This window comes from Anabaena sp. FACHB-1391 (genome assembly GCF_014696755.1).
GTDB lineage: Bacteria > Cyanobacteriota > Cyanobacteriia > Cyanobacteriales > Nostocaceae > Dolichospermum > Dolichospermum planctonicum.
The window spans coordinates 1-42,968 of the sequence record NZ_JACJQS010000040.1 but is presented as its reverse complement, the minus strand read 5'-3'; the positions used below and the strand labels follow the sequence as shown (position 1 = coordinate 42,968).

The following is a 42,968-nucleotide window of genomic DNA, read 5'->3' as shown; positions in this document are numbered from 1 at the left end:
TGTTATCTAATGTGGGGTCTATGGTTAAAGTGGCTGTACTTGCATTTGCAGCAAAGGTGATAGTTCCGCCGGTGGCTGTAAATGTTGCTGCACCTGTTTGAGTGTAATCATTATTGAGTGTGGCTGTACCTGCTACTCCAAAGTTAACAGTTATGGCTGTGTTTGTAACACCAGTCCGGGTGAAGGTGTATACTAGGTTGGTTGTACCATCTTCTAATACGCTACTGGGTGATACTGCTAGGGTAATGGTGGGAAAATCATTATACAAAACTGAGACATTATTACTGTTCACGTTTGTCACAGCTAAGTCTGGACTACCATTACCATCCAAATCCCCCACAGTCAAGGCATAAGGACTAGTCCCCACTGCAAAATTAGTAGCAGTGCCAAAAGTCCCATTGCCATTACCTAATAAGACTGAGACGTTATTACTGCTAAAGTTGGCGGTGGCTAAATCAGATTTACCATCTCCGTTGAAATCAGCTATGATTATGTCCCTGGGATTAGTCCCCACTGCAAAGTTAGTAGCAGTGCCAAAAGTGCCGTTACCATTACCTAATAAGACTGAGATGTTATTAGTGCTAAAGTTGGCGGTGGCTAAATCAGATTTACCATCTCCGTTAAAGTCTCCTACGACCACAGATAAGGGATTAAGTCCCACATTAAAGTTAGTAGTAGCACCGAAACCACCTGTACCATTACCCAATAAAATTGAGACATTGTTACTGGCATCATTCGCCACGACTAAGTCAGACTTGCCGTCTCCATTGAAGTCTCCTACCTTCACAGATGCAGGACCGCTTCCCACATTAAAGTTAGTAGTAGCACTGAAACCACCTGTACCATCACCGAATGCAACTGAGACAATACCTTGATTGTAGGTTGTCAAAGCTAAGTCGGATTTGCCGTCTCTGTTGAAGTCCCCTATAGCTACGGATGTGGGATAGATAGTAGAGAGATCCGGCGAGTCAAAAGTACCTCCCCCCAAAAACAGGTCGATGGCGCTAAAAAGACTATTAGATCCACTTCCTAATGCGACAAGAAAAGCCTGAGCAGTTGTTTGATTGGCATTACCGGCGGCAACTAAGTCGGTTTTACCATCACCGTTGAAGTCTCCTACAGCTAAGTAACCAACAACAGGCAATAGACTAGGATCAAAGATGAAATAGTTAGTTGCTGTACTGAGTCCACTTACACCAGTCCCTAGTAAGACAGAAAAGTTTCCAGTACCAGTATTACCAGTTCCTACGACTAAATCAGATTTGCCGTCTCCGTTGAAGTCACCTACTGTCAAGGAAATAGGAATACCTGCGACAGCATAATTAATAGTGGTTTTAAAGATAGCCATGGATTTAAACTTCTGTGGAATGTGACTTAAAATTATGATCTGAACAAAAGACTAAGAGAATCTTAGATTTTGTTTCTTTGCGCCTTTTCATCTCTGCGCGAAACAAAATTCCCCACTATGCAGAGGCATCGATAAAAACAATCGTTGTCGCGGTTTGACGGAGAAAAGAGTTGTTGAACATATTTTTTTCCTTTGCATCTGATAACAAGTAAGTTTTTTATTTTAATTTTATTGGTTAAAGAATGAGCAACTTTACGTAAAACCTGCGTCAGGTCAGGATATCAATTTCCTGTTATTTAACATTTTAATTGATTTAATCATAGACACAACCGTATTTTTTAAAATTTTACTGTGTTATTCGTGATCCGTATTATGTCACAAAAGTGACCTTAGTAACATTTATGCTTTTATATTGTCTGATAGCCAAGCATGGCGTTAGCCATATCAGGTGGTTATCGAGCGACTTGTACTGAGCTTGCCGAAGTAAGTCGAGATAATGTCCAGGATGAAAGTATGTACAGGATGAGGATGGGGATTTTATGATTATGTAAATTATTTAAAATGGTGCGTTACGCTGTCGCTAACACACCCTACTCAAAAAGCTGTTCCCTGTCACCTATCACCTGTCACCTATCACCTGTCACCTATCACCTGTTCCCTGTTCCTATAAAATTTTAATTTGGATTTGGTGAAGACGTGGACCGATAATTGAGATGACGGTAAATTCCAGATTGTGATAATTAAAGATCTCGCCTTTATTGGGAATTTTTTGGCATTGATAAAGTAAAAATCCCCCCAAAGTTTGATACTCTCTAGTTAAGGGTAAATTGAGATGTAAGACTTGATTAACTTCTTCTAGATTAATTTGTGCTTGGACTAAAAATGTCCGTTGGTCTAGCATTTGAATGAGTAAATCATTGCTACTATTAGATTCACCTGCATGACCAATAATCTCAGCAATGATATCTTGAATGGTCGCTAGTCCCACAATGCCGCCAAATTCATTAACTACCATGACTATGGTTGCTTTCTCTTGCTGCATCATTGGCAAAAGTTCACTTAAGAGAGTTTGTTCTGGTACAAATCGAGGATGACGCATCCAAGGTCTGATTTGTGTGTCTGGTGTAATTTTTCCTAAGGCTAAGGGTTGTGCTAAATCTTGAAAGTAGACTATGCCACAAATGTCGTCTAAAGACTCGCCAATGATAGGATAGCGAGAGTGACCAGTAGATGTTATTTCTTCAAGTAATATGTGAAAGGTGGCGGTTATGGGTAAAGCAATAATGCTAGTGCGGGGAATCATGATATCTTCGGCGGTAATATCCCCAAATTCAAAAATATTATTTAACAGTTCTCGTTCTGCATTTTCTAAACCTGTAGATTCTCGTTCCGTAGCTATAATTAATTGTAATTCTTCGGGTGTAACTGGAGGTCGCCAACTTTGACCTATGTATTTAATTCCAAACAATTGTAATAGCCATTGGGTTGATTGATTAAGAACCCAGATAAAGGGACTAAAAAAGCGGACTATTGCTTTAACTGATGGACCTAAAAATTTAGCTAGATGTTCTGAATATAACATAGCCACTGATTTGGGACACAATTCGCCTAAAACGATTTGTAGGTAAGCAATGGCAAAAAAGGCAATGGGGACTGATAAAGAATGCGCTAGTAAGTTATTAATTCTCAAAGGTAAAGGCCAGGAGTCAAGCCATTTTTCTACTAATACAGCAATTGTACTTTCTCCAATCCAACCCAGTGCCAGACTAGAAAGGGTAATACCTAGTTGGGCTGTGGATAGTAGTCTATCAATACTACGTTGTAATGTTTCCACAGCGATCGCTCGGATGTCACCAGCTTGCACTAACTGTTGAATGCGTGTCCGTCGCACTGTCACCATTGAAAACTCTGCCGTTACAAAAAAGGCATTGATAGCAATCAGCACTAGTACGCTACAAAATCGTAGTCCCGTATCCGTCCAAGTTAAGGTAGAAAAAGCGCTCACTGTCTAAGATAGTATATAAATTGCCCACAGGGGAAAGAAATTTTTTGATTTTTGGTTTTTGAGGCTGAAGTATAAAAAATACAATCCCAAATCCCAAATCCCAAATTGAATGTTAATTACCTTTCTCTACAGGAATATCAGACAATTGTAACTTAAGTCTTTGGGCTGGATAATCAGTTAAAGACAGAGATATCTGCTTGACATCATCAAGTAAAGCTGTGGGAATGCTAATTGTACCTTTAAATTCTGCTCCTTTGGCGGGCAATTCTGCGGGTAAACCTTCTGTAATTGCACTCAAGGTTCTTCCTTTATCGTCAGTAATATCTAAAAAGCTATAGAGAAACCGTACAGAATCAGTGCCTTTATTTTGCATATTGACTCTTAGCAATAAATCACCTCCAGAATAGCGCACAGACTGTACAGACATAGTTACGCCTTCACTTTCAGCAGAAACAGGAAATCCTGGTTGTAGGGTTTCTGGTGCTGGTTGTTTGGGTTTTTCCTGTCTCTGGGGTTTGCTGGTTTTAATCTCTTCTTCTTCTGCTGACTTTTCTGGTTTGTTACCTTGTTTTTTACTGTTAATTCTTGACTTGACAGCTTTGAGAATATCTTCCTCTTTTAGGAAACTTTCAGTTCCCTGTTGGGGGTTATTACTCTTGCTGCTGTTAAATTTATTAACGGGACGACCATCTGGTGTAGTGACACCTTTGAGTGCGTCACTTCCCAATTTGAATCCTAAAAAACCACTTGCAGAACTTGCTCCCAACATCAGGGTTAACAAAATTAAGGTCAGGAGTACAGTAGTATTGATTTGCATTGCTAATAAATTATGACATAAAGGGAACAGGTAGCAGGTAAGTCCTAGAATTTTCTCTTGGTGTAGTCATGGTATTACTCATGACTATCCTCAGTTTAAATAACTAGCAACTGGGGTAAATAGGATTGAATATTTGTTTAATCTATATGCTACTATATGCTATTAGGATTAGGAATTTTAAAGTTTGGGTTTGTCAATACTGAAAAAATTCACCCCATTACATAGTTGATCAGATGTTGAGCATTTAAACGTGATTAATAATTGTTCATGGGTTGCCAAATTATAGTCAGATAGTGTATTATGGTTAATGTAAGATCGAGAATCACTGGTTAAACCAAAAAGTGCGAGGTTGAAATCCATGTGAATAAGCGCTCTTGGCCGATTGGGGAGGCAACGAACTCATAATTCGTCTTCAGGCTGGTTCAATTCCAGCAGGGCGCATTTTAGGCGTTTATTTTACGCTTTTAAAGAAATTACAACTTAGGCAAGAACGGAATCAGAATTATACAGCAAGTTGAGATTGAGTGAGGTAGACTTTATGCGGGCAAGATGCCTGCACCACAAGAGTTTTATGATTAATGTCTGTACTTTATAAGATCGGAAAATGCTGTATTGAGTGAGGTAGAATTTATGCGGGCAAGATGCCCGCACCACAAGAGTTTTATGCTTAATGTCTGTACTTTATAAGATCGGAAAATGCTGTATTGAGTGAGGTAGAATTTATGCGGGCAAGATGCCCGCACCACAAGATTTTTATGCTTAATGTCTGTACTTTATAAGATCGGAAAATGCTGTATTGAGTGAGGTAGACTTTATGCGGGCAAGATGCCCGCACCACAAGATTTTTATGCTTAATGTCTGTACTTTATAAGATCGGAAAATGCTGTATTGAGTGAGGTAGACTTTATGCGGGCAAGATGCCCGCACCACAAGATTTTTATGCTTAATGTCTGTACTTTATAAGATCGGAAAATGCTGTATTGAGTGAGGTAGACTTTATGCGGGCAAGATGCCCGCACCACAAGATTTTTATGCTTAATGTCTGTACTTTATAAGATCGGAAAATGCTGTATTGAGTGAGGTAGACTTTATGCGGGCAAGATGCCCGCACCACAAGATTTTTATGCTTAATGTCTGTACTTTATAAGATCGGAAAATGCTGTATTGAGTGAGGTAGAATTTATGCGGGCAAGATGCCCGCACCACAAGATTTTTATGCTTAATGTCTGTACTTCATAATATCGGAAAATGCTGTATTGAGTGAGGTAGAATTTATGCGGGCAAGATGCCCGCACCACAAGATTTTTATGCTTAATGTCTGTACTTCATAATATCGGAAAATGCTGTATTATATTTACGATATATTTACGAGGTTTATAGTCAGTCCTTTAGCTCTGATGATGTTTCTGTAGGATCTACAAAAATTGGCGCAGTTGTGTTGGTGTTAATTTGATTGAATGCCAGGAACGAGACTTGAACTCGTGACACGAGGATTTTCAGTCCTCTGCTCTACCAACTGAGCTATCCCGGCGTGGGCTTTATTACTGACCACGTTTACTAACTTTAGCATAGGGAAAAAGATTAGTCAAGGGGTTTTACAAAAAAATTTTTAACTGCTTTTGATTGTCAATTTAACCCAGGTAAACACAACCACAAATAAGAGAAACTGCACAAAGACAATACTCGGTCCAGAAGCCAGATTAAACAAGCCAGAAACCATCATTCCCGCGATACTACTGCTAGAGCCGACAACCACCGATAGAATCAGAAAACGGCTGAAATGGTGACTCATGAGTTTGGCTGTAGCCGCGGGAATCACTAAAAACGCATTCACGAGCAGAACACCAACAGCTTTAATCGCTACGGCTACGGCAAGGGAAAGTAAAATAACGAATCCATAACGATAAATTTGCACAGGTACTCCTTGTACTTGGGCAACATCGGGATTGAGAGTTAATAATATTTGTTGTTGTAGCGTTGATAATAGAAAAACACTACTAGAGACGAGTACCAGCAGCGTTAAAATTAAATCTGTGTGATCTATGGCTAAAATATCGCCAAATAAGACACCCATTAAGTTACCGCGATATCCTCTAATAAAACTGGTGAGGATGACACCGATCGCTAATGCTCCAGATAGGACTATACTGAGAACACTATCACTGGCTAAATCTGTTTTGTCAATCAAATAAAGAACAAAAACCCCGAAAATTAAAGTAAAAGGTAGTAACATCCAAGTAGGATTAGTATTGAGTAACACGCCTAATGCTACACCTACTAAGGCTGCATGACCAACAGCATGACTAAAAAAAGACAGTTGACGTAAGGTCACAAAACTACCTAATAAACCGCCCAATATTCCCATTAATACAGCACCAATAATGGCACGCTGCATAAAAGGAAATTGCAATAAATTCACGAAATCATGATAATTACCCATTACCCATTACCCATTACCTATTACCTATTACCTATTACCCATTACCCATTACCCATTACCCATTACCTCACTTAATGATGATGTTCATAACGACTAAAACCTGGACCATAGGTAGCTAAGAGATTTTGCGGAGAAAGGGCTATTTCTGGTTTACCAGAACAAACAAGAGTTTGATTCAGACAGATGACGCGATCGCAATGACGGCTTACCATATCAATATCATGGGAAACTTGCAACACTGTCCAATTTTCTTCTCGTTTTAATTCATTTAATAACGCATAAAAATCTGTTGTCCCTTGAACATCTACCCCTGCAAAAGCTTCATCTAATACTAACAGTTTGCGCGGACTTACTAAACAATAGGCCAATAATACTCGTTTAAGTTGACCACCGCTAAGTGTTCCAATAGCTTGATTGCGTAAGCGATAGGCATCAGTACGATGTAAAGCTGCTGTAACTGCTGCTAATGTTTCTCGCTTTGTTTGCCAAAATGAGAAAGATGAAAAAAATGAGTTTTTTCTGTCACCTATTCCCAAAGCTACTAATTCACTAACGGAAATGGGAAAACTGCGATCAAAAATAAAGTTTTGTGGCATATAACCCAAAAAATTACGCAAATTTCCTAATCTAGAAATTGGCCGACCGAAAACTTCAATTGTCCCTGCACTTCTGGGAATTAAATCTAAAATAGCTTTGATTAAAGTGCTTTTTCCTGCACCATTTGGACCAACTATAGCTGTATCTGTTCCTGGTAATAATTCAAAAGAAACATCTCGCACAGCTAGATATTTACCTTGGTAGACTGTTAAACCGGAAACTTTTAATATTGGTAATGTAATTTCTGTTTGTTTGTTGATCATGTCAGTTAGGATTTGATTTATTCATGGGTTTAGCATTACTAAAACCCTCAGAGGATGTTTGAGAAGTATTTTCTAAAACCCCAAAAGCCTTAATACTTAACCCCCTAAGAGGAGAGGGTTTTATTTATAAATTTTATGGCTTTTCCAACAACCTCTAATGATTAGATAATCATTACTTGCACCCAGAAGCTAAACTTTGCAAATTAGTTTTCATAGCTTTAAAATAATAATCTGGATTGGTATCACCAGTTTCTAAAGAATCTAATGTCCTCACAGTTAACTGCAAATCTTGGGAAATACTTGTCAGTAATTTGTTATCTAAACCGGGTTCACTAAATAAGGCTTTAGTTTTGTATTTTTTAACTGTATTCACTACTTTTTGGACATCTGTGGGTGAAAGTTGCTTTTCGGGAATTTCTACTACTGCTACTTGTTTCAGGTTATAGCGTTTCGCAAGGTAGGGAAAAGCATCATGAAAAGTTATAAAAGTGCAGTTTGGTGTTTTTTTCAAAGTCTGTTGAAATTCATTATTTAAATTATCTAGTTTCTGGATATATGTCGCTGCATTAGTTTGGTAATTGGCTTTATTCCCTGGATCTGCGATAATTAAACCATCTCGAATATTGATGATTTGCTGTTTTGCTAAAACTGGATCTAACCAAATATGGGGATTTCCAAATCTGTGTTCATGATCATGATCATCTTCTCCTCCCACTGTCTTATCTATCGGGGAAATTTTATTAATAGGTTCAATACCTTTACTCACATCAATTTCTACTAATTGGGAATTTCCGGCATTTTTAATTGTATCAGACAGAAATTCTTCCAACCCTAAACCATTTTTTATCACTACATTGGCTGTAGCGATCGCTTTTACATTTGCTGGTGTTCCTTGATATTCGTGTACTTCCGTACCAGGTTGGACTAGAATATCTACTTCTGCTACATCTCCAGTTACCGCTTTAGTAAATAAATAAACAGGTAAGAATGTTGTAACTACTTTAGTCTTTGGTAGTTTTTGTGCTGGTGTTGCTTCTTCATTAACAATTTTACTACTATTAGTAGTATTGCATCCATAAATTGCTGATAATATTACCAACGCAATTATGGGTAAGAAATTTCTTTTTCTGATATTTGCTGCGACTTGTCTATGACTCTTCATAGTTTATCCTTGATCATAAAACTTCATTGGCATTGTATCTTATAATGAGATTCATTCTCACAAAATTGATAAGTAACTAGTAAAAAACATGATTATCGTATCAAGAATTACAAACTTTTTTGGCATTTGAGGTAATACTGCTGTGTAGTAGGATTTTAATTTTCCCATTTCATAAAGATTTCTTAACTTTCCTGGGTTAGAAAATCTACATGGAACTGTTAAATGTTAGTATATTGACAAGAATTATTGATAGCTATGCTACTTTTAGATCAGGTATAGCATCATCTACTGCAAAAACGGGTGTGAAGAAAAATGCAAAAGTTCTCAACATATTTACTAGCTAGTTCCGCTGTCATCAGTGCTATACTATGCTTAAGTTCTGGGGCTTGGGCTGAGGAAATACCAGCAAATAATCAACTCCAGGCTGATACTAATTCCCAACAATTGAATAAAAACAATCAACAAGAGGTGATGTCACAAGTTACCTCCGTATCTCAATTATCCGATGTGCAACCTAATGATTGGGCGTTTCAAGCGTTACAATCATTAGTAGAACGCTACGGATGTGCCGCAGGTTATCCTAATAATACCTACCGTGGTAATAGAGCGTTATCACGATATGAGTTTGCAGCAGGTTTAAATGCTTGTTTAGATCGGGTAAATGAACTAATTGCCACTGCTACCAGTGATTTAGTATCAAAGCAAGATTTAGCAACAATCCAAAAATTACAAAAGGACTTTTCCTCAGAACTAGCCACTTTAAAAGGGCGTGTAGACACTGTAGAAGCGAAAACCACTGAATTAGAAGCTAATCAATTTTCAACTACCACCAAGCTACAAGGACAGGTTGTAGCAGTTGTTAGTGATGTTGTCTCCGGTAAAAAAGTTAATGGTGCGGATATTCCTGATAAAAATACCACTTTAGGGGCAAGAACCAGACTGGATTTTGTCAGCAGCTTTACAGGACAAGATACACTGCTGACGAGGTTGGAAAGCAATAATATCAAGAGTCCCGATATTCAGACTCCAGAAGGAAACTTGTTTTTTGCTAGTGGTAGTCCCAGTAATAATTTTGGACTAGCAACTTTATCCTATACCTTTCCTCTTGGCAAAAATACACAAGCAAAACTCATTGCTACTGGAGGGGCAGCAGATGATCTTACCAATACAGTTAACCTTTTTGATGGTGATGCTGCCTTTGGGGCTTTGTCAACTTTTGGCACAAGAAACGCAATTTATGGTCAACTAAGTGGTACAGGACTAGGAATTAATCATCAGTTTGGTAAGAAATTAGCCCTCAGTTTAGGCTATTTGACTCCTAATGCTAATCAACCCACCCCTGAAAATGGTTTGTTTAATGGTCCCTACGGTGCTTTAGCCCAGTTAACTGTAAAGCCCAGTAGTCGTACTGCTCTTGGTTTGACTTATATCAATTCCTATAACCAACCACTCGTTACAGGTAGTAATAACGCGACCTCTGACTTTGGTGGCGAAAAATTTTCCAGTAATTCCTATGGTGTACAAACATCTTTAGGTATTGGCAATAAACTTGTTGTCGGTGGTTGGGCTGGATATACCAATAGTCAAGTCTTGACAGGTACTAAGGGAAAGGCGGAAATTTGGAACTATGCTGTTACTTTAGGCTTACCAGATTTGGGTAAAAAAGGTAACTTGGCTGGTGTTATAGTTGGTATGGAACCAAAGGTGACAAATTCTACTGCTACTGCTGCTGGAGTAACAAAAGACCCAAATACCTCTTATCATATTGAAGGATTTTATCAATATAAAGTTAGCGACAATATCACCATTACTCCTGCTGTAATTTGGTTAACAGCCCCAGATCACAATAAGGATAAGGATAATGATAGTGTGGTCATTGGTGCTTTAAGAACTACTTTCAGTTTCTAAGCTTCCACGTCAACAAAAAGACCAGCCCTCCCACAGGCTGGTCTGCAAAAAAAACGTTGTTCGTGTTGTCTTCTTAGTAGAGTCAAAACCAAATTGCGCGTTCCTAAAATTCAACGGGCAACTTTTCTTAACAAGATTGTAACAGCCAGTACAAATTTTTGATGAAAATATCTGAAAAAATATCTGTCTGTGGGTGAATAGACTTTCTATTTGCGGAAAGAAGAGGAGGTTAATAACCTGCTAATAACTAACCACTGACTAATACTTGCGGTTTTCCCCAAATAATTGTTTCGTGTTTATAAACTACCAGTCCTGGTTTAGTTCCTTTGGGTTTGTAGACGTGCTTGGGTTGGGTGTACACTACTGGTACTTGGTCACTTTGACGGGCTCGGCTGAAGTAAGCGGCTAAATTGGCGGTAAATTGTAAATCAGCTTCTTCGGCAATTGTACCCGGTTCTAGACGCAAAAGCACATGACTACCCGGAATTTCTTGGGCGTGAAACCATAAATCATAGTCTCCAGCGACACGGAATGTCAATTGGTCATTTTGAACGTTATTCCGACCAATGAGGATTTCAAAGCCACTGGGACTGCGGTAACGATGAAAATTAGTACCGGGGGTGTCGTTGCTGCTACGGCTGCGGTATTCTAGGTCTTCTAAGTATTTTTGGTCAATTAGTTCGTCGCGGATTTCTTCTAACGCCTGTAAATCTTCTGGGTTTTGGTAGTTATCTATCTGAGAAATTGCGGCTTCTACTTGTTCTAAATAATCAATTTCTGTCTGCACTGCAAATAACAGCGGTTCGACAGCCCCACGGGCGCGTTTTAACTTTTGATGCTGTTTGTAAAGCTTTTGGGCATTTTGAACAGCGTTTTTATCTGGTAAAAGAGCAATTAATATAGGCTTTTCTGTTTCAAAGTCTGGTAAGATTATATTCTGCATTCCTGGTTGCCATTGATGCAGGTTTGCCATTAATAAATCGGCTTTTTGCCGATATTCTTCCGCTTGGTCTGATTGTTGCAAGCGATCGCTAAAAGTCTGTGCTTTAATACGTAATTTGGCTAGAATATGCGCTAATTTCTGAACTAACTGATGTCGCAGTTGCACAAATAACTGTTGATTCAGATGATCAGAATAATAACGGTAAAGTAACTCTTGAATACTCTTTGTGGGTTTGACTGCACCCCAACCCATAACTGTATACCCGGTTTTTGTCCAAGCCGGTTTAAATTGCCCTGATTCTAAAGCTTGTAACCATTCTTGCCAACATTCAAATAAATTTTGCCAATCTTTAGGGGTTAATACGTCGGTATTTTTATCAGGTAAAATCTGAGCATTTAGTAACATTGTCTCTAATAAAGCCGAACTTAAACCACTATAACTTTTAAGTAATTGGCGCTTAATTTCCCCTGGTACTAAACTTACCCGTTCTTGCCAGCGTTCTAGAGATTCGGTTAAGTTGGGGGTTTTTCCCGCCAATTTTGGCGGTTTTTCGTAATTTTGTCCCGTTTGAATGGGACGCACACTAGATTGTTGTTGACTAACTTGATGGGCAGCAGTGATAATTTCGTTACTAGCATCAGTTAAAATTACATTGCTATACTTACCCATAATTTCAGCATAGAGGTGATAAAGCGCACTTTCTCCTGGACGAGGGGCAAATTGTAAATCAATTACCCTCTCCCACGGAGAAATAGCCTCAATTGCCACTAAGGCCAACCCACCTAATTGATGTCTTAGCTGCTGACTAAATGTAAAAGTATCTGGGTGTCGTGGCGGTGGTTCGCTGATACAAATATGAGCGGCTTGGGGATGCCAAGAAATATCTAACCAACCCCGATGTTTTAAGGTTCGTAAAGCGATCGCAATGGTAAAGCGATCGCGCTGATATACTTGTTCTGTGCGTGCAGGTAGCCAGTTAGTGCGAATTTCGCTACAAGCAGCGGTTAAAGCTGTAAAATCAAGGGGTTGCAAAACAATTAATCTCTTTTATAATTTAGGTTGGTTAGGTTGGTTAATTTTAAGAGCTAATTGTACTAATTATATAGATCATTCACCATTTTATCTAATTTTCTATAAATTGAACTAATATTTGTGATTGTATCACATATTTCCGTTTTTAACCGAGTGCATTCAGCAAATATTTTCTGAATATCTACATCTGTTTTAGGTATTTTACCTTCTTGGATTAAATTAGTCCAAGTTAAACCCCGTTTTTCATACTGTTGTAGATAAATTTGCAGGAATTGTAAAACAATTGTACTTTCTGAAAAGATTAACTCTTGACGACCATTAAAAATTTTATCATCTTTGATTTTAATTTTAGTGATTGGTTGATCACGTGATCCAATAATTTCAAATCTGTGTGGTTCAGCGTTTAAAAAATTCCAACAAGGTAAATTGAGATTTTCAAAAACTTGTAAAAAATTCACTTCAACTATGGGTTTATTATCACTATAATCAAACTTAATTTTATGTCCTAATTGTGTTAATTCATATAACTGCCAATTCCATGTTATTAAATTATTGACACCATTAATAAATGGTTGTTGTGCTGCTAAAGAAATATTTTTAATAGGAAATTCCTTTAAATCATCAGGATATATTCTACTCTTAGCTATTTGAGTTTCACTATTAACAGTCATAATATTTTCATCACGGTTATTCAATAGTAAAAAGCGTTTCCCAAAACTAGAAGCAAGAATAGCAGCAATATATCTTAAATCAAATTTTTTGGCCATTTCTAGTTTTTCTTCTGCATATTGATAAATTTGTAATTTCTTACCTTTTCCATCTCCCAGAAGTTTTTGACGTTTTTTAGAAAGTTCATACATTTGTCTTTTTTCTTTCTCTAAACGTTTAACTTTATAAACATCATCCCATCTGACACAAATTCTCACACTATCAGGAACATAAAACCCATCTCCTGCTATTATTCCTCGATCATAGGTAGGAAATGAAGTCATCCCAAACAGGATTTTAGGATAATTATATAATTCAGGAATTGTTGCTCTACTAATATTATTAGGTACACGAGACGTACCCCATTCTAAATATCTAATTTTGTCTATTGTAAACTCTCTAACTAAATTTTCACCATCTATATATTTATGAATATGAATATTAGTTTCTACTTGAGAAATCAAATCATCTTTTTTAAATTCTCCTGATTCTGAATGTAAAACCATTGCTTTACTACAATAACAAATATCTTCTAAATAAGTAACGTCTGCAAAATTATCATTAACTACAAACTGTCTAAAAACCTTACCTTTATATTCATATTGATTCAAAGGATCAATTTCTTGAATTTCTGTAAATAACCCATTGTGGAGAAATCTTTTTACTTGATAATTATTTTCTGGAACAATATTTTCTAAAATAAAAATAGTATTGTTAACAACAGCATCAGAGAAAATTTTCACATTATTAAAAAAATCTACTTGTTTAATAGTCAGATTTTCAGCAATATATTCTCGGAGTAATTCCGCATAATTATTAGTTTGAATACCCCTAGAAACAATTAAGCCAATTTTACCTAAATCCTTAGTAGCTTGACAAGCAAGTTCCACAAATGGAACAAACAGATCCCATTTTTCATGAAGTGTGGTAAATCTTCCAGAATTTTCAATTTCTCGACGATAAATATCTGCTCCAGGTTCATCAGCTTTTACATAAGGAGGGTTGCCCACGACAAAATCAAAACCATCAATAAATTTACCCGTTTTAGTTTTAATTTGGGCAACAGTAGAAAGTTCTAAATCTAAAATAGGATTAAGTAAAGGAGTTCTAATTTCTTGTGATTTTGGTAATAACAAAGAATCCGTATTATATACATTAAATCTATCTATGGTACATTCTTGTAACTTACCTGCTTCCTTCGCTTGTTGGAGTAAATCAACCACTTGAATTAATAAATTAGTTTCAGCTAAATAACAAGCAAAAGGATTAATATCTAAACAAAATAAACAATCTTTCACTTGTTGAATAATCGCAGGAACATATTCCACAGGAATAGTATTAGTTTTCCGAGAACGATAGGAATTAATTAAACGACGTGCAGCATGAACTAAAAAACTACCAGAACCTCCTGCGGGGTCTAATAATTTTTGATCACGAATATCAGGATTATCGGATTTATACCCAATAGCATCTAAAATATATTCTACAACTTCTTTAGGTGTAAAATATCTACCTTGTTCATGTTTTCCTTCTTCTACATATCTACCATAAACCATCCCAATAATATCGCTATCAATTTCTTGTAAATTAAAGCGATTAAGAATATGTAAAACCTTAATTAAAGTATTAGAATTAATGCGATACCAATTAAATAAATCCGCACTATTGAAGAAATGAGCATAGATATTTTGAGCAGAACGATAGGACATTTCTAAAAGATAATCCATAGACATTCCTTGCGCTAGATCTAAATATCTTGGTTCGACTTCTTCCTTCCAATATTTAAACCCTCCATTGGAAAATTTACGATTAATTAATTTTTTATCTTCACAAATTCTTACCATTAAAAGACGAATGACATAAACATAAGCAGTTTGTCTAGCAAATTCAGTTTTTAATTTATCTTCATTTGCACCTTGTAAAATGGTTTTACTAACTAAATTACGCCAAGATATAAAATATTGATGGGTTTTAATTGCGGTATCATAAGTTAAATTTTGCTTTGCTTGCCAGTCTTTCCAATCAAATACAATTCTTTCATATTCTCGTAATAATTCAATTAATTTTGGATCAAGTTTAGTAATTTTCTTTTCTTCTGTGACTTTAATTCCTAGTTCCTGTTTTTTGGTTTCTGAAATTGTAGGAATTAAATCTAATTGTACTCCTTTTATACCTTCTATATTTTTAGGAGAATTTTGATTTTTCTGTGCTATTTTTTTAGCTTGAGCATTGATTAATTTATTTAAAAATATTTGTTCTAATTCTTGAATTGAACCTTGAGATTTATCGGCAAATTCAAGCAATTTTTCTACAATTTCGGAAAATTCCTCAACTTCTAATACTCCATAAGCACGTAAATAATTTAAAATCTGATTTCTCAGACGATCTAAAATTTTAGTTGCTGTCTCTTGATAATTTTGTTCAGTTGCATGAATATTAGGCAAATATTTATTTTGACAATATTGATCATATTCTTCTAGTAATAATTGTAATTGATATAAAACATCTTCTTCTAACAGGAGAATTGCGGCTTTAATATCTAAAATTAGTAATTCATCAAAATTAGGAGTATTAACCTGAGATTTGGCATTATTTAACCATTCATTCTCTGGTTTACCAATATCTTGAATTAAACTTTCAATATTTTCAAAATTGAGTTTATTAAATCGTCTATATAAAGTTTTTAAATCTTGAATTTGGGCATTATTTAAGCCAGAAATACCACCATGATCATGATAAGTTTGGACAATTTGCTCAAGATCCAAATGTAAAACCGGACTGGGAGAATTAGGCTCAGAAATATCCCAACCTAATAATAATTTACCATTACAAAGTAATCCTAAATCATAACCGCGACTGGGTGCATAACTTATTAGTTGTTGTAAAGGTTCAGATTTTTGAATATTATAGGCAGTATGTTTATCTTCTACTAAAAAACAGCGAATATTACCACTTGCTAATTTAATTTGAAAATCTGGACGACTGCTATCTTTGCCATTGGTTGTGGTATTTTTAGCGATATCTCCTGAATCAAAACCTAAAGCAAGCAGCAATGGTAAAACTATTTTAGTATCAACAATATTATCTTCATCATTAGTTTGGGGTTCGGCAATATATTCTAAATAAGTTTTGCCTTCATAGAAGTTCTGATTATTGAAAATATTGAAAAATTCACTTTGAAATTGATTTAATGTAGACACATTTAATTTCCCTTTTGATTTATTTTTGGCTAAAATAACTGATTACATAGCAATCCTATATAATAAATATATATATTACACTATATATTACACCTTGTGCGGGCAAGATGCCCGCACCACAAGAGTTTTATCATTAATATCTGTACTTTGTGAATATCGGGAACTGCGCAATTCTATATAATATATATATTACACTATATATTACACCTTGTGCGGGCAAGATGCCTGCACCACAAGAGTTTTATCATTAATATCTGTACTTTGTGAATATCGGGAACTGCGCAATCCTATATAATATATATATTACACTATATATTACACCTTGTGCAGGCAAGATGCCTGCACCACAAGAGTTTTATCATTAATATCTGTACTTTGTGAATATCGGGAACTGCGCAATTCTATATAATATATATATTACACTATATATTACACCTTGTGCGGGCATCTTGCCTGCACCACAAGAGTTTTATCATTAATATCTGTACTTTGTGAATATCGAAAACTGCGCAATCCTATATAATATATATATTACACTATATATTACACCTTGTGCGGGCAAGATGCCCGCACCACAAGAGTTTTATCATTAATATCTGTACTTTGTGAATATCGAAAACTGCGCAATTCTATATAATATATATATTACACTATATATTACACCTTGTGCGGGCAAGATGCCTGCACCACAAGAGTTTTATCATTCATATCTGTACTTTGTGAATATCGGGAACTGCGCAATTCTATATAATATATATATTACACTATATATTACACCTTGTGCGGGCAAGATGCCCGCACCACAAGAGTTTTATCATTAATATCTGTACTTTGTGAATATCGAAAACTGCTGTATGTGCAAAAATTTCCTTTTCTTCTGCCTCTGCAACCTCCGCGCTTCTGCGTGAACTATAATAAAAGGGTTTTCAAAAGTAAATCTAAATAAATCGGTTTTAGAGGATGTTTGTCAAGATTAGCCATAAATGGCCATTTTCTTTTAAAACATCCTTTAACAAAAATCAGTTATCCGAGTATCAGCAGTTATGTATCTGTTGAAGCTGAATGCTGTTTATTGCCAGGGTGAGGGGATAGGTGTAGTAGAAATCACCTTTTCTGCCATTAACCTGACGGCGCTTCTGCCACAATTTGGACATTCTACCTCTAAATACTGCGAAGATGATACGTCTACCTCAGATAATATCCCTTGTTTGCAGTGCCAACACTCACAAATCACTCTACACACTGGTTGGTTACAGTCAAGAATCTTAACGTGCTGAAAATTTTGAGATTCGCTGTCTGGTTTCCTGGGTTTAGGGAATTTTTTGATTTCTTGAACTTCCATCATCTTACCATCTAACTGCAAGTATGTTTAGAGCTTTTGGAGCTTAGTTAATCCTTTCCTATCTTACAACTATGCACCAATGATCTGGTCATTGGTGATTGGTAATTGGTAATTGGTAATTGGTCATTTTTGCCTATTTACCAACTAATGCAGGTTCTCTCACGGATTGCTGCAACAGTTGGGTATATAGTTTATCTAGCTGACTAGCTACACCATGCCAGCTAAATTTATCACTAACACGCTTTTTAGCTGCTTTTCCTAATTCTTGCTGCCATTGAGGATCACTGAGAATTTGATCAATAGCATGATTAAAAGCAGGGACATTTTGTGGTGGTACTAATAAACCAGTTTCTTCATTAACTACGGTAAATTGCAGGCCACCGACATCACTAGCGACTACAGGTGTACCACAGGCCATGGCCTCGATAGCTACAAGTCCAAAGGGTTCGTAGTGACTAGGAACTACACAAACATCCGCTGCGGCGTAATAAGATGGTAATATCTCTCGGCTCAAACAGCCTGGTAAAGACGTACATTCGTCCATGCCCAACTCGTTAACAATTCCTGCTATGCGATCGCGTTCCTTAGCATCACTATTACCTGGTGTACAACCACCACCAATAATCAATTGCAATTGTTTCGACTCATAGAATTTAGATTCCCCTACTGCTCGCACTAAGGTTTCTATGCCTTTCCGGGGGTCAAATCTACCTACATATAACACCACTTTAGTTTCTGGAGCAATTTCTAATCTGGTTCTGGCTGCTTCTCTGGTCACTGAACCAAACTGCTGAATATCTGTACCACAGGGAATAATATCAATTTCCCCTTTTTGGGAAACAAGCGATCGCATATGTTCCTGTTCTTGGGGACTAGTGGCAACAATTCTTTCTACTGTTTCTAATATTTCTTTTTCCACTAATAAACGTTGACTTGCTACCAGCGGAATATTTTCTATGGTCTTGTATTTGATCACTCCTAAGGAATGGTAGGTATGAACCTGTTTAATTCCTTGCCTTTTTTTCAATTCCATTCCTACCCAACCAGATAACCAATAGTTAGTATGAACCAAATCATAATTAATCCCCGCTTCTTTCTGGAATTTTATTAACTGATCTACAAATTCTGGTAAATACTGAAAACCATGATCTCTTGGCACAAATTCCACAGGACCTGCTGTTAAGCGAATGGTCCGACAATTAGAGCTATGTTCTACTATCGTTTCTTGATCAGCACTGACTCTCCTGCTAAACATATCCACTTGCCATCCTAGCTGTGCCAGGGCTTCACCCACTTGACGGACATAAACATTTTGTCCTCCTGCCTCTTCTCTACCTATTTCAATTGCTGGATCACCGTGAACTGAAATTAAGGCAATGTGTTTTTTTGTGGTAGCTTTCATAGATTTGTGATTTTCCTAATTTTAACAAGATAGAAGTGAGTTTTAAACTTGTGCTTATTAAACTGAAATCTGTGTTTTTTGGGAACTTTGAATGATTAATATTCTATTTTGATTATTGCCAAAATATTGGTTAACCTCTCCCACATTCTATATTTAGATTTAATACCTTCTATAGATAGAAATATCTATCTTTTTACATTGAAAACCAAATATTATCTATCATGATATACTAGTTAGACCATGATAAAACCTATCTCAAGTCGCAACGCTGCATCCTCTTAGATATTTCTAATTCATGATTTGCGCGTTTCAAATAATTACAATAATTTCCATCAAACCAAATACAACAAAGTTAAATCCCTGAAAACATCACTCCAATTGCCATCATGTTCAAAAAGCACTAATTTAATTTAGCCAAGTGTGTTCACTTATACTATTATTATATTTCCATAAGTTTTGTTACGTTAGCTACAGTTTTCGCAAAAAATTCCAAATTTTGTGTAATTATGCTCTCAAGCCTGAAAAAACCCCAAAAACTAAGCAGTGCAAATAACCATGTCTGGCTACCTGCACTGCTTGTTAAGGGGATTTGGGCTTTACCTGGAGACAAAATAAATTCCTACAGGCTCAACTAGTCATACTAATCACAGCACTTATGTGTAATAACTTGTATAATAACTCAAGTTGCTAGTTATCTAGTTGAGACTGGTAATGGGTAATGGGTAATGGGTAATGGGTAATGGGTAATTGGTGATAAAACCCCTGTTTTCATCCTGTTTATCCTTTAATCTTGGACATTCTGATTCTGACAATGTGCCTAACTAGCAAGTTACGTTAATAACTAAATTTGGATCTATATAAATGCGCTTATTCTTAATAATATAGTATTTGTAATATCATATATATATTGTATAAGCAATTCATGAATTATAGATACGTTAATATAACCATAACTTCCTTTTCAGACTAGCTTTCCAGGAAGTCGGTATGCTAAACAGCTTTAAGAATAATTCTTAAAGCGTATTGATTAAACAAACAATCTAGTTGGTCGCTTGTGCAGCCAACATTTCCTTGAGCTTTTCTAACTCCGCCGCCCAACGGGGATCTGGACGAATTGCTTCAGTTTCAACATTTGCAGCAGTCTCACGCGCACTGCTGCCGCCGCCACCACCGCCGCGTCGAGATTTCTTGCTTTTCTCCCGACGGCCGCCTTCTTTATTGCTGCTAGGAACGGGGGCGCTAGTACCTTGAAGAACTGGTTTGGGGGTTTGTGGTTGTTCTTCACCACCTTCTTCACCTTTAGTTCTTGGTAAAGCCTTTTCTAACTTGATGGGTGTGTCTTTAAACAATTGACCATTATATTTTTCAATAATTTGATCTGCTTGTTCGTCATTATTCACTGTCAAAAAACCGAAGCCACGACATTTGCCTGTTTTCCGGTCTTTAATTAGTTTAGTGGTGACACCATCTCCTTCTTCTGCAAAAACAGCTTGCAACTCTTGACGATCTATTTCTTCTTTGGGCAGATTTCCTATATATAGGCGAATTGACATGGACTATACCTCCAGATTGGGAATAAACAGATAAACAGAGCAAGACAAAAAAAACAATCAATTGGCTTTGGCTTTTGAATAGATACTATGGACTAAAACCACCACAAACCAATTTTTCAATCCCAACTATCAACTTATAGAATACAGTTTTTTATTGGGATCAAGCTTATTTGGCACGAAAGCACAACTGCACTCGTGGGTTAATATCACCTTAATTTTTGGAATTGTAAATTTAATAGCCAATTATCCACCACAGTAAATTCATTCTTCTTAATTCTTGCCCGCAGAATAAAATACCATTAGTTAACATTATCATGGTATTTCCTATGTAGCTAGTTCCGCAGAAACTTTTCCGCCAACAGCTAAAGGCCGATATTATGATCTCATCGTAGCATGAAACACATTTTAAGGGAAGAGGCAAGGGGAAAAATTTTTTACTAATAATAACGGACAACGGACTAATGACCGACCAGCACAATATAAGCACCCCAACCTTGAACTAAAATGGCAATGGCCAGCATCCAAATAGAATGAGGGCTATTGATTTTTTTGCCATCTTGAGTTTCTAGGCTTTGGATATCTATCCAGGGAGTCCCTCCGCGTCTTAACCAACCTCTAACAACAATCTGTTTACCAATTAGGTCTTGAGGGTGGAATGACTTTCCTAACCCGGGAAGATGATGTAATTTCATTAAACCTTGGCTAGATTGAAGCATCAGGTCTGGTGCTAGACAATTACCAATTCCAGGACGGCCTAATAGTTTACCAGTCAAACGGACTTTAATGCTATCAATTGGTAAAATAGACGGATCTGCAAGTAGGCTGATGAGGTTTTCGTTTTTGTGGACGTTAACATCTCTAATCTTGGGAAATAAAGCATTTATCTGTATCATTGTGCCAATGCTAAAGCCAATTAACACAAAACCCAGGACAAAATACCAGTCGTCATAGATCCACTTGAAGTTTAACAACTGCATAGCATAAGCTGTTTGCCAAAGTAACCAAGTTAGACCAGCCAATATAACACCCAGCGGGATTCCCAACCAAGGGGCAATTTGTAATAAAAAAGATTGGGGACGGATTACAATCGGCTGTTGTGGGGTTATTTGGTACAATTCTGTGTTTAAATGCCAGTAGCGAGCTATTTGACAAAGACGTTCAATGCGATCGCCCATTAAGGGATGACTACTATTAATTGTCAACCATTGGCGATAGGGATGAAAGTTTTCCCACTGGAAAAATGATTCAAGGGGTAGATGACCAGCTATACTACCTAAAACTATGCTATGTTGATATGCAACGGGAGCGAGGAGATTCAGGCTTTCTAGTTGCCAACTGGTATGTTCTTTGAGGTTGATATCATGAGCCACACCAATGGAAATTTTTAGTAATGCCCGAATTAGTCCGTTGGGATTGCCAGTAATTTCTGCAGCTTGGCGATCGCTATGATAAAGCCTGAGTCGGGAATTTAGCAAGGCTGTACCAGTCAGAAGAAACCAAATTCCGTAAGTAATAGCCGCTAAAACTGTGGCTGGCCAACGCCAAATTTTACTTTGGCAAATTTTACTGTGATGTTGATTTGCCGAAAGTGATATTTGCTGATATAATCCATAAAATGGTAGGGTAACTAACAGGATTAGGGACATGACCACAAAATCCCAACGCCCAATTTGCCCTAAAGTTAAAGCATAGATGGCAGCTATTTCATCATTGGCCAATTGTTCTAATAAACCTTGACTAACAGTTATTCTCGCTGTGCGGGGTAGGTTGCCATAACTAATGATTATGGGGGCAGAAATTGGTAAGATTCTCAGTTGGGGACAAGGCCAGCGTCGCTGTTGACAGGTACGTTGTAATACCCTCAGTGTCTCCCGACTATAGGAATTTAATTTCTCCTTGGATAACCTTTTCTGAGCCAAAAATTTTCCCAGTAACCAATCGAGTAACCAAGGAGATAATACCATGAGGATGAGGAATAATCCTAGCATCAAGAAACTAGGATCATGATATAAAACCTGGGGAGGCTGTAAGTATGGCAATTTATATAGAATTTGGGCAATTAAACCCAATACTAGTTTAAACATTTCTTTGCACATCCAAAATAGTGCTATAAATGTCAAACAGGCAATTAGTTGTGAGTAAATGAAATTAGGTTTGGAAAGAGGTTGCCATACTTTAGCTCGTCTAGCTTGCCGCCAATAAATGCTAACTGGTTTGATATTGTTATGGTTATCAGCACCAACATAACCATTTTGCGGCTGTTGTCGGGAAGGGTTTACTCTGGAAACAGGTATATTATTCGTTGATGAAGATTTTTGCCTCCGTTTTTTGCTTTCATATAGGTGTTCAAGAGCGCGTATAGACCACTCTTGAACTTGGGGGTGGTTACTAGAAATCAAATTTTGGCACAGAGCGATCGCTTTAGAGACCTCACCTGTGCGAGCATAGGACATAACTAACCCAACTTGTGCCTGTAAATAAATCCTGTCTTGGTTTTGAACTTTGGCCAGTGGTTCAAGATTAGCTATTGCTGTGTGGTAATTTCCCTGCTTAAGGGCAGCTAAACCAGCCTGTAAACATGATTCAGCGTGAGAAGGCATAGAAAATTTGGTACTCCAATCTGTTTTAGGTGACAAAAGCACGCTTATTGAGATACCCTGGTAATTTAAAATGCAAAATTTTGAAGATGGTAATAGGTAATTGGTAATTGGTAATTGGTAATTGGTAATGGGTAATGGGTAATTGGTAATGGGTAGTTCTTGCCTATTTCCCCTGCTTTAGGTTTCAATTGTTTGTTGATGAGAAAAAACAGGAGCAATAGCAGTTAATCTCAACTCTGGATGATCACCCTCTAACTGTTGACAATTCCATTCGTTGCGGAATAATAATACTGGTCGTCCCATACTATCTTTAACGGTGGTAGTATTGAACAAACGTCCTACCTGCTTTAAAGCTTCCCAACCCCCTTCGACCCAACGCGCAACACTGTAGGGTAATAAATCCAAAATAGTTTCTACACCATACTCATTTTGTAAGCGGAACTGTACCACTTCAAATTGCAACTGACCAACAGCCGCTAAAATCGGTTCACGCTTGGCTTCATCAATTGAATACATAATTTGTACAGCACCTTCTTCTCGCAATTCGGAAACACCTTTTTGAAACTGCTTAAATTTAGAAGGGTTGGGGTTTCTCAATGTAGCAAACAATTCCGGCGAAAAATAAGGGATTCCCTCATATTCTAGCTTTTGACCTGTGTAAATTGTATCACCAATCGCAAAAACACCTGGATTGTTTAAACCAATTACATCCCCCGGATAAGCAACATCAATAGATTCCCTTTCTTGAGCAAACAATTTTTGGGGACGGGATAAACGGACAGCTTTACCAGTTCGGGCATGATTTACTGTCATATCTTTTTCAAACTTACCTGTACAGACCCGGACAAAAGCCACTCTATCTCGGTGTTTGGGGTCCATGTTGGCTTGCAGTTTGAAAATAAATCCTGTAAATTCTGGATAAGTAGGAGGAATATCCCCGACGCTGCTGCTGTGTGTTCCTGGTTTGAGAGCAAAGTTCAGAAAATTCTTGAGAAATAATTCTACCCCAAAATTGGTCATAGCACTACCAAAAAACACGGGGGTCATTTTGCCAGCGTGTACCAAGTTTAAATCTAGTTCTGGACAAACTCCTTCTAATAGTTCTAATTCATCTTTAAGTTGGTGGTAAAGTTCCTTTTCTAATAATGCCTCAATTTTACTATCGCCTATATCTATGATAGTTTGCTTTGCTTCCCGACTACCGTGGGCGCTACGTTCAAATAAATGAATTTGCTGTTGTTGACGGTCAAAAACTCCTTTAAAGCGATCGCCCATACCAATAGGCCAATTCACTGCATAGGTCTGTAATCCCAATTCTTTCTCAATCTCATCTAATAATTCTATCGGTTCTCTGCCCGGACGATCAAGTTTATTCACAAAGGTAAAAATCGGGATGCCGCGAAGTTTACACACTTCAAACAGTTTCCGCGTTTGTGGTTCTAAACCCTTTGCCGCATCTATCAGCATGACTGCATTATCAGCCGCTGCTAAAGTCCGATAAGTATCTTCACTGAAATCTTGGTGTCCAGGAGTATCAAGTAAATTAATTTGACAATTAGAATAGGCAAATTGTAATACCGTTGAAGTTACGGAAATACCCCGTTGTTGTTCCATTGCCATCCAGTCAGAAGTCACTTTCCGCTGGTCTCTTCGCGCTTTTACCGCCCCCGCTTCATGAATCGCACCTCCGTATAATAATAGTTTTTCAGTTAAAGTAGTTTTACCAGCATCAGGGTGAGAAATAATCGCAAAGTTGCGACGTTGTTCCACCGCTTGACCTAGTTCTGCTTGTAGTTCAATGGACATATATGTAATTTCTTTCTAACTTCACTAAATTTAGTCTTTTTCAGGACTAGGAATCAAAAAAATTGTCAATAGTTGGGTTGACACACTTATCCAGGACCCAGGTATGCTGTTGAGCATTTAATGATCATTTAAATTGTATAACCTAAAATCAGTCTAACTCTTGTGGGGTGAACATCCCTGTGCATCCTAATGTATAAATAATGTATAAATTAGGTGCATTTTAGCTTACTTGACAAATACCGGACTTTTCTCTATTATATATTTATGGTGGGAATATGTGCGCCCATATATATTAAACAATATATTAAACAATATATTAAACAATATATTAAACAATATATTAAACAATATATTAAACAATATATTAAACAATATATTAAACAATATATTAAACAATATATTAAACATATCCATAAATATATCATATATACAGCAAGTAGCTTTGAGTGAGGTACACTTTGTGCAGGCAAGATGCCCGCACCACAAGAGTTTTATTATTAATATCTGTACTTCATAAGATCGGGAACTGCTGTAAGTAATTTGCGTTTTGATCACTTCAGAAAAATACTGACCTCACAGGTGCGATAATGTCAAGTGGGTAAGTCAGAAACACTTTTAATTAAAGAGCCAAAAGAGATAGATATTATGACTCGTGAAGTAATTCGTACTGATAAAGCACCTGCACCTGTTGGACCATATAATCAAGCAATTCTCGCTTCTGGACAAATGTTGTTTGTGGCTGGACAAATTGCTATAGATCCTAGTTTGGGTGATGTTGTTTATACAGAAGATGTAGTTAAGCAAACGGAACAGGTAATGAGCAATATTGAGGCTATTTTGACACAAGCAGGAGCTACATTTGCAGATGTGGTCAAAACTGGTGTATTTTTAGCTGATATGAATGATTTTGCTGCTGTAAATGCGGTTTATGCAAAATATTTTTCTGAGGATACAGCCCCAGCGCGTGCTTGTGTAGAAGTGTCGCGTTTACCTAAAAATGTGCTGGTAGAAATTGATTGTATTGCAGTAATTGGTGGTTAATTATATGGTGGGTAATACCCACCCTACTTTTAATTTTCTGGTTCGATACCTAATGCTTTTAATTGGGCTGCTAGTTTGTCCGCACGTTGTTTTTCTTGTTCCGCACGTTGTTTTTCTTGTTCAATTTCTTGTTGTTTTTGTCCTACTAATTCTGAACTCCACAACAATAAATTTCCCTGTTCGTCCCACAACCTTAACCATTTACCAGTTAGGTTTTCTTTTGTCCCTTCCCATATACCAAGATAAAGATTCATTTCCTCTATCCAGTAACGTTGGTTTTCATGAGGAGTCTGCAAAGTGTACAAACCTGTATTAGAGTTTAACTTATAAAACTCTAAACTAGCGCTATCTGGTTCAAAAATAGCATAATTTGGGACTTTTAAGATTTTTTCATAAAAAAACCATTTTCCAGGTGGATAAGTTGGTTTACTGGAATATTCTGTTCCGTCTGTATCAGAAATAAATTCCATCACAATAACCGGAATATCTCCCTGGAGTTGGGGTGTATAACTACGAAAGACCTCTTTTTTAGTTACCCGAATTTCCGGTATATAAGCCCAATCAGGAGCTTTAACGACAATTTTGCCATTTACAGTGGCACAGATGGCGTAGTTGGTCGGTGTGAGACAATTAGGGGGAAGTTTACCGGCTAGTTGGAGGCTTTCTGTCAGGGCTGTGGCTTGGGCTGGTTGGTAGATATTGTCCACTGGATCATCTGGGAGAATATAATCATCGGGTAGTTTTTCCCAAGTGATTTGGTAGGCTTGGGTAGCAATGATCATGATGGGGTTTTTCTGTATTCAGGTTGTAAATTCTAGTTTAACCAATTTTATAAATCCCGTCTACACAGACAAAACCCACCTTACAGTTATAGGACTTATGCAAGTGTCACACCAAAAATCTGTTGTAGGGTGCTTTACTACTGCATAAATCCTGCAAATAAACAGATTGTTGATACAGCAAGTAGCTTTGAGTGAGGTACACCTTGTGCGGGCAAGATGCCCGCACCACAAGATTTTTATCATTAATATCTGTACTTGAGAATATCGGAAACTGCTGTATCTGACGCACCTTACCAATGTGCTAGTTGCATAAATCCTGAGTTAATTTCTTAATGATAAACTCTCAGGTATTCTTTAAATATGGGGAATATAGTAAATAATTTTTCATCATTTTCTAACTTGGTTAATAAAAATCTTCTTGTTAATGATTGTAACCCGTTTATTATATCTATTGATGACAATGATAAGCAGTTTTTGATCTCGTCTCTAGATATGGGTTGATGATTTTGACTGATTTTTAATAATATCTCTTTTTCAATATCTGATAATCTCAACCATATTGAATCAAACTCGGTTTTAAAGTCCGCTGTTAAAATTAAAATATTTTCTTTGAGAAATTCTGAGACTTCACCCTGAAATACATCTTTAATCAGGATACTAATATACTGTAAATATTTAGGATGACTTTCATATAGTTTAATCAATTCTAACCAATTTTCCTGATTTTTTAAGCCCGTATTTTGTAAAATATCTGCATGATTTAACCCTGATAATTCTAGGGAGTGGGTTGGGTAAATTTCCTGGTCTAAGGATATCATTTCTTGACATTTTTCCTGACTAATGAGAATTAAACAGCTTTGATGTTCAATTTCTGTAATCATTTGCAGAAAGATTTGGTAGTCTTGATATTCAGGTTGATATTTTCCAGCAAATTGACGATTAATAAAAATATTTTCTAAATCATCTAAAATAATTAAACATTTCTGATTTCTAAATATATCAAATAATTGTTTTAATTTATCATCTATAGGTTGTTTAGCTTCCTGTTGACAAACATTTAATAAATCATCAATAAGTAAATTTAGGGATTTAGGAAATTTTAAACTTCTCCAAATAATGACTGCAAATTTATCTAAGTTCAAATCAACAAATCTTTTCACAAGGGTAGTTTTACCAATTCCAGGTAATCCTAATATTGAGATTAAATGAGTGTTTTGATTGACGATAAACTTAAATATCAATTCTAATTCTTTTTCTCGTCCATAAAAACGAGTAATTTTAGGAGATACGGTTAAATCATGGTAATAAGATTTAGATTGTTTTGTATTATGATCTTCTGGATAATGATTTGATATTTGATTATTAGAACACCAATTAATACTACTGTTTTCAAAATTAATTATTTTAGAGTTTATAACTCTTTCTATAGTCCAACAAAAATTAGATTTATTAACCTCTTGACCTAAACCGTCCGATAACATTTTAAATAACTTCCTACTCTCGTCACCAATATAACCCTCATCATAGTCATAAATACTGGCAATTTGTCTATAGGTTTTACCATTAAATAGTTCCTCAATAATCTTTTTTTGTAAATCATCTAAATGTTTATCAGTCTGTGTAAATACTAGGTGATCAACAAATTGTAAAATTTCTGTAACATTCATAAAACCGAGCTTAGGTAATATTTTTAGCCATTATAACTCAATTTGTTGGCAATTTATCAGGTATTTTCAGGTATTTTCTTAATATTCTGTAACAAAACATCAGGTAATATCAAGCATTTTCTGAGATGACAAAAAAGTCATTTAGTATAAAACTGATTAATCAGGGGTAATTGAAGCAAAAACAACTGTGTAAAAACAATGGTTAACCAACTTTATTATGGGGACAATTTAGAAGTTTTAAGACGTTACATAAAAGATGAGTCTGTGGACTTATGTTATATTGATCCTCCCTTTAATTCTAAACGGAATTACAATCAAATTTATAATAATATCGGTGCAGAAGATAAAGCACAAGCGCAAGCATTTATTGACACTTGGGAATGGGATGATCACGCTATTCATGGAATAAATGAAATCCTCATTAATTATCATGGTTTATTTACTCAACAATGTATTGCTTTAATTACAGGTTTGAGTAATGTTTTAGGAAAAGGAAGTTTACTAGCTTATTTAGTGAGTATGACTTTAAGGATAACAGAAATTCATCGCGTTTTGAAACCTACGGGAAGTTTTTATTTACATTGTGATCCTACTGCGAGTCATTATTTAAAGTTGATTTTAGATGCTGTCTTTTGTTCTCAAAGAGGGGATTTTAGAAATGAAATTGTTTGGTGTTATACAGCACCAACAAATACAAGGGATAATTTCCCGAAAAAACACGATACAATTTTTAGATACACTAAATCAAACTCTTGGGTATTTAATTTTGAGGATATTTCTATACCTTATTCAGATGAGACAGTAGCAAGAACTAAACGTGGAGCGGGAAATCAAGGATTATATAAATCCAAAAATCCAGAAAATAAACATCTAAATCGCTTAAAACCGAATGGTAAAATACCAGAAGATTGGTGGACAATTCCACGACTACAAGGAAACTCTGTAGAACGTTTAGGATACCCAACACAGAAACCAGAAGCATTATTAGAAAGAATAATTAAAGCCAGTTCTAAGGAAAATGATATAGTATTAGATGCCTATTGTGGATGTGGTACAACCGTAGCAGTGTGCCAAAAATTAGATAGACAATGGATAGGAATTGATATTACCTATCAAAGTATTAGCTTAATCTTAAAAAGATTAGAAGATAGTTTTCCAGGAGTTTTAAAAACCATTAAACTTCATGGTATTCCTAAAGATATAGAAAGTGCAAGAGCATTAGCAAATAAAACAGATGATCGCACTCGTAAAGAATTTGAAAAATGGGCAATATTAACTTATACTAATAATAAAGCAGTCATTAACGCTAAAAAAGGTGCAGATAAAGGTATAGATGGAATTGTTTATTTTCAAGGTGATAAAAATGACCCAGAAAAGATAATTTTTCAAGTTAAATCTGGTAAAGTTAAATCGGGAGATATCCGAGATTTACTAGGAACAATGACCCTAGAAAGTGCTAGTCTAGCCATATTTATCACCCTGGAAGAACCTACTAAAGATATGCTAAAAACCGCAAAATCTGCTGGTTTTTATCAGAGTAAATACATGAGTCATAGTTGCGACAAAATCCAAATCGTCACCATTAAAGAGATAATTGAAGATCAACAAAGATTAAATATTCGTTTAAGTTATGAAGTTCTCAAAAGTGCGGAAAAACAAAAGGAAGTAAGAGTGAATCAAATAGAGTTAGATTTTTAACTCAAGTTGCTAGTTATCTAGTTGAGGTTGGTAATGGGTAATGGGTAATGGGTAATGGGTAATTGGTAATTGGTAATTGGTAATGGGTAATTGGTAATTGGTAATGGGTAATTGGTAATGGGTAATGGGTAATGGGTACTTTTTATTCATCTTTATAAAAATAAACTTTAAGTAGGTTGGGTTGAGGTAACGAAACCCAACATTTATGATTAAAATACCCAACATTTACAGCAAGTAGCTTTGAGTGAGGTATACCTTGTGCAGGCAAGATGCCTGCACCACAAGAGTTTTATTATTAATATCTGTACTTCATAAAGTCGGGAACTGCTGTATGATTTTTATCTTGCGTTTATGATCAAAATTGTTCCATAAAAAGTTTAAAACCCCCCTCCAGGACTGGAAAGGGGTTAATTGTTACTACTGAAAACTCAATTCCAGTAATGCTTAATAAGCGTCCTGTAATTCGTAAAAATCAGGTGAAATGTAATCTTTCCGCAAAGGCCAACCTACCCAATCTTCTGGCATCAAAATCCGCTTTAAGTTAGGATGACCTTCATAGAAGATACCATACATATCATAGCTTTCCCGTTCTTGCCAGTCCGCTGTTTTCCAAATCCAGTAAACTGAGGGGACAACGGGATTTTCCCTCGGTAAAAACACTTTTACTCTGATTTCTTCAGGACGGTCAGCATTATCGCTAACTTTGAGTAAATGATAAACACTTACTAGGTCTTCTCCCGCTCCCAAGTCAATACCCCCCTGAAACTGGAGGTAATTAAACCCATAAGCATACAAAGCTGTAGAAATGGGTAGTAGAAAACTTGCAGGGACTTTAATGATCTCTACTCCGTTAGCATCAAGTTCTAAAAACTCATGGGAAAAGCCATTTTCCGTCAACCATTGGGACACTTTACCGGCTTTGACTAGAGACGCTTCTGCTACGGGAACTGGTTTAGATTCTTCAGCCACGCGCTTGTTCCTCCTTCTGGGTCTTTGCTGTCAACAAAGCTGGGGGTACAGCCATACCAATTGCTTCTGTCAATTCTTTGGGAGGATTGAAACGGGTTTCTGACTGCATATACTTACCAGTTAAGATTTCGGGAACTGGCTTCAGATTATGAGTTGTACTGTAGTAACGGTGAACTTGCTTGATGTTATCCCGTTCTTGCATAGAATCGTTAGCGATTTTTTTCCGCAGTTTAATAATTGCGTCAATAATCGCTTCAGGACGAGGCGGACAACCAGGTAAATATACATCTACGGGAATTAGCTTATCCACTCCGCGTACTGCTGTGGGTGAGTCAACGCTAAACATCCCTCCAGTAATTGTACAAGCACCCATGGCAATTACATACTTAGGTTCGGGCATTTGTTCATAAAGACGCACTAATTGGGGTGCCATCTTCATGGTAATTGTTCCCGCAGTGATGAGTAAATCGGCTTGGCGAGGGCTGCAACGAGGAATTAACCCAAAACGGTCAAAGTCAAAACGAGAGCCGATTAAAGCGGCAAATTCGATGAAGCAGCAAGCTGTACCGAATAGTAAAGGCCACAAACTAGAAAGCCGCGCCCAGTTGTAAAGGTCATCAACGGTAGTTAAAATGACGTTTTCTGACAGTTCATGGGTGACTGTAGGGCGTTGAATGGGGTTGATGATTTGTTCTTTGTCTGGGGTGGTAATATTAGAATTTACGACCATTCTAAAGCTCCTTTACGCCACGCGTAAACTAAGGCGATGATGAGTATCGAAATAAAGATTAGGGCTTCGATAAATGCCAATAAACCCAGGCGGTTAAAAGCAACTGCCCAAGGGTACAAAAATACTGTTTCTACGTCAAAAACAACGAAGACCAGGGCGAACATATAGTAGCGAATGTTGAACTGAATCCAAGCACCGCCAATGGGTTCTAGTCCGCATTCGTAAGTAGTCCGTTTTTCTAAACTGTTACCAACGGGTCTAAGGATTTTTGAGGCTGACAGTGCTAGAACTGGAACTAGGCTACACAAGATAAAAAAGCCTAGAAGATACTCGTAACCGCTAAGAACAAACACAATGGTTTTCTACCGCTAATGGTGTAAGGGGATAAGCTATCAGTTATCAGATTTATAGTTTGATAGGTGTTTCCTGATAACTGTTGACTGCAATATATGGATAATGTTCTTTTACATTATATCTTTTAGGGCTTTCCCGAATTTGTATTTACATCCCCTGATTCTATTGAAATCCTTTTAATGAGTGATAGAAAACTCCGGCAATTATGTCATAATTTGTAACGTATATTTAATAATTCCCCTGAAGCGAGACTATAAGCCATGAGTGAACAAGCTGAACAAGCTGTGGAAACTCCAGTATTAGACCGCTACGAGTGTCGTTCTTGCGGTTACGTTTATGAACCTGAGAAGGGAGACGACAAAAGCAATATTCCCCCAGGAACAGTTTTTGCAGAACTACCCGCAAATTGGCGCTGTCCAGTTTGTATAGCTAAGAAAACTGCTTTTGCGAATATTGGACCAACAGGTACGGCCTCTGGTTTTAAGGAAAACTTAGGTTACGGTTTAGGTGTTAATACTCTCACACCAACTCAAAAGAACATTTTGATTTTTGGGGCTTTAGCCCTTGGCTTTTTGTTTTTTATTAGTCTCTACGGACTACAGTAAAAACCGCTATCTTGATTTACCGCAGCGAAAATCTCATTTAACCTGAACTGGAAAACCTCAGTAATACTGATGCAATCAATTGTGAAAAAGTGGCAAGGATTTTTTGCCGCGTTAATAGTAGTTATGGCCTGTATCGGGTGTAGTAGTGTTCCTTCTATTAGCTACAATCCCTGGCAGGTGATTAATGTACCAACAAAGTCGAAATTGCTCGATATTGGCTTTGCTGGTAACTCTCAACATGGTTATTTAGTGGGTGGTAATGCCACTCTTTTGGAAACTAATGATGGTGGTGAGACTTGGCAACCGCTAAAATTAGAATTGGATGATCCTAGATACCGTTTTAACTCTGTCAGTTTTGCGGGTCAAGAGGGCTGGATTGCTGGAGAACCTTCTCTCCTACTCCATACTACTGATGAGGGTAAGTCTTGGTCACGAATCGCTTTAAGCGAAAAGTTACCTGGTAGCCCCATTGCTATTACAGCCATAGGTACAAATACGGCGGAAATGGCCACCGATTTGGGGGCAATTTATCAAACTACAGATGGTGGTCAAAATTGGAAAGCTAATCTGGAAGCGGCATTTGGTGTAGTACGTAACATCGAGCGATCGCCTGATGGTAAGTATATCGCTGTTTCTGCTAAGGGTAGTTTTTACTCGACTTGGGAGCCTGGTCAAAATGCTTGGCAACCCCATAACCGCAATAGTTCCCGTCGTTTGGAAAATATGGGTTTTACTCAGGATGGACAATTGTGGTTATTAGCACGAGGTGGACAGGTTCAATTCAGTGATCCTACTAAACCGGAAGAGTGGCTAGAGCCGACATATCCAGAGTTGTCTACAAGTTGGGGTTTACTGGATTTGGCTTATCGCACACCTGATGAAATTTGGGTTGGCGGTGGCAGTGGTAATTTACTCAGCAGCGCTGATGGTGGGAAAACCTGGACAAAAGACCGTGATGTAGAAAAAGTAGCGGCTAATTTTTACAAAATTGTCTTCTTTAAGCCCGATCAAGGTTTTATAATTGGCGATCGCGGCGTTTTACTCAAATATAACCCCAAAACAGAGCCAACAGCAGCCCCAGCAGCTTAATTACACCCAACTCAACTGTGGGATGTAACTTAAGTCTCAACTTTGTAGGATAATAAACTCAATCATCGTTTTTGAGAAGGGAGTCAAATAAATGGCAGGTACCACCGGAGAACGTCCGTTTTCTGACATTGTTACCAGTATTCGTTACTGGGTAATTCACAGCATCACCATCCCCGCACTATTTGTCGCCGGTTGGTTATTTGTCAGCACTGGTCTGGCTTATGATGTGTTTGGTACACCCCGTCCTAATGAGTATTTTACTCAGGTTCGTCAAGAAGTACCAATTGTGAAAAACCGTTTTGAAGCAAAACAACAAGTAGAAACCTTTATTGGAAAGTAATTTGACATCATGACTAGCGGTAATAACATCAATCAACCAGTTACCTATCCTATTTTTACAGTCAGATGGCTTGCGGTTCATACCCTAGCTGTTCCTACTGTATTCTTTTTGGGCGCGATCGCTTCAATGCAATTTATTCAACGCTAAGAGTTAATCATGGAAAGAACGCCTAATCCTAATCAACAACCGGTTGAATTAAACCGTACCTCCCTCTATCTAGGACTACTCTTGGTCTTCGTTCTGGGAATTTTATTTTCCAGTTACTTCTTTAACTAACTGGGCTTTTTAACGTCAGTTGCTAGTTAGGTAACAGGTGGCAGAAAATTCTCAACTGACAACTGACAACTGACAACTGACAACTGACAACTGACAACTGACAACTGACAATTTTTGTAAGTGAGGAAAAAACTGTGTCTGGAAGTGGAAGAATTCCCCTGTGGGTCGTGGCTACGATCGCCGGTTTAGGTGTAATCACTGTTGTAGGTATCTTCTTTTATGGATCTTACGCAGGAATTGGTTCTTCAATGTAATGCTACCGGAAAAAGGCAGCAATTAAAAATACAAAAGACTAAATTTTTGCTTGATCATCATTTTTGAAATCCTGCTTCAGAAATTACCATAAAAACCGCCTACCTCATAGAGATAGGCGGTTTTGTTAGTTTTTAAATAAGTAATTAGCGCAAAAACTAAGTAACTAATTACCCATAGCTGAATTAAGCAATATCTTCGCTTTCAATGTATGAAAACAAAAACGCGAAAATTACTGCTGGTAAAACTAAGCCAGTGAGAGGAACGAAAATAGAAGGTAAAAAAGAGGAATAAGCCAACACAGTGGGCAAAAATGAACTTGACATGATGATAAAGTCCTGTAAAGTCTGACTACAATTCAAATTGAGCTTACTGCAAAATCTTCCTTAATTTCCTAAATCATCAAGATTTTTAACAGAAGTTACCAAAAAATGCGGTTTAGCGGTTTTGATAGTAAGCTACTATTTGCTTAAATCTTTGTCTATCTTCCTCAAGAGCGTCCGGTAGCCACGAAATCCATAAACCAGCAATTTGACTTTCGTTGTAATCAAACTCTAAAGATGTTTGGGAAATTAATCCCACTTCTACTCCTGCCAACTGATTTAGATGCGCTGCTATTTCTCGATATACCGCTAACGGTAAACCAGGAAATTCTATTTTCTCTTGCATCTCCATATCTATAAATCTCTCACAAAATTTTCCTGCGGGTTTGGCATCACAATATAATTACTAACAGATACTTTAGTTACAGGTTTAGATTCAGGTTTAGATTCTTCCGCAGGTTTTTCCGTTTCAAACCCAACAAACCCTAGTTTCCAAAAAAAACCAAGCAGCACGTTGTTAGTAATGTGCTTCTTGGTTAAGGGAATTACACAAATAAATTCTTCAGTAAGGCAGGTAAGATGCCTATTTTCCAAACATATTGGACTGGAAGATTTTTTTGATTTTGTATTCCCCAATATGTATTTTATACACACACTCATGGATGTATATTAGGGTACTAACTTACCAAAATCTGGATAGATTTTTACACCTCCATGAGGTTGTATAAATATTAAATCAGTAATTTAGGCACGAGGCTCAATCCGACCGTAGAACAAACCACGAATCTTCACTTCTTTAGGTTCACCTGCGCCCAAATCTGTATCAGAAGGTTGTTCACTTTCAAAAGTCCCAGCGATTTCACCAGAAGTGTTATCAACTTTGGCTACTTGCAAAGAAATTTTGCCATTGAGAATTTCTGCCCGCTTGACGTTAGTACGGGTTAATTCCTCCTCATCAGCTTGGGCTGGTAAAGCCACAGCATTATCATAGCCACTAACAACACCACGACCTTTAGGATCTAAGAAAGCAGCACCACGATAGGAAGGGACTTTAAAAGTTCCTTCAAAGTCAGTGGATGTATTGATGCTAGTTAAATTAGGTTGTGTTTGTGCGACTAAATTTTTGATGGTAAATAAGAAGGGTACTAGTTCACCACCGGGAAGCTTAACGGTGATAGCTTGGAAGTCAAGACCATCTTCTTCTGTAAAAGTCAAGCTATTATCTGAGTTGACAGTTAGCTTACCTTGTACTTGGTCAATGCTAGAAGTATATCTGGTCATAACTTTACCAGGGACAAATTCTGCTTCTTGACGTTTGTTAGCAGGTTCTTCTTTAACAAAGAAATTCGTTGGTTCTAAACAAAGTTCTTTGATGGAGTATGTTACGTTGGGAGCAACTGCAATAGAACCACGACTAGTTTCTGTCAGTTGGGGGCATTTGTTAGCCAACCCAGTGCCGCGAATTTGTTCGTAAGTGAGGACATCACTCACGCTGGTAGAGGGCGCATCACTGCACGCGGTGATTAGTCCCAAGCATAAAGCGAAGAAAGCAACAATTAAAGCGCGATACCTCATGGTCAACCTCAATCTCAAAAATTAATATCTAAGTTGTCAAACTGCTTTACTAAACGTACTTAAACGCATTGCGTTCCTGAGTCTAGAATTCAAACCATAGACTAAGCAGCGAACCGCATCCATGTCCGATTATGTATGTGTTGCCAGTACATACAATAAAGGTATTTGGATAAGGAAATTAGCCAGATCATACGACTTTTTTTAACTCAAAATCAAAGCACTCTAGTGGTTAAATCCTGCTGTAATACAGCACAGATTATGGAAAATCCTTCTCTACCTTACCACCAAGGATTCTCATTACCTGAGAATAGCCAGAAAGATATATAGCCTATTTTAGGTTTATGAGGATATTATGCCAGTTGCGTAACTTTTCCAGTATCCTATTAGTTTTATGGAGTAGAACCTTTCATGGAGCATGATCAAAATTTGGCATCTAAGGATAAATCCTGGCAGCTACAGGCGATTTCCAGCGCGGTGAAAGATGTAGCTGCAACCTGCCAGGGAGATGTAATTGCTATACTGGCTGTGTTACGTCATTTAGAACAATTGCACAGAGAAATTCGGGATGGGGTGTTTCAGGAAAATTTGCCCGATAATCGCCAAAGACTATATTCATTGCTCAGAAATATTGAGTCTGAGGGAGGTTGGCCTTATATCGCCAGAATGCGAATACAAGCTTTGTTAGTGAATTTGTCGGAGTGTGCTAGTGATGAGGATACTCTTCCCAGCCACACTCATGATGTTTTTCAATCCCCAGAATAGATTAGCGTTAAAAGTTAAAAATTGTTGTTGTGAAAGGGGAAGGGGGAAGAGGCAAGAGGGTTTGAAACGGTAATTTTACTTTTCTTTAGATACTGCGGTTTTTTGCCCCTCTCTACGGAAAGTAATATCTTAATGTAAATTAATTTAAATTAATGTAGCTTTATGAAACCAAAGGCTGTACTAAATTAACCGTAGACTGGGACTGTTGGCAAAAGCTAATTTTCTGGAAAATGCCCATGATATGGCATAAATTTGATTGCTCGTATAAGCGAACTCAATATACAAAATAAATTCGATTGTTACTCACAAGGAGTTGAGATGGCTGGAATATTATCAGTTGCTCGGACAAATTTAGCTCAACGTCGGCAGAAATTACGCCGTCAGCGACAAATCAAAGTTATTCAGGCTATTTGGCGAACAGTTGCCGTGACTGGAATGGCCTCGGCCTTGTTATGGGTGGCAATTCAACCAATGTGGGTATTAAAGGATTCCCAGCAAATAGTTATAAAATCCGGTGCCAAAATCGAGCCGACTCAAAAGGATATTTATTCACTGTTAGGATTATCCTCCCCTCAGTCTTTATGGCGAATTGAACCTTCCGTAATTGCCGACTCTTTAAAAAAACAACCAAATATTGCCGAAGCCACCGTTAGTCGTCGTTTGTTTCCACCTGGTTTAATTATTGAAATCCAGGAACGAGTTCCTGTGGCCATAGCCCAAATACGTAAAAAGCAACCCGCCACTAGTTGCACAGATGCGCCTTCTGCTCCGGGAAAGTCTGCTGATGTTAAGCCTTGTGTACAAAACAACAGTGCGGCTAATAAGCAAAGTGAACTAGGTTTACTAGATGCTAGTGGGATCTGGATGCCCATGGCTAAGTATATGTCAATGAATCCTCAAAGGGAATTACCCCAGATGATGGTGATTGGTTCTCCCACACAATATAGGCCATTCTGGACTCAACTTTATGAAGCTATTCGTCAAAGTTCTCTCAAGGTGACGGAAATTGATTTTCAAGATCCCACAAATTTAATTTTGAGGACTGAATTAGGAATTGTGCATTTAGGTAGCCCTAGCAACAAATTACCTGAACAAATTCAGGTACTTGAGCGAATGCGTCATTTAGGGACTCAATTTAATCCTAGTCATATGGATTATATTGATCTAAAAAATCCTGCCATGCCATTAGTACAGCTGAATCAAAAAAAACCAGCCTTAGAGATCAAAAAATCGACACAACCGAATACAAAACCAATCCTCAACCACTAAATACTGACATTTTCTTAAATTAAACTGCTGTGACTAATTTTATATTTTGGCAAATTGGCAAATTGGTGTACATTATACATATAGATGTACGATTTTCCAGTCATTAGTTAAAAAATCATGGTCAGGGTTGTAAAATCAATATCTGAAAAACATTCTGAAAAAACATGAGGAGGTGATTAAAAATTATTGGTAGGACTAAAGTCTATCGCAAAGCTAAGTGACCAGTTAAATATTCTATGTGAAGTAGTGCCAGCAGCTTTATGCCTATCCTTAGGCATGAGATAAATAAACATCTATGCTTTTTTGGAACTATACTTTTTAGGAATAGGGGAGAGTTAGCAACATTAACGTTTAGTATTATATACTAAACAGCTAATTATTTTATTTCACAAATCCACCAATAAAAGAGCCAGCAAGACCAACAGAATTTATACAGCAGTAATCAAAACTACTAGTCCATTTTAAAACGCCATGACCATTTTACAGCAAGTATTTCACTTTGAACCGTGACTTTTGTTGTTTATGCCAAAGTTAAATTTTATGCCTGAATCAGCGAGTAATTACTAGATATAGTCTACAACATCATGGTAGGCTGGTAAATAGTAAAAACAATAAAATACGATGCCAATAAATTCTGGCAACGTCAAAATATAGTTGACTGTTAAGTAAATCACACCGATAAAAGTCGTTTATCTATCCTTCGCAAATCCAATGACATTTGATAATAACCAAGGGCTAATCTATAACTCTCAAGCTGGAAACCAACCAGGATTCTCTCTGGCAGTTAACGCCACTAATCCTTTTAATAATTCTTCTTTAAACTTCACCCAAGGTCAAGATCATAAGAGAATTTCTACTGAAAGTAGGAGTATTGGTGAAATTGTTCCGGGTCGTGTTGCTAACATCAAGGTGATTGGTGTCGGTGGTGGTGGTGGTAATGCTGTCAACCGCATGATTGAGTCTGATGTGTCTGGAGTAGAGTTTTGGTCAATTAATACTGATGCTCAAGCTTTAACTTTAGCCGGCGCTCCTAGTCGTTTACAAATTGGGCAAAAGCTAACGAGAGGTTTGGGTGCAGGGGGAAATCCCGCTATTGGTCAAAAGGCAGCGGAGGAATCTCGTGATGAAATTGCTACTGCTTTAGACGGTGCAGACTTGGTATTTATTACTGCTGGTATGGGCGGGGGAACTGGTACAGGTGCTGCCCCAATTGTGGCGGAAGTAGCTAAGGAAATGGGCGCTCTCACCGTTGGTGTGGTGACTCGGCCGTTTATCTTTGAAGGACGCAGACGCACCAGCCAAGCGGAACAGGGAATTGAAGGCTTGAAAAGTCGAGTTGATACATTGATTATTATTCCTAATAATAAGCTGTTGGAGGTGATTCCTGAACAAACTCCTGTCCAAGAAGCTTTCCGCTATGCTGATGATGTGTTACGTCAAGGTGTGCAGGGTATTTCTGATATTATTACTATTCCTGGTTTAGTAAATGTTGACTTTGCTGATGTGCGGGCTGTTATGGCTGATGCGGGATCGGCTTTGATGGGAATTGGTGTGAGTTCAGGTAAATCTAGAGCTAGAGAAGCTGCGATCGCTGCAATTTCTTCACCTTTGCTAGAATGTTCTATTGAAGGTGCTAGAGGAGTTGTGTTTAATATTACTGGTGGTAGTGATTTAACTCTTCATGAGGTGAATGCTGCTGCGGAAACAATCTATGAAGTGGTTGATCCTAATGCCAATATTATTTTTGGAGCGGTAATTGATGACAGACTCCAGGGAGAAGTGAGAATTACTGTGATTGCTACTGGCTTTACTGGGGAAATTCAAGCCCCTTCAGTGCAAACTGTCGTTACTCCTAGAGTGGTTACACCTACTCCCATTCCTACTACTACCAGAAGACCTGCACCACTACAACCACCTGTTAATAATCCGCCCCCAGTTGCAGAACCACCCAAGGAAAAACCCTCTTTGGATATTCCTGACTTTCTGCAAAGACGACGGACACCTCCCAGAAATTAATTCAAGTTGTCTGGATTGGTAACATACCAAAATCTCTATAAACCTTTATTAAGAAAGGTTTAGAGTTGTTACGCACAATTTTTTATTCTCAATAAGAATTGTGTAATGTCTATATTTTCGTTGTTTATTGCGACTAAAGATATGTTAATAAACCAAATTATCCTTGGAAATTCTCCTTTTAATTTCTCTCTATAACTGGGTTTTATAATCTTTAATCCTGAGTAGAAAAACCAGATCCCCGAATTTTAGTATTGATTCAGCATTCATTAGACATCTCCGAAAAATATTGTAGAGACGTTCCATGGAACGTCTCTAAAAGGGTTGTAAGTCACGCACATTTAATTACCGGAGATGTCTATTGATATCATTAAAGAAAAAACGGGGATCTTGCATCTATTGTAGCTTGATTAAACTCCTTAAGTTACAGCAAGTAGCTTTGAGTGAGGTACACTTTGTGCGGGCAAGATGCCCGCACCACAAGAGTTTTATCATTAATATCTGTACTTCATAATATCGGAAACTGCTGTATGACAACTTCATAACCATTATGTCCGACTTTAATCACGACATCAATAACTGCATTCAAGACTTACAAGAAAATCTTAAAAGTGGTGGAGAACGCAGTCATTACCCCAGCCTAAAACGTCTCATTGAGGGTTTAATGATGGGGATTAATGCTAGAATTGAAGAAAAAGGTAATCAAGCAGGAATACCCGATTTAACTATCAGAAAAAATGAGCGGATTTTAGGATATATAGAAGCTAAAGATATTAATATTGATTTAACTAAAATCGAAAAAACACCACAACTCAAACGTTATTTAGAATCAAATATTGGTGACAATTTGATTTTAACTAATTATCTAGAATTTCGGTGGTATGTAAACGGAGAATGTGAAAAAACTGCTAAACTAGCTGATTTAAAATCAGGTAAAATTATTTTAATTAATGATTTACAACCAATTAGAGAATTACTACAATTATTCCTAAATCAAAAAGCCAAAGATATTAATAATTATTATGATTTGGCTAAAGAAATGGCAGCTTATACTAAAACCATTAGAAACGCAATTCAATCATCTTTAGAAATAGAAACAACCACAGAAGAATTAAATCGTCTAAAAGAGACATTTAAAAAACTACTACTTTTAGATATAGATAATGATAAATTTGCAGATATGTACGCTCAAACTATCGCTTATGGGTTATTTACTGCAAAAATTGGTCATGTACAAAATCCTGGACAATTTGCATTTAATCGGACAACAGCCGGTATTTACATTACTGATAGAATCCCTTTTTTAAAAGGTTTTTTCGACATAGTTATTAACAGCGATAACGTAAGTAATATTCATCAATCAATTGAAAATTTGGTAGAATTATTAAATACAGTTGATATGACGAATATTTTAGAAAACTTTGGGAGAGAAACCCGCACGGAAGACCCGGTTTTGCACTTTTATGAAACATTTTTAGCTGCTTATGAATCTTCATTAAGAAAAAGTAGAGGAGTTTATTATACTCCTGAACCTGTAGTTAATTTTATTGTTGGTGCTGTGAATGATATTTTGCGGGACGAAAAAATATTTGATTTAGAAGATGGTTTGGGGAGTCGTAAAGTTACAATTCTTGACCCCGCAACCGGAACAGGAACTTTTTTATATGCAGTTATTAAACAAATTTATCTCAATGAAATAGATGATTCTAATATTCGTCGCTGGAATAAATTTTTTAGACGCAAAAAACTGTTAAGTCGTCTGTTTGGGTTTGAATTATTGATGACTCCCTATACCATAGCACATTTAAAATTAGGTTTATTATTGTCGGATTTAGGTTATGATTTTGCACCAGAAGAAAGATTAAAAATTTATTTAACCAATGCTTTGGAAGCAGGAATAAAATCAGGGGAATTAATTCCTGGTATTACCCAAATTATCGCGGAAGAATCAAGTCAAGCAGCAAAGGTAAAAACGGAAATTTCCGTAACTGTAGTATTAGGAAATCCTCCTTATTCTGTCAGTTCGCAAAATGCGAGTAAACGCAAAAGGGTCTTAAATCAAGATGAAAGATATTTAGTAGATATTGAATATACTGG

The 42,968-nt window shown here is 37.1% G+C and carries 36 protein-coding genes and 2 tRNA genes; 14 read left to right on the top strand and 24 right to left on the bottom strand.

Translation table 11 applies throughout. From position 1 onward, the window contains the following. From H6F62_RS16910 to H6F62_RS16900, 3 genes are all read right to left on the bottom strand, one after another. A partial coding sequence (locus tag H6F62_RS16910) for a VCBS repeat-containing protein (RefSeq protein ID WP_190372538.1) occupies nucleotides 1-1,348 on the bottom strand: 1,348 nt, incomplete at its 3' end. A gap of 664 nt (nucleotides 1,349-2,012) precedes the next feature. Next, entirely contained in the window at nucleotides 2,013-3,353 is a 1,341-nt protein-coding gene (locus tag H6F62_RS16905; RefSeq protein ID WP_137909467.1) for a hemolysin family protein, read from the bottom strand. Between the two features lie 112 nt (nucleotides 3,354-3,465). Continuing rightward, nucleotides 3,466-4,170 (bottom strand): hypothetical protein, encoded by a 705-nt coding sequence (locus tag H6F62_RS16900; RefSeq protein ID WP_137909470.1) that lies wholly within the window; start codon nucleotides 4,168-4,170, stop codon nucleotides 3,466-3,468. Nucleotides 4,171-4,538: 368 nt separating this feature from the next. Here H6F62_RS16900 and H6F62_RS16895 point away from each other — a divergent pair. Further along, a tRNA-Met gene (locus H6F62_RS16895) sits at nucleotides 4,539-4,611 on the top strand. A 1,017-nt stretch (nucleotides 4,612-5,628) separates the two neighbouring features. Here the strand turns inward: H6F62_RS16895 and H6F62_RS16890 are convergent. The 4 genes from H6F62_RS16890 to H6F62_RS16875 all read right to left on the bottom strand — a co-directional run bounded on the left by H6F62_RS16890 (nucleotide 5,629) and on the right by H6F62_RS16875 (nucleotide 8,632). Beyond that, nucleotides 5,629-5,701: transfer RNA gene (locus H6F62_RS16890), tRNA-Phe, on the bottom strand. A gap of 78 nt (nucleotides 5,702-5,779) precedes the next feature. Continuing rightward, the gene (locus H6F62_RS16885; protein ID WP_137909466.1) at nucleotides 5,780-6,610 is read right to left on the bottom strand and encodes a metal ABC transporter permease; all 831 of its coding nucleotides are present in this window, start codon (nucleotides 6,608-6,610) and stop codon (nucleotides 5,780-5,782) included. A 71-nt stretch (nucleotides 6,611-6,681) separates the two neighbouring features. After that, a complete protein-coding gene (locus H6F62_RS16880) occupies nucleotides 6,682-7,470 on the bottom strand; it encodes a metal ABC transporter ATP-binding protein (RefSeq protein WP_199290997.1) in 789 nt (262 codons plus the stop codon). 172 nt (nucleotides 7,471-7,642) lie between these two features. Then, nucleotides 7,643-8,632 (bottom strand): zinc ABC transporter substrate-binding protein, encoded by a 990-nt coding sequence (locus tag H6F62_RS16875; RefSeq protein ID WP_190372537.1) that lies wholly within the window; start codon nucleotides 8,630-8,632, stop codon nucleotides 7,643-7,645. A 312-nt stretch (nucleotides 8,633-8,944) separates the two neighbouring features. Between H6F62_RS16875 and H6F62_RS16870 the strand changes: the two genes are divergently transcribed. Continuing rightward, a complete protein-coding gene (locus tag H6F62_RS16870) occupies nucleotides 8,945-10,540 on the top strand; it encodes an iron uptake porin (protein WP_190372536.1) in 1,596 nt (531 codons plus the stop codon). Nucleotides 10,541-10,787: 247 nt separating this feature from the next. Here the strand turns inward: H6F62_RS16870 and H6F62_RS16865 are convergent, their stop codons facing one another. The 7 genes from H6F62_RS16865 to H6F62_RS16835 form a co-directional block, all read right to left on the bottom strand. Further along, nucleotides 10,788-12,515, bottom strand: a complete 1,728-nt coding sequence (locus H6F62_RS16865) for an NFACT family protein (protein WP_190372535.1) — start codon at nucleotides 12,513-12,515, stop codon at nucleotides 10,788-10,790. 62 nt (nucleotides 12,516-12,577) lie between these two features. Then, complete coding sequence (locus tag H6F62_RS21360; RefSeq protein ID WP_190372534.1) at nucleotides 12,578-16,423, bottom strand: N-6 DNA methylase; 3,846 nt, start codon at nucleotides 16,421-16,423, stop codon at nucleotides 12,578-12,580. A 1,069-nt stretch (nucleotides 16,424-17,492) separates the two neighbouring features. Next, nucleotides 17,493-17,765, bottom strand: coding sequence for a hypothetical protein (locus H6F62_RS16855; protein ID WP_071604789.1), 273 nt, complete (start codon nucleotides 17,763-17,765; stop codon nucleotides 17,493-17,495). Between the two features lie 133 nt (nucleotides 17,766-17,898). Beyond that, nucleotides 17,899-19,167: a glycosyltransferase family 1 protein gene (locus tag H6F62_RS16850; RefSeq protein WP_190372533.1), complete on the bottom strand. Its 1,269-nt coding sequence runs from the start codon at nucleotides 19,165-19,167 to the stop codon at nucleotides 17,899-17,901. Between the two features lie 1,040 nt (nucleotides 19,168-20,207). Continuing rightward, nucleotides 20,208-20,720, bottom strand: a complete 513-nt coding sequence (locus H6F62_RS16845) for an RNA-binding protein (RefSeq protein WP_137909207.1) — start codon at nucleotides 20,718-20,720, stop codon at nucleotides 20,208-20,210. A 458-nt stretch (nucleotides 20,721-21,178) separates the two neighbouring features. Further along, nucleotides 21,179-23,320: a zinc metalloprotease HtpX gene (locus H6F62_RS16840; RefSeq protein ID WP_137909206.1), complete on the bottom strand. Its 2,142-nt coding sequence runs from the start codon at nucleotides 23,318-23,320 to the stop codon at nucleotides 21,179-21,181. Between the two features lie 177 nt (nucleotides 23,321-23,497). Further along, the gene (locus H6F62_RS16835; RefSeq protein WP_137909205.1) at nucleotides 23,498-25,126 is read right to left on the bottom strand and encodes a peptide chain release factor 3; all 1,629 of its coding nucleotides are present in this window, start codon (nucleotides 25,124-25,126) and stop codon (nucleotides 23,498-23,500) included. Nucleotides 25,127-25,771: 645 nt separating this feature from the next. On the opposite strand from H6F62_RS16835, the gene H6F62_RS16830 reads away from it, so the two are divergent. Further along, nucleotides 25,772-26,167 carry a RidA family protein gene (locus H6F62_RS16830; protein WP_028090292.1) on the top strand — a complete coding sequence of 132 codons (396 nt, stop codon included), beginning with the start codon at nucleotides 25,772-25,774 and terminating at the stop codon, nucleotides 26,165-26,167. A gap of 29 nt (nucleotides 26,168-26,196) precedes the next feature. Here H6F62_RS16830 and H6F62_RS16825 read toward each other — a convergent pair whose 3' ends face one another. Next, entirely contained in the window at nucleotides 26,197-26,949 is a 753-nt protein-coding gene (locus tag H6F62_RS16825) for a Uma2 family endonuclease (protein WP_190372532.1), read from the bottom strand. A gap of 329 nt (nucleotides 26,950-27,278) precedes the next feature. Further along, on the bottom strand, nucleotides 27,279-28,616 hold the full coding sequence (locus tag H6F62_RS16820) for an ATP-binding protein (protein WP_190372531.1): 1,338 nt from the start codon (nucleotides 28,614-28,616) through the stop codon (nucleotides 27,279-27,281). A gap of 198 nt (nucleotides 28,617-28,814) precedes the next feature. Here H6F62_RS16820 and H6F62_RS16815 point away from each other — a divergent pair, with 198 nt between their 5' ends. Beyond that, the gene (locus H6F62_RS16815; RefSeq protein ID WP_190372530.1) at nucleotides 28,815-30,314 is read left to right on the top strand and encodes a DNA methyltransferase; all 1,500 of its coding nucleotides are present in this window, start codon (nucleotides 28,815-28,817) and stop codon (nucleotides 30,312-30,314) included. Nucleotides 30,315-30,323: 9 nt separating this feature from the next. Here the strand turns inward: H6F62_RS16815 and H6F62_RS16810 are convergent, their stop codons facing one another. The 4 genes from H6F62_RS16810 to H6F62_RS16795 form a co-directional block, all read right to left on the bottom strand. Further along, on the bottom strand, nucleotides 30,324-30,464 hold the full coding sequence (locus H6F62_RS16810) for an alpha/beta hydrolase (RefSeq protein WP_137909201.1): 141 nt from the start codon (nucleotides 30,462-30,464) through the stop codon (nucleotides 30,324-30,326). A gap of 294 nt (nucleotides 30,465-30,758) precedes the next feature. Beyond that, the gene (locus H6F62_RS16805) at nucleotides 30,759-31,283 is read right to left on the bottom strand and encodes an NAD(P)H-quinone oxidoreductase subunit J (protein ID WP_137909200.1); all 525 of its coding nucleotides are present in this window, start codon (nucleotides 31,281-31,283) and stop codon (nucleotides 30,759-30,761) included. Next, a complete protein-coding gene (locus H6F62_RS16800; RefSeq protein WP_028082864.1) occupies nucleotides 31,276-32,013 on the bottom strand; it encodes an NADH dehydrogenase subunit K in 738 nt (245 codons plus the stop codon). Before H6F62_RS16800 ends, H6F62_RS16805 begins: the two co-directional genes overlap by 8 nt. Continuing rightward, nucleotides 32,004-32,366, bottom strand: a complete 363-nt coding sequence (locus H6F62_RS16795) for an NAD(P)H-quinone oxidoreductase subunit 3 (protein ID WP_137909199.1) — start codon at nucleotides 32,364-32,366, stop codon at nucleotides 32,004-32,006. The genes H6F62_RS16800 and H6F62_RS16795 overlap by 10 nt, the downstream gene beginning before the upstream one ends. Before the next feature lie 261 nt (nucleotides 32,367-32,627). Between H6F62_RS16795 and H6F62_RS16790 the strand changes: the two genes are divergently transcribed. From H6F62_RS16790 to H6F62_RS16765, 6 genes are all read left to right on the top strand, one after another. Continuing rightward, entirely contained in the window at nucleotides 32,628-32,972 is a 345-nt protein-coding gene (locus H6F62_RS16790; RefSeq protein WP_137909198.1) for a rubredoxin, read from the top strand. A 69-nt stretch (nucleotides 32,973-33,041) separates the two neighbouring features. Next, entirely contained in the window at nucleotides 33,042-34,061 is a 1,020-nt protein-coding gene (locus H6F62_RS16785) for a photosynthesis system II assembly factor Ycf48 (protein ID WP_137909197.1), read from the top strand. A gap of 91 nt (nucleotides 34,062-34,152) precedes the next feature. Beyond that, complete coding sequence (psbE, locus tag H6F62_RS16780) at nucleotides 34,153-34,401, top strand: cytochrome b559 subunit alpha (protein WP_028082860.1); 249 nt, start codon at nucleotides 34,153-34,155, stop codon at nucleotides 34,399-34,401. Nucleotides 34,402-34,410: 9 nt separating this feature from the next. Then, on the top strand, nucleotides 34,411-34,548 hold the full coding sequence (gene psbF / locus H6F62_RS16775; RefSeq protein WP_011318656.1) for a cytochrome b559 subunit beta: 138 nt from the start codon (nucleotides 34,411-34,413) through the stop codon (nucleotides 34,546-34,548). Between the two features lie 9 nt (nucleotides 34,549-34,557). Next, nucleotides 34,558-34,677 (top strand): photosystem II reaction center protein L, encoded by a 120-nt coding sequence (locus H6F62_RS16770; RefSeq protein ID WP_015081482.1) that lies wholly within the window; start codon nucleotides 34,558-34,560, stop codon nucleotides 34,675-34,677. 134 nt (nucleotides 34,678-34,811) lie between these two features. Next, entirely contained in the window at nucleotides 34,812-34,931 is a 120-nt protein-coding gene (locus H6F62_RS16765) for a photosystem II reaction center protein J (protein ID WP_071604787.1), read from the top strand. 183 nt (nucleotides 34,932-35,114) lie between these two features. On the opposite strand, the gene H6F62_RS16760 is transcribed toward H6F62_RS16765, so the two are convergent. The 4 genes from H6F62_RS16760 to H6F62_RS16745 form a co-directional block, all read right to left on the bottom strand. Beyond that, nucleotides 35,115-35,255, bottom strand: coding sequence for a photosystem I reaction center subunit VIII (locus H6F62_RS16760; RefSeq protein ID WP_071604786.1), 141 nt, complete (start codon nucleotides 35,253-35,255; stop codon nucleotides 35,115-35,117). Between the two features lie 112 nt (nucleotides 35,256-35,367). Beyond that, nucleotides 35,368-35,604, bottom strand: coding sequence for a hypothetical protein (locus tag H6F62_RS16755; protein WP_137909196.1), 237 nt, complete (start codon nucleotides 35,602-35,604; stop codon nucleotides 35,368-35,370). 2 nt (nucleotides 35,605-35,606) lie between these two features. After that, nucleotides 35,607-35,765, bottom strand: a complete 159-nt coding sequence (locus tag H6F62_RS16750; RefSeq protein WP_162501208.1) for a hypothetical protein — start codon at nucleotides 35,763-35,765, stop codon at nucleotides 35,607-35,609. A gap of 231 nt (nucleotides 35,766-35,996) precedes the next feature. Then, on the bottom strand, nucleotides 35,997-36,827 hold the full coding sequence (locus tag H6F62_RS16745) for a photosystem II manganese-stabilizing polypeptide (protein WP_137909195.1): 831 nt from the start codon (nucleotides 36,825-36,827) through the stop codon (nucleotides 35,997-35,999). Nucleotides 36,828-37,235: 408 nt separating this feature from the next. On the opposite strand from H6F62_RS16745, the gene H6F62_RS16740 reads away from it, so the two are divergent. The 4 genes from H6F62_RS16740 to H6F62_RS16725 form a co-directional block, all read left to right on the top strand. Beyond that, on the top strand, nucleotides 37,236-37,589 hold the full coding sequence (locus H6F62_RS16740) for a hypothetical protein (protein ID WP_137909194.1): 354 nt from the start codon (nucleotides 37,236-37,238) through the stop codon (nucleotides 37,587-37,589). A gap of 318 nt (nucleotides 37,590-37,907) precedes the next feature. Beyond that, nucleotides 37,908-38,858, top strand: a complete 951-nt coding sequence (locus H6F62_RS16735; RefSeq protein WP_137909193.1) for an FtsQ-type POTRA domain-containing protein — start codon at nucleotides 37,908-37,910, stop codon at nucleotides 38,856-38,858. A 711-nt stretch (nucleotides 38,859-39,569) separates the two neighbouring features. Beyond that, nucleotides 39,570-40,874, top strand: a complete 1,305-nt coding sequence (gene ftsZ, locus H6F62_RS16730) for a cell division protein FtsZ (RefSeq protein ID WP_137909192.1) — start codon at nucleotides 39,570-39,572, stop codon at nucleotides 40,872-40,874. Nucleotides 40,875-41,421: 547 nt separating this feature from the next. Beyond that, the coding region (locus H6F62_RS16725; protein WP_190372529.1) for an N-6 DNA methylase at nucleotides 41,422-42,968 on the top strand (1,547 nt) is incomplete at its 3' end.

Excerpts from the sequence above, each read along its gene's own strand:
- H6F62_RS16735 (WP_137909193.1), top strand. The coding sequence starts at position 37,908 with ATGGCTGGAATATTATCAGTTGCTCGGACAAATTTAGCTCAACGTCGG.
- H6F62_RS16815 (WP_190372530.1), top strand. The coding sequence starts at position 28,815 with ATGGTTAACCAACTTTATTATGGGGACAATTTAGAAGTTTTAAGACGT.
- H6F62_RS16740 (WP_137909194.1), top strand. The coding sequence starts at position 37,236 with ATGGAGCATGATCAAAATTTGGCATCTAAGGATAAATCCTGGCAGCTA.
- psbE (WP_028082860.1), top strand. The coding sequence starts at position 34,153 with ATGGCAGGTACCACCGGAGAACGTCCGTTTTCTGACATTGTTACCAGT.
- H6F62_RS16745 (WP_137909195.1), bottom strand. The coding sequence starts at position 36,827 with ATGAGGTATCGCGCTTTAATTGTTGCTTTCTTCGCTTTATGCTTGGGA.
- ftsZ (WP_137909192.1), top strand. The coding sequence starts at position 39,570 with ATGACATTTGATAATAACCAAGGGCTAATCTATAACTCTCAAGCTGGA.
- H6F62_RS16825 (WP_190372532.1), bottom strand. The coding sequence starts at position 26,949 with ATGATCATTGCTACCCAAGCCTACCAAATCACTTGGGAAAAACTACCC.
- H6F62_RS16755 (WP_137909196.1), bottom strand. The coding sequence starts at position 35,604 with ATGGAGATGCAAGAGAAAATAGAATTTCCTGGTTTACCGTTAGCGGTA.
- H6F62_RS16840 (WP_137909206.1), bottom strand. The coding sequence starts at position 23,320 with ATGCCTTCTCACGCTGAATCATGTTTACAGGCTGGTTTAGCTGCCCTT.
- H6F62_RS16855 (WP_071604789.1), bottom strand. The coding sequence starts at position 17,765 with ATGGAAGTTCAAGAAATCAAAAAATTCCCTAAACCCAGGAAACCAGAC.
- psbF (WP_011318656.1), top strand. The coding sequence starts at position 34,411 with ATGACTAGCGGTAATAACATCAATCAACCAGTTACCTATCCTATTTTT.
- H6F62_RS16820 (WP_190372531.1), bottom strand. The coding sequence starts at position 28,616 with ATGAATGTTACAGAAATTTTACAATTTGTTGATCACCTAGTATTTACA.
- H6F62_RS16880 (WP_199290997.1), bottom strand. The coding sequence starts at position 7,470 with ATGATCAACAAACAAACAGAAATTACATTACCAATATTAAAAGTTTCC.
- H6F62_RS16900 (WP_137909470.1), bottom strand. The coding sequence starts at position 4,170 with ATGCAAATCAATACTACTGTACTCCTGACCTTAATTTTGTTAACCCTG.
- H6F62_RS16770 (WP_015081482.1), top strand. The coding sequence starts at position 34,558 with ATGGAAAGAACGCCTAATCCTAATCAACAACCGGTTGAATTAAACCGT.
- H6F62_RS16870 (WP_190372536.1), top strand. The coding sequence starts at position 8,945 with ATGCAAAAGTTCTCAACATATTTACTAGCTAGTTCCGCTGTCATCAGT.
- H6F62_RS16835 (WP_137909205.1), bottom strand. The coding sequence starts at position 25,126 with ATGTCCATTGAACTACAAGCAGAACTAGGTCAAGCGGTGGAACAACGT.
- H6F62_RS16850 (WP_190372533.1), bottom strand. The coding sequence starts at position 19,167 with ATGAAAGCTACCACAAAAAAACACATTGCCTTAATTTCAGTTCACGGT.
- H6F62_RS16800 (WP_028082864.1), bottom strand. The coding sequence starts at position 32,013 with ATGGTCGTAAATTCTAATATTACCACCCCAGACAAAGAACAAATCATC.
- H6F62_RS16875 (WP_190372537.1), bottom strand. The coding sequence starts at position 8,632 with ATGAAGAGTCATAGACAAGTCGCAGCAAATATCAGAAAAAGAAATTTC.
- H6F62_RS16790 (WP_137909198.1), top strand. The coding sequence starts at position 32,628 with ATGAGTGAACAAGCTGAACAAGCTGTGGAAACTCCAGTATTAGACCGC.
- H6F62_RS16845 (WP_137909207.1), bottom strand. The coding sequence starts at position 20,720 with ATGTCAATTCGCCTATATATAGGAAATCTGCCCAAAGAAGAAATAGAT.
- H6F62_RS16810 (WP_137909201.1), bottom strand. The coding sequence starts at position 30,464 with ATGAATAAAAAGTACCCATTACCCATTACCCATTACCAATTACCCATT.
- H6F62_RS16760 (WP_071604786.1), bottom strand. The coding sequence starts at position 35,255 with ATGTCAAGTTCATTTTTGCCCACTGTGTTGGCTTATTCCTCTTTTTTA.
- H6F62_RS16785 (WP_137909197.1), top strand. The coding sequence starts at position 33,042 with ATGCAATCAATTGTGAAAAAGTGGCAAGGATTTTTTGCCGCGTTAATA.
- H6F62_RS16885 (WP_137909466.1), bottom strand. The coding sequence starts at position 6,610 with ATGGGTAATTATCATGATTTCGTGAATTTATTGCAATTTCCTTTTATG.
- H6F62_RS16830 (WP_028090292.1), top strand. The coding sequence starts at position 25,772 with ATGACTCGTGAAGTAATTCGTACTGATAAAGCACCTGCACCTGTTGGA.